Here is a 57069-nt window from a genome sequence, read left to right as displayed (position 1 = left end):
TGAGCTCGCGCGGGTTGGCGACGGCCTCGCGGATCGCTTCCTTGGTGATCTCGTGGAACACCATCCGCTTGACCGGGATCTTCGGCTTCAGCACTTCCTGCAGGTGCCACGCGATGGCCTCGCCCTCGCGGTCCTCATCGGTGGCGAGGAAGAGTTCGTCGGACTCCTTGAGCAGGTCCTTGAGCTTCTTGACCTGGGCACGCTTGTCCGCGTTGACCACATAGATCGGCTGGAAGTCGTGGTCGACGTCCACACCGAGGCGGCGGACCTCGCCGGTGTACTTCTCGGGCACTTCCGCGGCGCCGTTGGGAAGGTCGCGAATATGCCCGACGCTCGCCTCGACGATGTAGCCAGGGCCGAGATAGCCCTTGATCGTCTTCGCCTTGGCAGGCGACTCGACGATGACGAGTCGGCGGCCGCCGTTCGCGGTCTCGCTGGTCGGGGACAACTTCGCTCTTCTCTCCGGTCGACGCTGGGGCCTCCCCAGGAGATCGATCTCCCCGGGTCGGGTCATGGTGACGCTGCGGAGTGTGACGGTACATCCCGCCCTCGTGTCAAACGGGAAAAGCCCGCAACGGCCACTCGAACGGTAACCCGACTACCACCGTTCCTGCCGCCCGGAGTGTCCAGACTGCACCCGCCCTTATGCGGAGCGCGACCTACCGGTTACCGGGCGCGTCCACGGCCCCGAGCCCGTCACAGGCGGGTGAAGCACCATGCGCCCAGGGCCAGGGCGGTCACCGCGGCGAGTCCGGCGACGGTGACCGATGCGACGGGGCTCACATCCTGGGCGACCGGCCGGTGCTGCCGTGCGCGGGTCACCGTCCAGGCCAGCAACGCGGTCCCGAACAGGCAGAACACCATCCCCGCGAAGACCGCCGGTCCGCTCTCCATGATCGCCCGAGTCCCTCTTTCCGTCCGCTTGCCGACCGCCGGTACCGGCCCTGGCGTGACGCTGCCACGCCCGGACGGCGCACCGGCGAACCGGAGGTGAACGCGGGGGCTACGGGGTGCCGCGACTCGGCCGGAAGCGGCCGGGCCGCCCCGCTGAAGAAAATTCCGGATCGCTGTGACCGGATCGCTGTGAAAGGGATCGGCGGGCGACCGGTGCGGGAGTGACCGATGTGACCGGAGTGCACCGTGCCCCCTGGGACACCCGCGGCCCGCCGCGGGTGTCCCAGGGGGCACAGGCCGTCGCTCGCGCGTTCCGGCTCAGCCGGCCGGCTCCAGGAAACCCTGTTCCACCAGCAGCCGGATCTGGGCCGGCGTACGGTCGCGCAGCAGCACGGGGTCCTCGCCGAGGAGCTGGGCGATGGCGTCCAGAATCCGGCCCGCGCTCATGGTGCCGTCGCACACACCCGCGAAACCCGCGCCGATCGTGTCCACCCGGGTGGCCCGGCGCATCCCCCGGTTCTGCCGCAGGACGACATGCTCCGGGTCCTCCGCGCCGGGCAGCCCGACCTGCTCCTGCACGACCTCCGCGGCCAGCTCGAAGCGTGCCTCGAGCAGCGCCGCGTCGTCGTGCGCGCGCAGATAGTCGAGCCGGTCGAAGTGTGCCCGGATCGTCTCGCCGAGCGGCTGCTCGACCGGGTGCGGCCACTCCTCGGCGGTGACCGACCCGGCGGCGGCCCCCGACTTGCGCAGCGTGATCCAGCCGAAGCCGACCGCCTTCACCTTGCGGGCTTCGAACTCGTCCAGCCACGCGTCGTAGCGCGCCCGGTACTCGGCCGGGTCCCCGCGGTGGTCGCCCGCGTCCCGCAGCCACAGCTCGGCGTACTGGGTGATGTCCTGCACCTCGCGCTGCACGATCCAGGCGTCGCACCCGCGGGGCACCCATGACGTCAGCCGGTCCTGCCAGTCCTCCCCTTCGACGTGCTGCCAGTTGGCGAGGAACTGTGCGAACCCGCCCTCGCGCAGCCGTTCCCCCGCCTCCTGAACGATCGTGCGGCACAGATCGTCCCCGCCCATCCCGCCGTCGCGGTAGGTGAGCCGCGCCCCCGGCGAGATCACGAAGGGCGGGTTGGACACGATCAGGTCGTACCTCTCGTCGTCCCGGACCGGCGTGAACAGCGACCCCTCGCGCAGATCGGCGGCCGGGGCGCCCGACAGCGCCAGGGTGAGCGCGGTGATGTGCAGCGCGCGCGGGTTCACGTCGGTGGCGGTCACGCGGGTGGCGTGCCGGGCGGCGTGCAGCGCCTGGATGCCGGAGCCGGTGCCGAGATCGAGCGCGCAGGACACGGGCGTACGGACGGTGATGCCGGCCAGGGTCGTGGAGGCACCGCCGACGCCGAGCACCACGCCCTCGTCCCGGCTGCCGATGCCACCGGCGCCGCCGACCGCGCAGCCGAGGTCGGACACGATGAACCAGTCCTCGCCGTCCGGCCCGCCGTACGGCCGGACGTCCACCGTGGCGGTGACCTCGTCCGCGCCGGCACGCGTCAGCCACCCGGCCTCCACGCAGACGTCGACGGGCAGGACGTCCGCCACACGGGCGTGCGGCACGGGCTGCTGAAGCAGAAACAGCCGTACGAGCGTCTCCAGCGGGCTGTCCCCGCGGGTGGCCCGGAGGGCGGGCACGGTCTCGCTGCGGGCCAGCGCGGTGTAGGCGGGGGCGCCGAGCAGTTCGAGCAGTCCATCGGCGGTGAAGGCGGCTCCGAGCAGGGCGTCCCGCAACCGGGCGGCGGCTTCGGGACGGTCGGACGAGGGCAGGGGCGGCAGGCTGGCGTCACTCACGCCCCCATTGTGTCCGCCGTACCCGCCCCGCGCGCCCCGCGGGCCCTGCCGCGGGGCGCGAGACGGCCGCGCGCCGGCCTCGCGCCGGCCTCGCGGCCCTGTCGTGGCGTCAGCTCTTGGTGGCCCCCGCCGACGCGGTGGCCGTCTGGCAGCTGGCCTGCCGCGACATCGCCTCGCCGACATCGCCCTCCTCCAGGGCGCTGAGCGCGTTGTTGCCGCTCTTGCTCAGTTTCTCCAGCTCCGCGGCGATGTCCTTGAGACCGTCCGCGAACTCCGCCTGGTCGTCGGTGTCGAGGCCGTCGACCTGCTTCTTCAGTGAGGCGTAGGAGGCGGAGATGCCGTTGAGCTCCTTGACCGCGTCCGTCTGCTTCTTCTCGCCGTTCTCGACGTCCGGCGGACCGGCCTTGTTCACCGCGCCACCGATGGCCCTGTAGGCGTCGGACATGTCCTGGAAGGCCTTCGAGTCGGCCTTCTGGACCGCTTGTGGAGTGCTGTTGTCCGAGGTCTCCTTCTGGATCGCGGCGTTGGCCGACTTGATCTTCGCGGCCTGCGGCTTCACCGAGTCGCAGACCTCCTTCGCCCAGGCGTCGAGCTTCTCGTTGCCGTCGTCGCCGCCGCATCCCGTCAGCGCCAGTACCAGTACCGCACCGCCGGACAGTGCGACCGCGAGCTTCTTGTTCACCGGATTGGTCCCTTCCATGGCTCTCGGCCCCGGAACATACACGCCAGACGGACTACACCCACCCGCCGGGCGTCCGTGAAGACACTTTTGAAGCCATTTGCACCAAGCGAGAGAAGGCTCACGGAAGAGGCGCGGGAGCCGTGGTGAGGGCGGGCGGCGCGTCAATACGCGCCGCCCGCCCTCACCCTGACCCGGTGTTCGCTGTCCGCTGCTAGGAAACCACCGCCGGGTCGGGCGACTTGGGTTCCGGATCGGAATCGTCCTCGTCGCCCACGGCGATCCCGCGACGCTTGGACACGTACACCGCGCCGACGATCACGAGCAGTGAGAGGACCGCGATGAGCACCCTCATCCCGACGCTCTCGTCGGGACCGTAGGAGAACTTGATGACCGCGGGCGCGATGAGCAGCGCCACCAGGTTCATCACCTTGAGCAAGGGGTTGATCGCGGGTCCCGCGGTGTCCTTGAAGGGGTCGCCGACGGTGTCGCCGATGACGGTGGCCGCGTGGGCGTCACTGCCCTTGCCGCCGTGGTGGCCGTCCTCGACGAGTTTCTTGGCGTTGTCCCAGGCGCCACCGGAGTTGGCGAGAAACACCGCCATCAGTGTGCCCGCGCCGATCGCGCCCGCGAGGAAGGCGCCCAGCGGGCCGACGCCGAGGGTGAACCCGATGAAGACGGGCGCCATCACGGCGAGCAGTCCGGGCGTGGCGAGTTCGCGCAGGGCGTCCCTGGTGCAGATGTCGACGACCTTGCCGTACTCCGGTTTCTCGCTGTAGTCCATGATTCCGGGCTTCTCACGGAACTGCCGCCGCACCTCGTAGACCACCGAACCCGCCGACCGCGACACCGCGTTGATCGCCAGCCCCGAGAAGAGGAAGACGACCGCCGCACCCGCGATCAGACCGACGAGGTTGTTGGGCTGGGAGATGTCCATCATCAGGCTCAGGGGAGCGCCCTCGCCGCTGAGCCGCTCCCCCACGTCCCGCGCGCCGGTCGTGATGGCGTCCCGGTAGGAACCGAACAGCGCCGCCGCCGCCAGTACGGCCGTGGCGATGGCGATGCCCTTGGTGATGGCCTTGGTGGTGTTGCCGACCGCGTCCAGGTCGGTGAGCACCTGGGCGCCCGCGCCCTCGACGTCGCCGGACATCTCGGCGATGCCCTGCGCGTTGTCGGAGACCGGCCCGAAGGTGTCCATGGCGACGATCACACCGACCGTGGTGAGCAGTCCGGTGCCGGCCAGCGCCACCGCGAACAGCGCCAGCATGATCGACGTACCCCCGAGCAGGAACGCCCCGTACACACCGAGCCCGATCAACAGGGCGGTGTAGACGGCGGATTCCAGACCGAGGGAGACACCGGCGAGTACGACCGTGGCCGGTCCGGTGAGCGAGGTCTTGCCGATGTCCCGGACGGGACGCCGGGTGGTCTCGGTGAAGTAGCCGGTGAGCTGCTGGATCAGGGCGGCGAGCAGGATGCCGATGCCCACCGCGACGACCGCGAGGATCCGCGGATCGCCGCTCTTGGCCTGGATCGCCGCATCGGTGACACCGTCGAGATCGGCGTACGACGACGGCAGGTAGACGAACACGGCGAGCGCCACCAGGACGAGGGAGACCACCGCGGAGATGAAGAACCCCCGGTTGATCGCGCTCATACCGCTGCGGTCGGACCGCCTCGGCGCCACGGCGAAGATGCCGATCATGGCGGTGAGTACACCGATCGCGGGGACCAGGAGCGGGAACGCCAGTCCGGCGTCGCCGAACGCCGCCGAACCAAGGATCAGCGCGGCCACCAGCGTCACGGCGTACGACTCGAAGAGGTCGGCCGCCATGCCCGCGCAGTCGCCGACGTTGTCGCCCACGTTGTCGGCGATGGTCGCGGCATTGCGCGGATCGTCCTCCGGAATGCCCTGCTCGACCTTGCCGACCAGGTCGGCGCCGACGTCGGCGGCCTTGGTGAAGATGCCGCCGCCGACTCGCATGAACATCGCGATCAGCGCGGCACCGAGGCCGAACCCCTCGAGCACCTTCGGCGCGTCGGCCGCGTACACCAGCACCACGCAGGAGGCGCCCAGCAGGCCGAGGCCCACGGTGAACATGCCGACGACGCCGCCCGTACGAAAAGCGATCTTCATCGCTTTGTGCGAGACGGCGGTGAGATCCTTTTCCGGCTCGCCCTCCGCCGGGGTGGCTTCGCGCGCCGCTGCCGCGACCCGCACATTGGTGCGCACGGCGAGCCACATACCGATATAGCCGGTGGCCGCCGAGAACGCCGCTCCGATCAAGAAGAACACCGATCGTCCGGCACGCTGATTCCAGTCGTCCGCCGGCAGCAGCATGAGCAGGAAGAACACGGCCACGGCGAATACGCCGAGGGTGCGCAGCTGGCGTCCCAGATAGGCGTTGGCCCCTTCCTGGATCGCTGCGGCGATCTCCTTCATGCTGTCGGTGCCCTCGCCGGCCGCGAGTACCTGGCGCACCAGGGCTCCCGCGACCACGAGCGCCGCCAGCGCGACGACTCCGATGGCCACCACGAGCAGGCGGTTGCCGTCGGTGAGCACGGCGGCTGCGAGGGATGTGGTCTGGCCCGACTGATGTGGGATGAAAAGCCCCGCCATTCGTCCTCCTTGACGCTTGGGCTGAGCTCAAGATGTGGACGGGATTGTAGGTACCCGGAACCTGATCAAAACAGAGCGCGGGAAATGTAAATGTCCTGCATCCACTCTTCCCGATGATCGTCGGACGGCCGGCCCTCCGAAATCGGTAATGCCTTCGAGCCATTCACGTGATCGAATTTCCTGACCGCGGACCGATCGTGAACGAATTCACGCGATCTTGCGCACGGGACCACTGTAGGCGCGGGCACCGCGGCCCGCACATGACGAAGGGCCCCACGAGGGGGCCCTTCGTCAGAAAAGTCGCCGTCCGGGTGAATCCGGTCAGACGAGGAGAGTGGGCGGCGGCGCGGTGGGCCACCTCATGCGGATCGATCCGCCGCTCTTCCCCGCGCTGACCTCGACGTCGTCGACAAGGCCGCTGATGACCGCGAGACCCATCTCGTCCTCCTCGGTCTCCACGTCGGTGTCGGGTCCGTCACCGGACGTCCGGCCCGGGGTCGCATGGGGCGCCTCGTCGCCGACCTCGATGGAGAACTGCTTCTCCTCCTCGATCAGCAGCACCTTCACAGGCGCCGAGATGCCGCTGTGCTGATGCAGTCCCACGGCCCTGGTGCACGCCTCGCCGACGGCGAGCCGGACCTCGTCGAGGACGGCCTCGTCCACTCCGGCCCTGCGCGCCACCGCCGCTGCCACGAGACGGGCGGTCCTGACATGCTCGGGCAGCGCGCTGAAACGAAGTTCAACGGTGGCCATGCATCCCCCTCGCAACTACGGGCGTGCTGTGGAGAGGCCGGGCCGCCGAACGCCCGGCCCTCCTCATGCTTCTCTTGTGCCGCCCGGACCCAGGGCCCGGGAGCGGGGGCGGTCAGTCCGTGGCCGCCACCGCTTCCTCGACCGAGGTGTGAATCGGGAACACCTTGGTGAGGCCGGTGATTCGGAAAATCTTGAGAATGCGCTCCTGGTTGCAGACCAGGCGCAGCGAGCCCTCATGGGCACGCACCCGCTTCAGGCCGCCGACCAGCACGCCGAGTCCGGTGGAGTCGAGGAAGTCCACACCTTCCATGTCGACGACAAGGTGGAAACTGCCGTCATTCACCAGCTCGACCAGCTGCTCGCGCAGCTTTGGCGCGGTATATACGTCGATTTCGCCACCGACCCTGACGATCGTGCGATCGCCCATGGTCTCGGTCGACAGGGACAGGTCCACGGATCCTCCAGCACCTAGCTATCGAGCGGTCGCCCTTGGGGCATCTCGGCTCAGCCCCCTGGACGGTTCGCCAGCCGCGATGGCATTCAATCACTTACCGGCAGGCGTGCACGACGCCTTGGCCCCATTGTCCGTCACTCCGGTGACACACTCGGTGCCGATGGCCAAGAATCACCGATCCGATCGACCCCCGACGGACACCCCGTCCAGGACCCCGCCGGGCGTGGTCCTGGACCGGCTCGTGTCCGGACCGAGCCGGGCTTCGCGCGTTACTCATACCGAGCACTTGCCCCCGCGCACGGGTCGCCATGCCGTCTGGCCGGACCGGATCCGCGCGGAGGTCGTCGCCGCCGTGCAGGCCGCGGGCATCGGACACCCCTGGGCCCACCAGGCACGCGCCGCCGAGCACGCCCTGGACGGCGAGTCCGTGGTGGTCGCCACCGGGACGGCGTCCGGCAAGTCCCTGGCGTATCTGACGCCCGTCCTGTCCACGCTCCTGGACGGGGCCGAGGCCCCGAACGGCCGCGGGGCGACCGCCCTGTATCTCGCCCCCACGAAGGCCCTCGCCGCGGACCAGTGCCGATCCGTGAAGGAACTTTCACAACCACTGGGCCATTCGGTGCGCGCGGCGGTCTACGACGGTGACACTCCGTTCGAGGAACGTGAGTGGATCCGCCAGTACGCCAACTACGTCCTGACCAACCCGGACATGCTGCACCGGGGGATCCTGCCGTCCCATGCCCGCTGGTCCTCCTTCCTGAAAGCGCTGAAGTACGTCGTCATCGACGAGTGCCACACCTACCGGGGTGTGTTCGGCTCCCACGTCGCCCAGGTGCTGCGCCGGCTGCGGCGCCTGTGTGCCCGCTACGGCGCCTCCCCGGTGTTCCTGCTGGCCTCCGCGACCGCCGCCGAGCCCTCGGTCGCCGCCGGCCGCCTCACGGGCCTGCCGGTGGTGGAGGTGGCCGACGACGCCTCACCGCGCGGTGAACTGGTGTTCGCCCTCTGGGAGCCGCCGCTCACCGAGCTGCACGGCGAGAAGGGCGCCCCCGTCCGCCGTACGGCCACCGCGGAGGCCGCCGACCTGCTGACCGACCTGACCGTGCAGGGAATCCGGTCGGTCACCTTCGTCCGCTCCCGGCGTGGCGCCGAGCTCATCTCCGTGATCGCCCAGGAACGCCTCGCCGAGGTCGACCGCTCGCTGGCCCGGCGTGTCGCGGCCTACCGGGGCGGGTACCTCCCCGAGGAGCGCCGCGCCCTCGAGCGCGCCCTGCACTCCGGCGAGCTCCTCGGTCTCGCGGCGACGAACGCCCTCGAACTGGGCGTGGACATCTCCGGCCTGGACGCCGTGGTGATCGCCGGTTATCCCGGGACCCGGGCCTCCCTGTGGCAGCAGGCCGGCCGCGCGGGCCGTTCGGGTCAGGGCGCTCTCGCCGTCCTGGTCGCCCGGGACGACCCGCTGGACACCTTCCTCGTCCACCATCCCGAGGCCCTCTTCGACCGACCCGTGGAGTCCACCGTCCTCGATCCCGACAACCCCTACGTGCTCGCCCCGCACCTGTGCGCGGCGGCCGAGGAGCTGCCCCTGACGGAGGAGGACCTGGTCCTGTTCGGCCCCGCCACCGCGGATCTGCTCCCGCAACTGGAGGCCGCGAAACTGCTGCGCCGGCGGACGAGGGCCTGGCACTGGACCCGCCGCGAGCGGGCCGCCGACCTGACCGACATCCGCGGCGCGGGCGGCCGCCCCGTGCAGGTCGTCGAGACCGGGACGGGCAGACTGTTGGGCACGGTCGACGCGGGCGCCGCCCACACGAGTGTCCACGAGGGCGCCGTCCACCTGCATCAGGGCCTCACCTACCTCGTCCGCTCCCTCGACCTGGAGGACTCCGTCGCGCTGGTCGAGCGGGCGAGCCCGACCTACACGACCGTGGCCCGGGACACGACGTCGATCACCGTGCTGGAGACGGACACCACGATCCCCTGGGGCGAGGGCCGCCTCTGCTACGGCTCCGTCGAGGTCACCAACCAGGTGGTCTCCTTCCTGCGCCGCCGCCAGATCACCGGCGAGGTGCTGGGTGAGACGAAGCTCGACCTCCCTCCTCGTACGCTGCGCACCCGCGCGGTGTGGTGGACGGTCACCGAGGACCAGCTGGACCGGGCCCGGATCGATCCGGAGATCCTCGGCGGTGCCCTGCACGCCGCGGAGCACGCGTCGATCGGCATGCTGCCGCTCTTCGCGACCTGCGACCGCTGGGACATCGGCGGCGTATCGATCCCGCTCCACCCCGACACCCTGCTCCCGACGGTCTTCGTCTACGACGGCCACCCGGGCGGTGCGGGCTTCGCGGAACGCGCCTTCCACACCGCTCGCTCCTGGCTCACGGCCACCCGCCAGGCCATCGCCTCCTGCGAATGCGACGCCGGCTGCCCCTCGTGCATCCAGTCCCCCAAGTGCGGCAACGGCAACGACCCACTGCACAAACGGGGCGCGGTACGGCTGCTCACGGTGCTCCTAGACGGCGCACCGGCGGAGAAGCGGGAGGAGACGGAGCCCCGGGAGGACACGGATGACGGGGAGGGGACGGAGAACGGGGAGGGGACGGAGAGGGCCGGAACGGTGGGCGGGACCGCGCGGACGCGACCGGGGCGGACGCCCTCGCCCGGATCGGGCACCGGAACCGGGGACTGATCCGGGACTCCCGAACCCGGGACGACCGGCCCCGCCCCCGGAACACACCCCGCCGACCCGGCCGCACCCACGTCCTGGACCGGCACCGGCCCTGCGGCCACGTCCGGAGCCGCGCCGTCCGCCGGTGGCGCCACTCCCCCGGCAGGCCCTGCCCGCGCCCGCACCTCCACCGTGAAGGGATCCCGTCCCGACGCCACCGACACGTCCGCCACCTCCCCGGTGATCGCGCACCGTACGAGCCGCGAGTCCTGTGCCCGGGCCAGCCGGTCCGCCTGCTCGCAGGCAGCCGTACGTCCCTCCGTCCAGTGGTCCGCCGCCGCGAGCGCCGCCAGGTCCGCGCCGCCGGCCGCGCGGTGCCGGACCACGACTGCGTGTCCGAGGGCGAGGACGATGCCGAACACCACACACAGCACGGCGATCGCACCGACGCTCCAGACCGTGGCCGACCCCCGGTCGCGGCCCGGCGCACGCCACCGGTCACCGCGCTTCCCGCCGCCACGACGGGACACACCGCCGCACGCCCGGTGGACGGGGCCTGCGCGTCGCTGGACGGCCGGACCGCGGCCGACGCCGTGCGGGCCCCTTCGGGCGCCGTGCGGGCCCCTTCGGGCGCCGTGCGGAGCCTCTCGGCCGGCCATGGGCCACGGCTCGGGCGGCCGGGCGCTCACGCTCCCACCCCCACCGTCTCCTCCACCGCGGCGACGGCCTCCTCCCGCAGTTCGAACGGCAGTCCGTGCAGCACCGGAGGCCTCGCCACGACGACGACCCGGACCTGCTCCGCCTCCCGGCTCACCGTGATCCTCGCGCCGGGCGGCGCTGCCGCGCGGGTCACCTCGACCACCGCGTCGGGCGGATCCTGCCGGGCCGCCGCGCGGGCGCCCGTACGCGCCGCGTCCACGCACTGGATCTGCGCCGCCACCACCAGCAGACCCCAGACCAGCGCCGTCACGAACATCACCAGTACGGGCATCACCATGGCCGTCTCCACCGACACGAACCCCCGGTCCGCGCGCCGCTCACATCCGGCCATCAAGTGCCTGCTGCACGATGTTCCGCAGTGCCGTGCTGACCGGTCCGCTGTTGACCACCTTGTAGAGCACCACGGCGAACGCCACCGCCGCCACGATGCCCATGGCGTACTCCGAGGTCACCATTCCGGCGTCCCTCCGTGCCGTACGCGCCCCGCACACCAGGGCACGCAGTCGTGCCCGTACCACCTGATACATCTCAACCCCCGTGAGGAGAAGCCGAATCGAACTTGTCTTGTCGGTCACGCTCGTTCATGCGGTCCGCCGCTCGTCTGCCGTCACCCACCACCTCCCCGCAGGGCTCCGTCCGCGAGCCCGACCACCACGGGCACCACGCCGACCGCGATGAACGCGGGCAGGAAGCACAACCCCACCGGGGCGCTCACCAGGACGGCCGCCCTCCGGGCCCGTGCCGTCGCCGCGCGGGTCCACTCCGCGCGGACCCCGGCGGCCAGCCGGCCCACGGGGGCGGCCAGGGGAAGGCCCGAGACATCGGCCCGTTCCAGCAGCCGAGCCAGCGGCCCGCCGCCCTTCAGCGCCGCCAGCCGGCGCCAGGCCGCGCCCGGTTCACCACCGAGCCGCACCTCCGCCGCGCCCCGCGCGAGCGCGTCTCCGACCGGCCCGCCCAGGGCCTCCCCGACCGCTTGCGCCGCGGGCACCGGTCCGGCGCCCGCGGCGATGCAGGCGGACAGCAGATCGGCTGCCAGGGGAAGCCGCCGTGCCGCCTCGGCGCTCTCCGCCTCCCGGGTGCGCGCTCCCGCCGCCGGCTCTCTCAGCCGCCACCGCCACAGCCCCGCCGCGGCCGCCAGTCCCACCGCCGCTCCGGCGGGACCGTCCACCAGCCACCACCCGGCACCCACCACGCCCACCAGCGGCAGCCACCTCCGCGCGGCGGCCCACGGCAGCCCGGGGTGTGAGGCGGTCGCCGTCCGCTCCGGCGGCAGCACCTCGGCCAGTCGTCTCCGTACTCCGCGCTCGCACCGCCTGCGCCACCACCAGCCGACGGACCAGCCGAGCACCGACACGATCCCCACAGCCACCCCCAGCCTGTGGACAACTTCTCCGCTCATGCCGCCCTCTCCTCCGCGCTGCGCATGATCCGCAGCACCCACCACAGCCCCAGGCCCTCCAGCACCCCACCGGCCCCCAGGCAGGCCAGTCCCGCCGGCGTGTGCAGGAGGATGTACAGCGGGTCGGCCCCGAGAGCCGCACCGAGCGCCAGGCCCACGACCGGGAGCCCCGCGAGCATCACCGCCGTGGCACGGGCACCGGCCAACTGGGCGCGCAGATCGGCCCGCTGGTCCCGTTCGGCACGCAGCGCCGCTTCCAGCCGGTCGAGGCCGGCGGCGAGTCCGGCCCCCTGGTCCACCGCCACCCGCCAGCACGCGGCGAGCCCTCGCAGCCCTTCCGCGCCCGGCTGCCGTGACGCCGCCGTGAGCGCGTCCGGGACATCGCCGCCGAAGCGAGCCGCCGCCAGCACGGCCGCCTGCGTGTCACCGAACCCGCCGGAGTCCCGGGCGGCCGACAGCAGCGCCTCGCCCGGCTGCCGTCCGGCCCGCAACTCACCGGCGAGCGCCGCGCACAACGCGATCACCGCGTCCCCACGCCGTTCCCGGGCCCGGCGCTCCCCGGCGGTCCGCCGCACGCGCCGCAGCAGGGGCACTCCGGCCGCCCCGGCGAGGACCGGCAGGACGGAAGTGCCCAGCAACGCCAGTGCCGCCCCGGCGGCCAGCGACCACCATTCGTGGCGCAGCCGCCCCCGGACGCGGGCCCACTCGTGGATCACCCGGGGCCACCCCGGCGGTCCGTCTCCCACCGTGCCCCCGCCGGTCAGCAGCAGCCGTGTCCGCCTGGCCCCGGCATGCCCGCCGCCCAGCAGCCAGGCGGCGGCTCCCAGACAGGCCACGGCCGCGCCCGTCGACACCTCGGTCGTCCCGCTCATCACGCGGCCTCCTCCCCCGGCCCGTCACCCCGCGCGTTCCGCAGCAGCCGGCGCAGCCGCTCCCAGCCGCGCTCGGGGGTGAACGCCTCCGGGCCCCATCGCAGCGCCGGCACCGTCCGCACCAGCCCCGAGGGGTCCCGCTCCAGCACGTGCACCTCCGCGATGCGGCGCCGGCCGCTCCGGTCCCGTACGAGGTGGAGCACTACTGACAGGGCGGCGGCCAGCTGACTGTGCAGGGCGGCCCGGTCGAGGCCCGCGGCCGTGCCGAGCGCCTCCAGCCGGGCGGGCACATCCGCGGCGGCATTGGCGTGAACCGTGCATGAGCCTTCATGGCCCGTGTTGAGGGCGGCCAGCAGGTGGGTCACCTCGGGGCCGCGGACCTCGCCCACGACCAGCCGGTCGGGCCGCATCCGCAGTGCCTGGCGCACCAGGTCCTCGAGGGTGACGAGGCCCGCGCCCTCCTGATTGGCGGGCCTGGTCTCCAGACGCACGACGTGCGGATGATCCGGACGCAGTTCCGCCGAGTCCTCGGCCAGGACGATCCGTTCGTCCGGACCGACCAGTCCCAGCAGCGCGCTCAGCAAGGTCGTCTTGCCGGTTCCGGTCCCTCCGCTGATCAGGAAGGACAACCGCGCGTCCAGCAGCGCCCGCAGCATGCGGTCCCCGCCCGGCGGCACCGTCCCGGCCGCCACCAGTTCACCGAGTGTGAAGGCGCGCGGCCGTACGACCCGGAGCGACAGGCACGTGCAGCCGACCGCCACCGGGGGGAGTACCGCGTGCAGCCGCGTCCCGTCGGGCAGCCTGGCGTCGACCCACGGCCGGGCGTCGTCGAGCCGCCGGCCGGCCACGGCAGCGAGCCGCTGAGCCAGGCGCCGGACGGCCGTGGCGTCCGGGAAGGCGACCTCACTGAGCTCCAGCCCGCCGCCGCGGTCCACCCAGACCCGGTCGGGAGCCGACACCAGGACGTCGGTCACCGACGGATCGGCCAACAGCCGTTCGAGCGGGCCGCTGCCGACCAGCTCCGACCGCAGCTGTTCGGCGGCCCCCAGCACTTCGGCGTCCCCGAGCACCCGGCCCTGGTCCCGCAGCGCCTGTGCCACCCGCGCGGGTGTCGGCTCGGCCCCGCTCTCGGCCAGCCATCGGCGCACCCCGTCGAGCAGGCCGGGAGGCATTCCCGCGCCGCTCGTCACCGGCCCCCTCATGCCGCCCTCGCCTCGACCAGCGCGCGCTCCCAGAACTCCTTGCAGAAGCGGGCCAGCGGCCCCCTGCCGGATGTCCCGGGGGGTCGTCCGGTGCCGTGCGGACGTTGCAGGGCCGGGTCGACGGGCAGGTCTCCCGCGAGAGGCAGGCCCAGCAGCCGGGCCACCTCGCGGTCGTCCAGACCCGGCGCGTAGGGCCCGCGTGCCGCCACCCGGAGATCACGCAGGACCATGCCCACGGCGGAGGCGACACGGCCCGCCGCCGCGATGGCGCGCAGTTCCGCGGGGACCACGAGCAGTCCGAGGTCGAGCTGGGCGAGGACTTCGGCGACCCCGTCGTCGACGCGGCGCGGAAGATCGACCACCACGGTGCCGCCCCCGCGCCGGGCGGCGGCGAGCACCGCGCGTACGGCCCGGGGCGGTACGGCGAGGCAGTCGCCGCGGTCCCAGCTGAGCACCCGCAGCGAGTGCACCTGGGGCAGTGACTCCTCCAGGGCCCCGCCGCCGACCCGCCCGCGTGACGCGGCGAAGGCGGGCCAGCGCAGTCCTTTGGCCGCTTCCCCGCCGAGTGCCACGTCGAGTCCGCCGCCCAGAGGGTCCGCGTCCACGAGCAGGGTGCGCAGTCCCTCCCGCGCGGAGGTGACGGCGAGCGCACACGCGAGTGTGGACGCCCCGGCGCCGCCCCGGCCGCCGATGACTCCCACGGTCAGGGCGGGCCGGCCGACTCCTTCGGCCACATCGGCGATGCGGTCGACCAGCCACTGCTCGCCGTCGGGCAGCATCAGCACATGGTCGGCGCCGATCTCGACGGCCCGCCGCCAGACCCCGGAGTCGTCCTGGTCCCGTCCGACCAGCACCACTCCCGGCCGGCGGGCCGCCCCGCGCACCCGGCGTGCGGCATCGTCTCCGACCAGGACGAGCGGTGCCGTCTCCCAGCTGCCCCTCGCCTCCGGCGCCCCGTGATGCACCTCCGGTGTGGCTCCGGCCGCCGCGCACAGGCGCAACAGGTCGTCGAGGAGCCCTGCGTCCTCGGTGAGGATCAGCGGTGCTCCCTGGCGGCCTCCTCCGGTGGCGGGTGGCGGGTCGTGCGTGATGATTCCGTTCATGTTCGTCCCCCTTTGGCGTATCCCATCGCGTGACCTCCACGGCCCCGCGATTCCCATGCGGAGAGGAACCGGCGAGCGGTCCTCCTGTGAGCGGCCGGCAAAAACCGGCCGTACGCGGCCCGGCCAACGGCACCGGCCACGAACTCGCGGCGAGCGGGCCGCGCTGGAATCACGATGCGGTGAGCCGGAAAAAGATGTGGATCTTGGTGGATTTCTGTGGATGAGGCGACGGCTGTGAATATCGCGGTCACTCTTGACGGTGAGACGCGCGCACTTTCGGTACGAGCCCCGAAGAGCAGCCCGATGACTACCGAGTGTTACTAGTCATGCGCATGACAAATCGTCCCCTACGTACGACGCCACAGCGCTTCAGGCGCGGCCGATGGGGAGAAAAGGCATCCGGACATGCGACGACCCCCGCCGGGGGGGAGAGCGGGGGTCGTCCCCACGGCCGACTCGGGGGGGGAGGAGTCGGACCGGGTTAGACACGGTCGCGAACGATCCGTGACTTCCATGGTGTACCCGAGAGCCTTCTCAGGCAAACCCACGCGCCACACCTTACGCCGAATGGGCTGCGCCTATGCTCAGGGATGTGGAAAACCACTCCTTGCCCCGCACAGCCGCCTTCTTCGACCTGGACAAGACGGTCATTGCGAAGTCGAGCACGCTCACGTTCAGCAAGTCGTTCTACCAAGGCGGCCTGATCAACCGCAGGGCGGTCCTGCGTACCGCATATGCCCAGTTCGTGTTCCTCGCCGGCGGCGCGGATCACGACCAGATGGAGCGGATGCGCAAGTATCTGTCGGCCCTGTGCCGCGGCTGGAACGTCCAGCAGGTCAAGGAGATCGTCGCCGAGACGCTGCACGACCTGATCGACCCGATCATCTACGACGAGGCGGCCACCCTCATCGAGCAGCACCACACCGCGGGACGCGATGTGGTGATCGTGTCCACGTCGGGCGCCGAGGTGGTCGAGCCGATCGGCGAACTCCTGGGCGCCGACCGGGTCGTGGCCACCCGTATGGTCGTGGGGGACGACGGATGCTTCACCGGCGAGGTGGAGTACTACGCGTACGGGCCGACCAAGGCGGAGGCGATCCGCGAGCTGGCCGCCTCGGAGGGCTACGACCTGGCCCGTTGCTACGCCTACAGCGACTCGGTGACCGACGTGCCGATGCTGGAGTCCGTGGGCCACCCGCACGCCGTGAACCCCGACCGCGCGCTGCGCCGCGAGTCCCTCGCGCGGGAGTGGCCGATCCTCGACTTCCACCGGCCGGTACGCCTCAAGCAGCGCCTCCCCGCGCTCTCCGTACCGCCTCGCCCCGCCCTGGTCGCGGCGGCCGCGATAGGAGCCGCGGCGGCCACCGCCGGCCTTGTCTGGTACGCCAGCCGGCGCCGCGCGACAGCGGCCTGAGGGCAGGGCCGACCCGCCAGACGCACGGACGGGCGCCGGCCGCATTCCCGCCCCGACGTCCGTTTGGCGCGCCTTTGATCCCAAAAGTAAAGAAACAGAGCCGGGACTTCCCCTTACCGCACACCCGGAGTACAAAGGACTTGACGGCCCGCGAGACCGAGGACATCCGAGAGGATGACCTTCACCACGCATTTGGCCCCACGGACCGCGCATGAACACGGTGAACCCACGCGACGTCGACCCGTCGATTACGGGCCAGCCGCACCAGGTGACGGGCAGAGTTCCCGACCTGATGGGCATATTCCGAGGACGCTTGGTAACACGGTGAACATGCCAGCGGCGGTACGAGTATTCGTACCGCCGCATCTTCGTGGGGGTCCCGTTCGTTTTCCTTTCAGGCCGCCCCGCGCTGCAGCGCCTCGCACACGGCCGTCGACTCGCGTGCCCCGAGTTCGACCGCCCGCCCGCAGTGCGCGATCCAGGCGGCCACCCCCTCGGGAGTCCCGGAGGCATAGCCCTCCAGCGCCCGCAGATAGGCCTCCCGCCCCAGCTCGGCGTGACCTGCCTCGGCGGGGCAGACCGACTTGGGATCGAGTCCGCTGCCGACCAGGACGATGCGTTCGGCCGCACGGGCGACCAGACCGTTGTGGGACGTGAACGGGCGCAGCGTGAGGAGTTCGCCGTGCACGACCGCGGCCGTCACCAGGGCCGGCGCCGAACCGCCGGCGATGACGAGTCCGGACAGGCCCTCCAGCCGTCCGTGCGCCTCCGGCGCGCCCGGCAGGGGCAGGGTGACCAGCGGCTCGTCGACCGGCTCGCCCTGCTGCCGGGGCCGGCCGACCTGCTCGGCCTTGTCTGCCGCCGCCACCAGGTGCAGCCGGGCCAGCACCCTCAGCGGAGACTGCCGCCAGATGGACAGCAGCTGGCCCGCCTCGGCGGTCAGGCGCAGGGCCGCGCCCACCGCGCGCGCCTCGTCGTCACCACTGAAGTCGCTGCGCCGGCGCACCTCCTCCAGTGCCCAGTCCGCACCCGAGAGCGCGGCGGAGCCACGGGCGCCGCGCAGCGCCGCCTCGGAGGTGATCTCGTTGCTGCGCCGCCGCATGACCCGGTGTCCGTACACCCGGTCCACGGCCTTGCGCACGGACTCGACGGAGTCGGCCACACCGGGCAGGCCGCCCAGGGCCGCGAGCGGGTCGGCGGTCGCGCCTGTCGTACTCATGAGTACGACCCTACGCATCCTGCCCGCCCGCCCCACGATGGAGTGGTCTTCTTCACGCCCCCACCTCACACACCGCGACATATCCATTACGCTTGGTGAACATGAAAATTGCTTTCGTTGGGAAGGGCGGCAGCGGCAAGACGACCCTGTCCTCCCTGTTCGTCCGGCACCTCGCGGCCGCCGGGGCTCCGGTGATCGCGGTCGACGCCGACATCAACCAGCACCTCGGAGCGGCGCTGGGCCTGGAGGAGACGTACGCGGCCGCCCTGCCCGCGCTGGGTGAGCACCTGCCGCTGATCAAGGACTACCTGCGCGGCACCAATCCGCGCATCGCCTCGGCCGAGACGATGATCAAGACGACGCCGCCCGGGGAGGGCTCCCGGCTGCTGCGCGTGCGCGAGGACAACCCGGTCTACGACGCCTGCGCGCGTCCGGTGGAACTCGACGGCGGGACCGTCCGTCTGATGGTCACCGGCCCCTTCTCCGACGCCGACCTGGGGGTCGCCTGCTACCACTCCAAGACCGGAGCGGTGGAGCTGTGCCTGAACCACCTGGTGGACGGAGCCGACGAGTACGTCGTGGTCGACATGACCGCCGGCTCGGATTCCTTCGCCTCCGGCATGTTCACCCGCTTCGACATCACGTTTCTCGTCGCTGAGCCGACCCGGAAGGGAGTCTCCGTCTACCGCCAGTACAAGGAGTACGCCCGGGACTTCGGCGTCACCCTGAAGGTCGTCGGCAACAAGGTGCAGGGCCCGGACGACCTCGACTTCCTCCGCACGGAGGTCGGGGACGACCTGCTCGTGACGGTGGGGCAGTCGGACTGGGTCCGGGCGATGGAGAAGGGCCGGCCGTCCCGGTTCGAACTCCTGGAGGAGCCCAGCCGGCACGCCCTGCGTCTGCTGCGCTGCGCCGCCGACGCGACGTACGAGCTCCGTGACCGGGAGCGCTACACCCGCCAGATGGCGCACTTCCATCTGAAGAACGCCCGGTCGTGGGGGGACGAGCGCACCGGGACCGACCTGGCGGCCCAGATCGACCCCGGCTTCGTGCTCGGCGAGAACGTCACGGCGTCCGCCTGACGATCATTCCTTGGCCGCGGGTGACCCCGGTGCCCCCTTGGGGGCCGGGGCGGGCCCGCCGGACAGGAAGGACGTCCAGCCCTTCTTCGGGGCCTCGCCGACGCCCAGTGTGCGCAGTTTCGCCAGGGTCGCCGGGTCCTGGGCATCCAGCCAGTCGGCCAGCTGCCGGAAGGAGACACAGCGCACGTCGGACTTGTTGCACACCGTCTCGATCACCTCCTCGACGGCCCGCATGTAGGTGCCGCCGTTCCAGGACTCGAAGTGGTTACCGATGATCAGGGGTGCCCTGTTGCCCTGGTAGGCCCGCTCGAAGCCCTGGAGCAGACCGTCCCGCATCTGATCGCCCCACAGCTCGTGCTTGGCGGGGTCGCCCTGGGTGGTGGTACCGGACTGGTTGACCATGAAGTTGTAGTCCATGGTGAGCTGTTCGAAGGAATGCCCGGGGAAGGGCACGAGCTGCATCGACAGATCCCACAGCCCGTCCTTCTTCTTCGGCCACACCTGGTTGTTGACACCGCTGGTGTCATAGCGGAAACCCAGCTCGCGGGCGGCCTTCATGAAGTTCTCCTGCCCTTCCAGGCAGGGTGTGCGGGCGCCGATGAGCTCCTCGTCGTAGTCGAAGGGCAGCGGAGCCGAGTTCTTCATGCCGGCGTTGGTCTTCCAGGTCTTCACGAAATGCTTGGCCTGGGTGATCTCGTCCTTCCAGTCCGCCACCGACCAGTCACCGACGCCGCCGGCGCTGCCACAGAAGTGCCCGTTGAAGTGCGTACCGACCTCGTTGCCCTCGAGCCAGGCCAGCCGCAGTTGCTCCACGGTGTCGGCGATGCCCTCCTTGTCGTTGAAGCCGATGTCGGAGCGGCCCGGGGAGTGCTGGGGCGGCCTGTACAGGTCGCGCTTCTCCTCCGGCAGGAGGTACACGCCGCTCAGGAAGTACGTCATGGTCGCGTTGTTCTCCTTGGCGACCTTGCGGAAATGGGAGAAGAGCCGCTGACCGTCCTCCCCCGCGCCGTCCCAGGAGAAGACCACGAACTGCGGCGGCTTCTTCCCGGGCTCCAGCCGCTTCGGCCGGGGCAGATGAGGTTGCGCCCCGGTGTACGCGGTGGAGCCGTCGCCGATCAGCCGGACGACGTTCTTCGGCGCGGGCGCCGGCTCGGCCTTCTCCTTGTCCCGGGCCTGTTCGCCGGTGCTGTCCGCGCCGGTCCCGCAGGCGGCGAGCGAGGCGACGCAGACCGCGGCGATCACGGCGCCCGTGGCGATCTTGTGGGTGGCGGCCATCCGCCCACCTTCTTCCTTCTCTCGGGCCTGGCTCGATGAGGGCGTTGTCTGGTGCTCTGCCGGTCCACGCCGACAGCGCCGCCAACGTCGCACGGAACGAAGAAGGAATTAATACGACAAGCCGATGAAATGCTCACTTCACCCGCCAGGGTGAAGTGAGCGCCCATTTGCCCGGAAAGTTTACGCCAGTGCTTCACTCTGCATTACTGTTCGCTTACTGATTGCTGTCACTCCCTGCCGTTCTGGGGCCATGCCCCACGGCCGCGACCGCCTCACCTCCGCGTGGAGCTCACCAGTCGCGCGACCGCGCAGACCCAAAGGAGACGGGACACCATGTCAGCCTGCGTTCCCGCCCGCGCCGCCGATGCGGACCACACCGAGCGCGCGCACCCGCCCCACAGTCCGCCGCCCGGCCCCCGGCGTCTCCGTATCGCGAGCGCCGACATGTCGGCCGCCGTCGCGGTCTTCCTCATCGCCCTCCCGCTGTCCCTCGGCATCGCTCTCGCCACCGGCGCGCCACTCCAGGCAGGACTGGTCGCCGCGGCCGTCGGCGGTATCGTCGCCGGGCGGATCGGCGGCTCGCCCCTCCAGGTCAGCGGTCCGGCCGCCGGGCTGACCGTCGTCACCGCCGACCTCATCCAGCAGTACGGATGGCGGACGACCTGCGCCATCACCGTCCTCGCCGGCCTCGTCCAGATCGGGCTGGGCTGTCTGCGGGTGGCACGCGGCGCACTCGCCGTCAGCCCCGCCATCGTGCACGGCATGCTCGCCGGCATCGGCGTCACCATCGCCGTCGCCCAGTTGCACATCGTCCTCGGCGGCACTCCGCAGAGCTCCGTCCCCGACAACCTGCGCGCGCTGCCCGCCCAGTTGGCGGACCTCCATCCCGCGTCCCTCTCGGTGAGCCTGCTGACCCTGACCCTGCTGCTGCTCTGGCCGCGGCTCCCCGGCCGGCCCGGACGCCTGCTGCGGGTGATCCCGGCAGCGCTCGTCGCCGTCGCCGGAGCCACCGCGATCGCCGCCGCGGCCGGCCTCGTCCTGCCCAAGGTCGACCTGCCGTCCTGGCGCAACCACGCCCTGGCCGGGCTGCCCGAAGGGCCGGCTCTCGGCCTCGCCGCCGCCGTGCTCACCACGACGCTGGTGTGCAGCGTGCAGTCGCTGCTCGGCGCCGTCGCCGTGGACAAGCTGGTGTCCGCGCGCCCCGGTCCCGGGCACACCGGGCGGTCCGACCTGGACCGCGAACTGCTCGGTCAGGGAACGGCCAACATCGCGTCCGGTTCGCTCGGCGGACTGCCCGTGGCCGGAGTCGCGGTACGCAGCTCCGCGAACGTCCACGCGGGCGCGGTCAGCCGGAACTCCACGATGCTGCACGGCGTTCTCGTAGTAGCCGCCGCGCTTTTGATGGTCCCGCTCCTGGAGTGCATCCCGCTCGCCTCGCTCGCCGCCCTGGTGATGGCCGTCGGCGTCCAGATGGTGTCCCTGCACCACATCCGCACGGTGACCCGCCACCGGGAAGTGCTGGTCTACGTCGTGACCACCCTCTGCGTCGTGTCCCTCGGCGTCCTGGAAGGTGTGGCCCTCGGTATCGCCGTGGCCGTCGGCGTGGCCCTGCACCGCCTCACCCGCACCCGGATCACCCATCAGGAAGAGGAAGGAGTCCACCACGTACACGTCAGAGGGCAGTTGACGTTCCTCGCGGTGCCACGGCTCAGCCGGGCCCTGCATCTCGTACCCCGAAGTGCCCGTGCCGTCGTGGCCCTTGACGGCTCCTTCATGGACCACGCGGCGTTCGAGGCGCTCCAGGACTGGCAGAGCACCCACACCACCGGCGGCGGCACCGTCGAGATCACCGGCCGCCGGGCCGACCTCCGGATCGCCGAACCGGCCGCTCTCTCCTCCGCGCACCCCGCCGACGTTCCCGGGGCGACCGACCCGTCCGGCGCCGACTGCCGCTGCCGGCCCTGGACGGCCTGGCGCAACCACCAGTGCGAGCGCCCGCGACCGCTGCCGGACACCGGACACCGGTCGGCCCCGGCCGGCGGAACGGCCGGCACGGACCGAACAGCAGGCGGAGCGAACCGGCCGGACGGAGCGAACGGGCCGAACGGAGCGGACGGAACAGGCGGACCAGGCGGACCAGGCGGACCAGCAGACGGGGAGAGGAGAACGGACGAAGGGGCCGGCGCGCCCGGGTGGCTGGACAGCACCGGCGGCAGCCGGCTGGTACGCGGCATCAGCACGTTCCAGCGCAACACCGCCCCGCTGGTCCGCGGCGAGCTGGCCCGGCTGGCGCGCGAGGGACAGCGGCCCGCACAGCTCTTCCTGACCTGCGCCGACTCCCGCGTGGTCACCTCCATGATCACCTCAAGTGGGCCGGGAGACCTGTTCGTGGTGCGCAATGTCGGCAATCTCGTGCCGCCGCCCGGGGCGGAGAGCGGCGACGACTCGGTGGCGGCCGCCATCGAATACGCCGTGGACGTGCTCGCGGTGCGCTCGATCACGGTGTGCGGGCACTCGGGATGCGGCGCCATGCAGGCGCTGCTCGACGACACCGAGCCGGGCTGCGCCCTTACGCCGCTGAGACGCTGGCTGCGGCACGGGCAGCCGAGCCTGCAGCGCATGGCCGGGGTGGGCGGACCCCCGGCCCGGCTGACCGGCCGGGCACCCGCCGACGCGGCCGAGACGCTGAGCCTGGCGAACGTGGTGCAGCAGTTGGAGCACCTGCGCGCCCATGAGTCGGTGGCCCGGGCTCTGCAGGACGGGGCCCTGGAACTCCATGGGCTGTACTTCCACGTGGGGGAGGCCCAGGCGTATCTCCTCACGGAGCGGGACGAGGAGCGGGTGTTCGACCGGGTCCGGGCCGTGGACCTGGCACGGTGAGACGGACCCTTGGGTGTGAGAGGCGTTACACCCCTTGAACCGGCTCGCTCCGGGCCCCGTGGGAAGGGGTGACGCACGCCGCACCAACAGACTCCGACAGGTCTAAACCAATTTCCCGTCGGCCCTTGTCAGCGCACCCTCGGGTCTGATGAGCTGTGGCCTGGGACACAACGGACACCCTGGGAAAGGCAGATGCCGTGAGCAATGAAAGCCTGGCCAACCTTCTGAAGGAGGAGCGTCGCTTCTCGCCCCCCGCCGACCTGGCCGCGAACGCCAACGTCACGGCGGAGGCGTACGAACAGGCCAAGGCTGACAGGCTCGGCTTCTGGGCCGAGCAGGCCCGCCGGCTGACCTGGGCCACCGAGCCCACCGAGACCCTGGACTGGTCGAACCCGCCGTTCGCCAAGTGGTTCCAGGACGGCGAGCTCAACGTCGCCTACAACTGCGTGGACCGTCATGTGGAGGCCGGGCACGGCGACCGGGTGGCCATCCACTTCGAGGGCGAGCCGGGCGACAGCCGCGCCATCACCTACGCCCAGCTCAAGGACGAGGTCTCCAAGGCCGCCAACGCCCTGCTGGAGCTCGGGGTGCAGAAGGGCGACCGGGTCGCCGTCTACATGCCGATGATCCCCGAGACGGCCGTCGCGATGCTGGCCTGCGCCCGTATCGGCGCCGCGCACTCCGTGGTCTTCGGCGGCTTCTCGGCGGACGCGCTCGCCACCCGCATCCAGGACGCCGACGCGCGGGTCGTCATCACGGCCGACGGTGGCTACCGGCGTGGCAAGCCCTCCGCGCTCAAGCCCGCCGTCGACGAGGCCGTCGGACGCGTGGACAGCGTGGAGCACGTGCTCGTCGTCCGCCGCACCGGGCAGGACGTCGCCTGGACCGAGGGCCGCGACGTGTGGTGGCACGACCTGGTGGAGCGCCAGAGCGCCGAGCACACCCCGCAGGCGTTCGGGGCCGAGCACCCCCTGTTCATCCTCTACACCTCGGGGACGACGGGTAAGCCGAAGGGCATCCTGCACACCTCCGGCGGCTACCTGACCCAGACGGCGTACACCCACTGGTCCGTTTTCGACCTCAAGCCCGAGAGCGACGTGTACTGGTGCACGGCCGACGTCGGCTGGGTCACCGGGCACTCCTACATCGTCTACGGCCCGCTCGCCAACGGTGCCACCCAGGTGATGTACGAGGGCACCCCGGACACCCCTCACCAGGGCCGCTTCTGGGAGATCGTCCAGAAGTACGGCGTGACGATCCTCTACACGGCGCCCACCGCCATCCGGACGTTCATGAAGTGGGGCGACGACATCCCCGCGAAGTTCGACCTGTCCTCGCTGCGGGTGCTGGGCTCCGTCGGCGAGCCGATCAACCCCGAGGCGTGGATCTGGTACCGCAAGAACATCGGCGGGGACCGCACCCCGGTGGTGGACACCTGGTGGCAGACCGAGACCGGCGGCATCATGATCTCCCCGCTGCCGGGCGTCACCGACGCCAAGCCGGGCTCCGCCCAGACCCCGCTGCCCGGAATCGCCGCGACGGTCGTCGACGACGAGGCGAACGAGGTGCCCAGCGGCGGCGGCGGTTACCTGGTCCTCACCGAGCCGTGGCCGTCGATGCTGCGCACCATCTGGGGCGACGACCAGCGGTTCCTCGACACCTACTGGTCGCGTTTCGAGGGCAAGTACTTCGCGGGCGACGGCGCGAAGAGGGACGACGACGGCGACATCTGGCTGCTGGGCCGGGTCGACGACGTGATGCTGGTGTCCGGGCACAACATCTCCACCACCGAGGTCGAGTCCGCTCTGGTCAGCCATCCCTCGGTCGCCGAGGCGGCCGTGGTCGGCGCGACGGACGAGACGACCGGCCAGGCCATCGTGGCCTTCGTGATCCTGCGCGGTACGGCGGCGGAGACCGAGACCCTGGTCGGGGAGCTGCGGGGCCACGTGGGCACCACGCTCGGCCCGATCGCCAAGCCCCAGCGGATCCTGCCGGTGGCCGAGCTGCCCAAGACCCGCTCCGGCAAGATCATGCGCCGTCTGCTGCGGGACGTCGCGGAGAACCGCCAGCTCGGGGACGTCACGACCCTCACCGACTCCACGGTCATGGACCTCATCCAGGCCAAGCTGCCCCAGGCGGGCAGCGAGGACTGAGCGGGCGGCGACCGGTCCCGGTGCGGGGCGTCCGGCACATCCGTGCGCCGGACGCCCCTCGGCTGCCGGTGCCCCTGAGCTGCTCGTGCCCCTGGGCTGCTGGTGCAGCTCAGGGGCACGTTGGTTAAGGTGAACGCAAAGCTGTTGTCTCATGGGGCGCCGGGAAGTCTGGTCGGCACGCGATCCGTGCTACCCGCCAACCGGAGGAACATCCTGTGACCGACCCCCGCAACACCGGCTCCCGCAAGGCCTTCGGACGTCTCAGCCTGCCCGAGCGGACGTTCGTCACGGACGCGCTGCGCACCGAGACCGTCGGTGGCGTACTGCTTCTCCTGGCCGCCGTCACCGCACTGATCTGGGCGAACATACCCGCGCTGGGCGACAGCTACGAAAGCGTCAGCGACTTCCACTTCGGCCCCGGAGCCATCGGACTGGACCTGTCCGTGGCGCACTGGGCGGCCGACGGGCTGCTCGCGATCTTCTTCTTCGTCGCCGGGATAGAACTCAAGCGCGAACTCGTGGCCGGTGATCTGCGCGATCCCAAGGCCGCCGCGCTCCCCGTCGTCGCCGCCCTGTGCGGTATGGCCGTACCAGCGCTGGTCTACGTGTTGACCAGCGGCATCGGCGGCGGCTCGCTGGCCGGCTGGGCCGTGCCCACCGCCACCGACATCGCCTTCGCGCTCGCCGTGCTCGCCGTCATCGGCACCTCCCTGCCGAGCGCGCTGCGCGCCTTCCTGCTCACCCTCGCCGTCGTCGACGACCTGTTCGCGATCATGATCATCGCGGTCTTCTTCACCGCCGAGCTGAACTTCGCGGCGCTCGGCGGCGCGGTCGTCGGCCTGGCCCTCTTCTGGCTGCTGCTGCGCAAGGAGGTACGCGGCTGGTACGTGTACGTGCCGCTCGCGCTGGTCATCTGGGGGCTGATGTACAACAGCGGTATCCACGCCACCATCGCCGGCGTCGCCATGGGCCTGATGCTGCGCTGCCACCGGCGCGAAGGGGAGGAGCACTCCCCCGGCGAGCACATCGAGCACCTCGTCCGGCCGGTGTCGGCGGGTTTCGCGGTGCCGCTGTTCGCTCTGTTCAGCGCGGGCGTGGCCGTCTCCGGCGGTGCGCTCGCGGAGGTGTTCACCCAGCCCGAGACGCTCGGCGTGGTTCTCGGGCTCGTCGTCGGCAAGATGTTCGGCATCTTCGGCGGCACCTGGCTGACGGCACGTTTCACCAAGGCCTCGCTCAGTGACGAACTCGCCTGGGCGGACGTGCTCGCGGTGGCGACCCTCGCCGGGATCGGTTTCACCGTCTCGCTGCTCATCGGCGAACTCGCCTTCGAGGGCGACGCGACGATGTCGGACAGCGTCAAGGCCGCCGTCCTGACCGGATCACTGATCGCCACCGTCATCGCGGCCATCCTGCTGAAGATCCGGAACGCCAAGTACCGCAGGCTGATCGAGGAAGAGGAGCGCGACGAGGACCTCAGCGGCATACCGGACGTCTACGAACAGGACGACCCGGCGTACCACCTGCGCATGGCGGAGATCCTCGATCGGAAGGCCGCCGAGCACCGGCGACTCGCCCGGGAGAAGGCCGCCGAGCGGGACGCGCTTGCCGAAGTGGCGGACGGGGCAGGCGATGGGGACCACGGTCCGGCATGATCTGACGGGACGGTACAAAAGACTGGACCGTACGCGCAGCCATGAGGAACGTACGCAGGGCGTACGCAGGAGAGGGAGACCGCGATGAGCGCACCCGACGGCAGCCCGGTCGGCGCCGAACGCAGCATCGGCCAGTTGTTCGCCTCGGCGACGGCGGACATGTCGGCGCTGGTGCACGACGAGATCGCGCTGGCGAAGGCCCAGCTACGGCAGGACGTCAAGCGGGGCGCGACCAGTGGCGGCGCGTTCACGGCGGCGGGCGTGCTGCTGCTGTTCTCCCTGCCGATGCTGAACTTCGCCCTCGCCTACGGCATCCGCACCTGGAGCGGCTGGAACCTCGCGCTCTGCTTCCTGCTGTCCTTCGCGGCGAACGTGCTGATCGCCGTGGTCCTCGCGCTGATCGGCATCACCTTCGCCAAGAAGGCCAAGAAGGGCCGCGGTCCGCAGAAGGTCGCCGCCTCGGTGAAGGAGACGGCGGGCGTGCTGCAGAAGGCCAGGCCCCACCCGCGTCCCGCCCTGCCGCAGGACCGGGCCCCCCAGGCGATCGAGGCTGTGGCACGCTCGTCCTCATGACGGACCCCGCCACTCCTTCGGCGCACCCCCTATCTTCGGCCGTACGCCCCGACATCCCCGGGAGCCCCGGGCTCCTGCACCGGGATGTCGCGGCCAACGGCGCCCGCTTCCACATCGCGGAGCTGGGTGACGGCCCGCTGGTGCTGCTGCTGCACGGCTTCCCCCAGTTCTGGTGGACCTGGCGGCACCAGCTGACGTCGCTCGCCGACGCGGGGTTCCGGGCCGTCGCCATGGACCTGCGGGGAGTCGGCGGCAGCGACCGCACACCGCGCGGTTACGACCCGGCCAACCTCGCCCTGGACATCACCGGAGTGATCCGCTCCCTCGGCGAACCGGACGCCGCGCTGGTCGGACACGACCTGGGCGGCTACCTGGCCTGGACGGCCGCGGCGATGCGCCCCAAGCTCGTACGGCGGCTTGCGGTCTCCTCCATGCCGCATCCGCGGCGGTGGCGGTCGGCGATGCTCTCCGACGCCAGGCAGTCGGCCGCCATGTCCCACATCTGGGGTTTCCAGCGGCCCTGGATCCCGGAACGGCAGCTCACCGCGGACGACGGGGCACTGGTCGCCGCGCTCATCCAGGAGTGGTCCGGTCCACAGCCGCCCGACGAGAAGGCGCTGGAGATCTACCGGCGGGCCATGTGCGTACCGTCCACGGCCCACTGCTCGGTCGAGCCGTACCGCTGGATGGTGCGCTCCCTGGCGCGGCCGGACGGTATCCAGTTCAACCGCAGGATGAAGCGGCCGGTGCGGGTGCCGACACTGCACCTGCACGGCTCGCTGGACCCGGTCGTACGCACCCGCAGTGCCGCCGGGTCCGGGCAGTACGTCGAAGCGCCTTACCGCTGGCGACTGTTCGACGGGCTGGGACACTTCCCGCACGAAGAGGACCCGGTCACTTTCTCGACAGAACTGATCAATTGGCTGAAGGATCCCGAGCCGGACCGGTAACCGGTCGGACGCTTTCCGTACCCCTTCCGGCCCTTGTCTTCTGAACGTCTGCCCGACGAACGCCAATTGCCTGACGCATAGGCCAATTGAGGGTCCGTGAGGTGGTTACCGACCATGAGGCGGGGGCACACGTCGAGGTATGGGCTGGACGCACGACTACAGTGACGCAAGCCGCAATCGCCGCTCGGCGAGCGGTGTGGGTTCCCACCAGCGAGGCGGTGCACCACAGATGACGGCTACGGACCTCAGGGTGGGAATCCCGCGCATCCTCCGCCGCCGGGCGCGCTGGGTGTCCGTACGCCTTCGCCATCCCCGCGGCTGACGCCGGTTCAGCTCACAGCGCGCAGCTGTCACTGTCCACCTGCCGGTTCGCGGTGCGCCCCTTGGCGATGTCCTCCTGGATCTCGTCCACGGTGAGCGCGTAGCCCGTCTCGGCGTTGTCCCGGGACTTGGCGAAGACCACGCCGTAGACCGTGCCCTCGGTGCTCAGCAGCGGCCCGCCGGAGTTGCCCTGACGGACGTTCGCGAACAGGGAGTACACATCACGCCGGACCGTGCTCCGGTGGTAGATGTCCGCGCCGTTGGCCGTGATGCGGCCGCGCACCCGCGCGGCCCGCACGTCGTACGCCCCGTTCTCGGGGAAGCCGGCGACGATGGCGCCGTCGCCGCTGCTCGCGTCCTCGGTCGCGAACCGCAGCGCCGGTGCCGACATGTCGGGCACGTCGAGGACGGCGATGTCGCGCTCCCAGTCGTAGAGGACGACCCGCGCGTCGTACTTCCTGCCCTCGCCGCCTATCTGCACGGTCGGTTCGTCGACGCCGCCCACGACATGCGCGTTGGTCATCACGCGGCGGTCGGCGAAGACGAAGCCGGTGCCCTCCAGTACCTTGCCGCAACTCTCCGCGGTGCCCATGACCTTGACGATGGAGCGCTGCGCGCGGTCGGCCACGGGACTGCTCGCGAGAGCCGGGTCCGGCGGCCGTACGTCGTTGATCGGCTCGTCGGCGAACGGGCTGAAGACCTGCGGGAAACCGTTCTGCGCGAGGATGGAGGAGAAGTTCGTGAACCAGGTGTCGGCCCGGTCGGGCAGCACCCGGGAGACCCCGAGCAGCACCTTGGAGCCGCGGACCTCCCGGCCCAGGGTGGACAGTGTCGTACCGGCGAGGGCGGAGCCGACCAGCCAGGCGACCAGGAGCATCGCGACGACGTTGACCAGGGCCCCGCCGGTGGCGTCCAGCGCGCGGGCCGGGGACCAGGAGATGTAGCGGCGCAGTCTGTTGCCGAGATGAGTGGTCAGTGCCTGGCCGACGGAGGCGCAGACGATGACCACGACGACCGCGACGACGGCGGCGGTCGTGCCGACCTCGGCGTCGTCCGTCATGACGTCCCAGAGGACGGGCAGCAGATACACGGCGACGAGTCCGCCGCCCAGGAAACCGATCACCGACAGGATGCCGACGACGAAGCCCTGGCGGTAGCCGACGACCGCGAACCAGACGGCGGCGAGCAGCAACAGGATGTCCAGCACGTTCACCGCTTCAAGCCTCGCCTCGTCGTACCCAGCACGGCGACCACCCTGTCATGACCGCCAGTCCAGGGGGACCTGCTTGTCCCGATCCCAGGGGCGCTCCCACCCGGCGAAGTGCAGCAGCCGGTCGATGACCCCCGCGGTGAAACCCCACACAAGGGCCGATTCGACCAGGAATGCCGGTCCCTGGTAACCGCTGGGGTGGACCGTGGTCACCCGGTTGTCGGGGTGGGTGAGATCCGACACGGGCACGGTGAACACCCGCGCTGTCTCGTTCGGATCCACGGCGTCCACCGGACTGGGGGCGCGCCACCAGCCCAGCACGGGTGTGACCACGAAACTGCTGACCGGGATGTAGAGCTTCGGCAGGACGCCGAAGAGCTGAACACCGGACGGGTCGAGCCCGGTCTCCTCCTCGGCCTCGCGCAGCGCGGCCCTCAGCGGTCCGTCGCCCTGCGGATCGCCGTCCCCGGGGTCCAGGGCGCCGCCGGGGAAGGACGGCTGCCCGGCGTGCGCGCGCAGCGAGCTCGCCCGCTCCATCAGCAGCAGCTCAGGCCCGCGCGAACCGTCGCCGAAGAGGATGAGGACGGCGGACTGGCGCCCCGTGCCGTTCTCCGGAGGCAGGAAGCGGCTCAGCTGCCTCGGCGCGACCGTCTCTGCGGCGCGGGCCACCGGGCCCAGCCAGTGCGGCAGGCCCTCCTGGCTGAGCGTCACCCGGCCGCCCTGGGTACCGCTCGTACGCGTCATCGCCACCCCCCTCGCCCGGCCGCGTCCCACAGGTCCAACGCCCGGCGGCGCCGAGATCGTTCCGCCGGCCGCCGTCGGGTGCGCCGCTCCGTCATCCGGCCCCCAGCGGCGGGGCGGGCCTGCCGCCGGCGTCGAGGTAGGACTGCGGGGGGTTCAGACGCTGGCCCGGCAGACCGCCCTTCTCGTACTTCAGCAGCTTCCGCGCCTTCTCCGGATCCGTCTCGCCCTCCCCGTACGCCGGGCAGAGCGGCGCGATGGGACAGGCCCCGCAGGCGGGTTTGCGGGCGTGGCAGATGCGGCGGCCGTGCCAGATCACGTGGTGGGACAGGTCGGTCCAGTCCCTCTTGGGGAAGAGCGCGCCGACGGCCGCCTCGATCTTGTCGGGGTCTGTCTCCGCGGTCCACCGCCAGCGGCGCACGAGGCGCTGAAAGTGGGTGTCCACGGTGATACCGGGACGGCCGAAGGCGTTGCCGAGGACCACGAACGCGGTCTTGCGGCCCACACCGGGCAGCTTGACGAGATCCTCGAGCCGGCCGGGTACCTCACCCCCGAAGTCCTCCGTGAGCGCCTTCGAGAGCCCGATCACCGACTTGGTCTTGGCCCGGAAGAAACCGGTGGGGCGCAGGATCTCCTCCACCGCCTCGGGGTCGGCCGCGGCCAGGTCCTCGGGAGTGGGGTACTTCGCGAAGAGGGCGGGGGTCGTCTGGTTGACGCGCAGGTCGGTGGTCTGGGCCGACAGCACGGTCGCGACGACCAGTTGGAAGGGGTTCTCGAAGTCCAGCTCGGGATGGGCGTACGGGTACACCTCGGCGAGTTCACGGTTGATCCGGCGTGCCCGCCGGACCAGCGCGGTGCGCGACTCGCCCCCGGGCGGCTCGACCACGGTCTTCGCGGGGGCCGCGTGCACGGCCGCGGTCGCCTTGCTGGGGGCGACGACCTGCTTCTTGGGGGGCGGTGCCTTCTTGATGACAGTGGCCTTCTTGGAGGAGGGGGTGGTGGACTTGCCGCCGGTGGGGGCCTTTGGGGCGGGCGCCGCCTTACGCGATGCCCCGGCCTTGCGCGCGGGCGCCGCCTCCTCACGCGCGGTGGTGCTTCTCCGTGCGGTGCTGCTCTTCCGTGCCGTGCTGCTCTTCCGGGCGGTGCTGCTCTTCCCCGCGGTCGCCGCGTTGCGCGCAGGTGCGGCCTCGCGGGCAGGCGTCGCCTCGCCGTCCGCGGTCTCGCCGGTCACGGGCTTCTCTCCCGCGGCCTTCCCGGAGTCGGCCCCCCTCGATGGGGCAGCCTTCTTCCCCGGCGCGCCCCTCCCCGCCCTTCTGGTCTGCCCGGCCTCCCCGCTCGCACGGGCAGCCGCCGGGTCCGCCTCCGGCTTCGCCGAAGGCACCCTCTTTGCCGCTTTCGCCGTTTCCTTACCGCCATCGGAGCCCTGTTCGCCCACAGCGGAATCGCGACGTACCACCACTCGCGCAGCCCCCTCGGCCTGTGCTCTCACCGGCGATTTGGACACCCGGCCAGCCTACGACCCGGCGCCGACATCCGCCCCGGCCCCTGCAGTCCGGCGCCCAATTGGACCCCTGCCGCATACCCCGACCGGCCCGTACGGCATCCTTGTGACAGATCACACTGTTTGGACCGCCCGGCAAAATGGGCACCACGGTCCCCTGGTACGTGGGGAACAAGATCCCCTGAGCAGGTCGACAAGGGAGAGAACTCGTGGACGACGTTCTGCGGCGGAACCCGCTCTTCGCGGCGCTCGATGAGGAGCAGGCCGCGGAGCTTCGCGCCTCCATGAGCGAGGTGACTCTGGCACGGGGTGATTCCCTGTTCCACGAGGGCGACCCCGGAGACCGCCTGTACGTGGTCACCGAGGGCAAGGTCAAGCTGCACCGCACCTCCCCCGACGGCCGCGAGAACATGCTCGCCGTGGTCGGTCCCGGTGAGCTGATCGGTGAGCTGTCCCTGTTCGACCCGGGTCCCCGCACCGCGACGGCCACGGCGCTGACCGAGGTCAAGCTGCTCGCCCTCGGCCACGGCGACCTGACGCCCTGGCTGAGCACCCGTCCCGAGGTCGCCACCGCGCTGCTGCGGGCCGTCGCGCGCCGGCTGCGCAAGACCAACGACGCCATGTCGGACCTGGTCTTCTCCGATGTCCCCGGCCGTGTCGCCCGCGCGCTGCTGGACCTCTCCCGCCGCTTCGGCGTGCAGTCCGAGGAAGGCATCCACGTGGTGCACGACCTCACCCAGGAGGAGCTGGCCCAGTTGGTCGGCGCGTCCCGCGAGACGGTCAACAAGGCCCTGGCGGACTTCGCCCAGCGCGGGTGGCTCCGTCTGGAGGCCCGTGCGGTGATCCTCCTGGACGTCGAGCGCCTCGCGAAGCGCTCCCGCTGACACCCGGGCACGGCCCGTCCGCCGGAGCCCCGTTCCCCGTGGGGAGCGGGGCTCCGGCGTGTCCGTGTGCGCCCGCGTGATGCGGTGTGCCGGGCCCCGGAAAAGAACCTGCCCCGGACGGCTCCCGCGCGGCACAGTGGGCCGTATGGCCGAAACCGTGCACCGCCCCGGACTGGACGCGCAGGGGTACATCAGGCGTGAGGGCTCCCTCGCGCGGGTGCCGCCCGCGTTCCGGCCCGTCGTCCACGCCGCGCGGGAGCGGCTGACCGACGCTTTCGGGACACGGCTGAACGGCGCGTACCTCTACGGGTCCGTACCGCGCGGCACCGCGCACGCGGGCCGCAGCGACCTCGATCTGCTGGTCGCCCTGCACGGTGACCCGACCTCCCGCGACCGGGACGTCACGCGCGCGCTGGAGGAATGGCTGGACAGGGAGTTCCCCCAGATCGACGGCGTCGGCACCCTGCTCCACTCCCGGGAGCGGCTGCTGAGCGAACCGGAGAGGCACGACCTGGGGTGGTTCGTCTCCTGCCTGTGCACTCCGTTGTCCGGTGAGGACCTCGCCGGGCTGCTGCCGCGCTACCGGCCCGACGGGCTGCTGGCCCGCGAGACCAACGGCGATCTGGCGCTGCTGCTCCCCCGGGGGCGGGAGCGGATCACCGGGGCCGACGACACGGAGGAGGCACGGCGGCCTCTGGTGCGCTTCATGTCGCGTCACCTCGTACGCACCGGTTTCACCCTGGTGATGCCCCGCTGGAACGGCTGGACCAGTGACCTGACGGAGATGGCCGGGGCGTTCGGCATGTACTACCCGGAGCGGGCGGCCCCGATGCGGTCGGCCGCCGCCCTGGGACGCGAGCCGTCCGGCGACCCCGCGGTCCTCGCCTCGTACGTCGGCGAACTGGGCCCATGGCTGTCCGGGGAGTACACGCGGGTGCACGGCGTGAAGGCCCCCCGGGCGCAGTGACTCCGGCGGGACCCGGACCGGCCACGTCGCGCGGGCCGGCACCGCACGGGCCGGCACCGCACGGGCCGGAGCGACCCCGGACCCGACTCACCTCGGACCGGTTTCCGAACGGGCCGGATCCGAACCGATCCGATCCGATCCGAACCGAACCCGAACCCGAACCCGAGACCGGACCGCGGCCGCGGCGCGCGGCGCGCGGCGCGCGGCCCGGCATCGCACGCGCGCGCGCCTAGATGATGCCGTGCTCCCGCAGGTACTCGAGCTGAGCGCGTACCGACATCTCCGCGGCCGGCCAGAGCGAGCGGTCGACGTCGGCGTAGACGTGGGCGACGACCTCGGACGGGCTGCGGTGACCGTCCTCGACGGCCGTCTCGACCTGTGCGAGGCGGTGGGCTCGATGGGCCAGGTAGTACTCGACGGCGCCCTGGGCGTCCTCCAGAACGGGTCCGTGGCCGGGCAGGACGGTGTGGACGCCGTCGTCGACGGTGAGCGACCTGAGCCGGCGCAGTGTGTCCAGGTAGTCGCCGAGGCGGCCGTCGGGGTGGGCCACGACGGTCGTACCGCGGCCCAGGACGGTGTCGCCCGTGAGGACCGCCCGGTCCGCCGGGAGGTGGAAGCACAGCGAGTCGGCGGTGTGGCCGGGGGTCGGTACCACCCTCAGCTCCAGGCCGCCGACGGTGATGACGTCCCCGCCGGCCAGCCCTTCGTCGCCCAGCCGCAGCACCGGGTCCAGTGCCCGCACCTTCGTGCCGGTCAGCTCGGCGAAGCGGCCCGCGCCCTCGGCGTGGTCGGGATGACCGTGCGTCAGCAGGGTGAGGGCGACGCGCTTCCCGGCGCGCTCGGCCGTGCCGACGACGTGCCGCAGGTGTCCGTCGTCCAGCGGGCCGGGGTCGACCACGACCGCCAGGCCGGAGTCCGGCTCGGACAGGATCCACGTGTTGGTGCCGTCGAGGGTCATCGCCGACGGGTTGGGGGCGAGCACGTTGACGGCCCGCGCGGTGGCGGGCCCCGGGAGGACACCGCCCCTCGGCTGTCCGGGCAGGGCGCTTGCGTCCGTCATGCGGGGGCTCCCCCGGTCGGGATGTGCTTCGTGAACTCGTCGTGCCCCGGCCAGGAGAGCACGATCTCGCCGTCTTCCAGGCGCGCGGTGGCCAGTACCGGCGTGAGATCCCGCGCGGGAGCCGCCTCGAGCGCCTCCTCGGCCGTGGCGTAGGCGGTGAGCTGGCGCAGCGTGGCGATGGTCGGGGGCATCATCATCAACTCGCCCCGGTCGTAGCCGGCCGCCGCCTCGCGCGGGGCGGTCCACACCGTACGGTCGGCCTCCGTGGAGGCGTTGCGGGTGCGCTGGCCCTCGGGAAGCTTGGCGACGAAGAACCAAGTGTCGTAGCGGCGGGCCTCGAATTCTGGGGTGATCCAGCGGGTCCAGGCACCGAGCAGATCGGAGCGCAGCACCAGGCCGCGGCGGTCGAGGAAGTCCGCGAAGGACATCTCCCGCGCGACGAGGGCGGAACGGTCCGCCTCCCAGTCCTCGCCCGTCGTGTCACCGACCACGGAGTCGGCGGTGGGCCCGGCGAGCAGGACCCCGGCCTCCTCGTACGTCTCCCGTACGGCCGCGCAGACGATCGCCTGGGCCCCCGCCTCGTCCACGCCCAGCCGGTTCGCCCACCACGCGCGCGCGGGGCCTGCCCAGCGGACGTGCCGGTCGTCGTCCCGCGGGTCGACACCGCCGCCGGGGTAGGCGTAGGCACCGCCCGCGAACGCCATGGAGGTACGCCGGCGCAGCATGTGCACGGCGGGCCCCTCGCCGGTGTCCTTGAGCAGCATGACGGTGGCCGCCCGTTTCGGCGTGACCGGCGTGAGGCCGCCGCCGGCGAGCGCCCGGATGCGCTCCGGCCACTCCGGCGGGTACCACTGCCCGTCTGCCTGCGCTTTCGCCATGGCCGGAGGCTATCCCGTGACGCCCGGATGTTCGAGTGCTCAGGGGGCCGGCGGGGGCGGCCGGGGCTGCGGTACGGGCATCGGGAGCGCGGGCGGTCACAAGCGGCCCGGCCCGCCCAGCGGCGCGGGCGGGAGACTCCCGGCCACCGACGGGCCTCTCGGCCTCTCGCCCAGCGGCGCCCGCGTCCCGCGAGGCCACTGCCCGCGCGCGCCGGCGCCGCTGCCGATCGGCCTATGCCTGCGTGAGTTCCACCTGGATCTCGACCTCCACCGGCGCGTCCAGCGGCAGTACCGCGACGCCCACCGCGCTGCGGGCGTGGACGCCCTTGTCGCCGAGGACCTCGACCAGCAGTTCGCTCGCGCCGTTGAGGACGCCGGGCTGACCCGTGAAGTCCGTCGCGGAGGCCACGAAGCCCACGACCTTCACCACCCGGGCGACCCGGTCCAGATCCCCGGCGACGGACTTGACCGCGGCGAGGGCGTTCAGCGCGCACGTGCGTGCGAGCTCGTTCGCCTCCTCCGGGGTGACCTCCGCGCCGACCTTGCCGGTCAGCAGGAGTTTGCCGTCCACCATGGGCAGCTGGCCGGCGGTGAAGACGTACTGCCCCGACTGCACGGCGGGCTGGTAGGCGGCCAGCGGAGGCACGACCTCCGGCAGGCTCAGACCCAGCTCGGCCAGCTTCGCCTCGACGGCGCTCACGCCTGCTTCTCCCGCTTCAGGTAGGCCACCAGCTGCTCGGGGTTGTTCGGCCCGGGCACGACCTGGACGAGCTCCCAGCCGTCCTCGCCCCAGGTGTCCAGAATCTGCTTCGTCGCGTGGACAAGCAGTGGCACAGTCGCGTATTCCCACGAACGACGGTACGGTTCCGCCATGACAACTCCAAAGGTGGTAACGGGGATGAACCTTCACGTCGCAGGCTATACGCGGCAGTCATACGGGCGAGTCAACGGCAGTGAGACGTCACCAGCGAGCCAGCGCGCTGCCAACCACGCGCGGTTCGACCTGTTCGCCAAGGAGTCAGCGCACCAGGGGCGCGAGGCTGCGTGGTGTGGCCACTACGAAGACGTAGGCGTCAGTGCCTACAGCGGTACGGAGCGCCCAGACTTCGAACGCCTTTTGCGTGACTGCCGCATGGGGCGCGTGAACGTTATGATCGTTTACAACATCAGTCGCCTGTCTCGACTTGAACCGCGCGACGCTATCCCCATCGTGAACGAACTTCTGTCGCTGGGCGTCACCATCGTGTCCACCACTGAGGGCATGTTCCGTCCGGGCGACACGATGGATCTAATCCACCTAATCTTTCGACTGGACGCAGCGCACCAGGAGTCGAAGAACAAGAGCATTGCGGTACGCGACGCTGCGGCACTGGCGCGGTCACTGGGTGGTTATGTCGGTGGTAAGGCGCCTTACGGGCGACGCTTCCGGCAAGAAATCAGAACTACCGCCGAGGGTAAGCCTGTTGCAGTCCAGTTGCTCGATGTTGAGCCAGCGCAGGCAGACGTCATCCGACGAGTCTGGAAGATGATCCAAGAGGGTGCGGGCAGCGTAACCAGCGGCAAGGAGGTTCCCGGCTCAATCGGCGCCGTATGCCGGAGCCTGAATGCTGAGGCTGTGCCAACCCTGGGCGCCGCGCGTGGTAAGAAATCAGCGAACAGCGCATGGCATCCCAAGACACTGATCACCATACTGCGGCACCCGCATCTGGCTGGCTTCGACTCTGACACTGTCTATAACACCACGGGACGAGCCACTAGCCAGCGCATTCGGCGCGATCCTGATGGTCGTCCGCTGGAAACCTGGGAACCTATCTTGCCACCAGCCGAATGGTTCGCTCTGCAAGAGTGGTTGGACGCGCGCCCCGTACGTACCAACGCGCCCCGCAGCACGGCTCTCCTGTCCAGCCAGGGAATCATGTCATGTGCCTGCGGCTACACCATGAGCGTTAGCAACAGCGAGCGCCCCAGCTATTTTTGTAACCGCCCCCAGGGCAAGCCTCTGCGCGACATGCGCGGGGATCATCTGGGGCGTAGCTACATAAGCCGCAGCGCGCTGGACGACTACGTAGTGCGCAGCATCTTCGGAGTGATCGCAGCCGCTGAGTACGACGACGACAGTCGCGCGGTACTGACCCGTGTTGCGGCGCACTACGCAGAGATTCACGAAACGGCTGAGACAGCGCAGGAGCGGCGCGCAGTGATGCAGGAACGGGCCGACGCTACCCGTGCGCTGACACAGCTTTACGACGACGCAGATCTGTACCGGGGTGACGAAATTGGACGCCAGCGCTGGGCGAACGATGTGCGCACACAACAGGCGCGCGTAACTGCCGCTGACACCAGGCTTGAAACGCTAGGACGTGAAGGCACGCTGACGCTGCCGATCCATGAATGGTGCGCCAGTGACGGCCCTGAGTGGAACGGCGATCCGCTGGGACCCGGTACGTGGTGGGCAAGTGCCTCGCTGGAAGATCGCCGCAGCTTTGTTGCGCTGTTCGTCAAGCGGATCACTGTGCGGAAGGCACTGCCCAGCGAGAAGAGTCGAGGGAATAAGGCAGCGGCAGTCATTGAGCCGCGCGTGACTATCGATTGGGTCTGAACGACTAACGCAGGCAGTTGGCACCAGCACGGCCGGATCTTGGCGGATAGACCGTGCTGGTGTCCCTACAGAGGGAAGACAACATTATGCACGACGATCAGCATGCGCACTGGTTCGGGCGGCAGACAGAAGCGGCCATTGAGTGGCGCCACATAACCCGCCGGCTGGACACGCTGTATGCCGCGCAGTTCGCCGGAGACACCAGCGTTCTGACTGCCCAGCGGATACGGCAGTATGAAGCGCTTCAGATGGCCCTGTGCGGTAGCCCGGAGGCACTGGCGCAGGCTACGCCGTAGGCCCCCGCTACAGCCTCTGTGCGCCCCTCTGAGCGATTCTCCCAGGGATTGCCCGGCGGGGCGCTCTGCTGTCGTCAGAGAGGCATCTACGGCTCTGCCTACTGTGCGCGAGCGCTGGGCTACGCATTGTTATGGCGCATCGCGCCCAACTACACAGCGGAGAGGTCACTAAAAGACTCTGACCAGGGCTTTTATGTAGAAGTGTATTTCTGTACCTAATCCCAGTTTCCTCTAACGTGTATAGGGCTAAACCGGGAACGGGTGCACTACAGCACTACTACATCCCTGTACGCCGTACGCGCTCACCCCTGTGCGGTGACCTGCGGAAACGCCAAACAGGAGATCGGCCCGACAGGTACTAGATAGAGGGCAGCGTTACCGCGTCCTCTGGGTGTGGTGCGCCCTAGGTAACCCCCGTCTGGTCCTGGTGCCCGGCGGGGGTTTCCCTTGGCCTCTCGCCCGAACGACATACAGCTAGAAGGGACCCCTTATGGACGACGTCATGGCACGACTGCGCGAGATTGGCGCCCGACGTATCCGGCTGCGTGCCGAACTCCACACAGCAGAGCGCGAGCTGCGCGAACTTATGCCGGCCGCTCGCGCTGTTGCTTCACAGGAACAGATCCGTGCGCTTACTGGACTGGCTGTGCCAACGATCCGCACGTATACCGCTGGCTGATCGGAGAGGGCGCACCGAATGAACCTCGACACCTATCAGCCTCGCGTATCAGCGCAGTTGGTCACCGACTACTACCCGAACGGCAAGCGCGCTGGCGAGTCACGGACCATCACATGTCCTTACTGTAGGACCCAGCACAGTCACGGGGCCATGCTGGGGCACCGCTCAGCGCATTGCACTGACTATGTGGCTAAGCGGCATCAGGTGGTTGACCCGCGCGACACTCGCCACACTCCCGGCTACGTCCTGTGTGATCCGGCGGAACCGGTCAACTGGCAACTTGAATACGTCTACGGGCAGTTGTTCGTCCTGCGGAGCAAATACCGGCGCCTACGTGCGGAACATCAGCGCATGCAGCCGCTGGGCGCCCGGGAAAAGCGCGTGAAGGAAAACCTAGGAAACGAAATTGCTTGCATCGCTACGGTGCTGCGTAAGGCTGGGGTGGTGCTGTGATGGACCTGGGCAATATCGACGCGCAGTCGCTGCTAGAAGCCATTCAGCGACTACAGGGAGAGTCCAGCGCCGACGCTATCGGCAGCCAGTCTGATGACGACCTAGCCATTCACGCGCTGGAAAACAGGTTCAGCGGGAATCTCGCCTACAGCCGTTCACGTGGCTGGCATACCTTCCCCGCTGATGCCCACCACTGGCATGCAGACGCTGAGGGCGACGACGTCACAGCGACCGTACAGAGCATGCTCCGCGACCTACGGCGCAGCGAGCGGGACCAGCGCAAGGGGAAGTATCTGGGATCGCGCCAGCGGCGGGACAACGTCGTTGACATGCTTAAGGGTCTGCCCGAAGTGCGCTTCGCTGGCGAATGGGACAGCGAACCGTACTTGCTGGCAGCGCCAAACGGCGTAATCGACCTGCGCACGGGTGAGCTACGCGCCGGTGAGCCTGGCCAGCGAATCACGCGCGCTGTAACCGTCGCCTATGACCCTGAGGCAGAGGCTCCGCGATGGGAACGGTTCATCGCTGAAATCTTCGCTCATGACCCCGAACTGCCCGGCTACGTTCAGCGGCTATTGGGCTACGGTATTACGGGCAGCACCAGGGAACAGTGTTTCGCCGTTCTGTTCGGCGCCGGAGCCAATGGCAAATCGACACTGCTAACCACCCTGCGCGAGTTGCTGGGCGACCATGCTGTCACGGTTCCCTGTCACTCGCCTGGCCCTGTGCAAGCACTTCGCCCACCAGCGCGCTCAGGACTGCGCCAGTCTCAAGCGCTGTGCGGTCCGCCATGGCTTCGAGGCTGCCGCCCGGCTGTGCGCTGATGTAAATGCTGTGCCCGCTGTACTGGTCAGTCCCGACGAACCTGGGACGACTAGAGTCCTCCATAGCCGGTATCTCCTTACCGGTTAGGCCCGTTTCGCTGCTCTCTCACCAGTCAGCGGAGCGGGCCGATTTTGTGTGTGCCTACCCTGCCGAGACTACCTCGGTACCTGACTACGTCGATAGCGCGTCGGCTGAATTGCTCGCAGGCTGACTATGTGGAGATTGATCGTTCTCAGCCGCATTGGCCTCAGGTGGCTGCCGAGGTTCGCCGGCGCATAGCTGCTGGCACCTACCGACCTGGGGAGCGTCTGCCTGGCACGGTGACGCTGGCCGCTGAGTTCGACGTGTCGCAGTCGACTGCATCCCGTGCGCTGGCGAGCCTCCGCGCGGATGGTCTGGTCTACGTGGTCAGCGGTCGCGGGTACTTCGCTGCTGAGGCTCCGTCATCGAACGAAAGCACTGGTCAGAGTCACGACTAGCCGTGCCATCGTTCATGGCGTAAGGTTCGCATATTCCCACTTGGTCATGCGGCCGACTCTAGCCGTTGCCGCCTCCGGTTCCGCGCGGCCGGTTCCCCTGACCGCCCCGCACCGCTCACCCGCCCGGCGGCACCCGCGCGCCCGCGCGCCCGCGCGGCCACACGTGCCCACCGCCCCCGGCGACACCCGCGTACGCACCCGCCGGGGGCCGTCGGCGCCCCCACCGCGCGGGGCGCGACGTCCGGGATCCGGCACCCTCGGCCGCCGGGCCGCGCGGCGAGCATTTAGGCTCGAAGGCGTGAGCAGGCTCCAGGTCGTCAGTGGCAAGGGCGGTACCGGCAAGACCACGGTGGCCGCCGCCCTCGCGTTGGCCCTGGCCACGGAGGGGAAGCGGACGCTTCTCGTCGAGGTCGAGGGCCGACAGGGCATCGCACAGGTCTTCGAGACGGAGGCGTTGCCGTACGAGGAGCGGAAGATCGCCGTCGCTCCGGGTGGCGGGGAGGTGTACGCACTCGCCATCGACGCCGAACTGGCCCTTCTGGACTACCTCCAGATGTTCTACAAGCTGGGCAGCGCGGGCCGGGCCCTGAGGAAGCTCGGCGCGATCGACTTCGCGACCACCGTCGCCCCCGGCGTCCGGGACGTCCTGCTGACCGGCAAGGCGTGCGAGGCGGTCCGGCGCAAGGACAAGAGCGGCCGGTTCGTCTACGACTACGTCGTGATGGACGCGCCGCCGACCGGCCGCATCACCCGTTTCCTCAACGTCAACGACGAGGTCGCCGGGCTCGCCAAGATCGGCCCGATACACAATCAGGCGCAGGCGGTCATGCGGGTGCTGAAGTCGCCGGAGACGGCTGTGCACCTCGTGACGCTGCTGGAGGAGATGCCGGTCCAGGAGACCGCGGACGGCATCGCGGAACTGCGCGCGGCGCGGCTGCCGGTGGGCCGCGTCATCGTGAACATGGTGCGGCCGCAGGTACTGGACGCGGCGGCGCTGGAACTCGTGGCGGCGGTCCCTCGTTCCTCTGTGGCGCGGGCACTGTCCTCCGCCGGCCTTGGCGGCGCGCGGCGTGGCGGGCATGCCGAGCGGCTGGTGGATCCGCTGCTCGCGCAGGCGGAGGAGCACGCCGAGCGGTACGCGCTGGAGACGGAGCAGCGCGCCGTGCTGACGGACCTCGAGGTGCCGTTGCACGAGCTTCCGCTGCTCGCGGAGGGCATGGATCTGGCCGGCCTGTACGCGTTGGCGAGGAAGCTGCGCGGACAGGACGTCTCATGACCCGTCACGTCCGCGCGCCCCGGCCGCGCACCCGCTTCCGTCACCCCCGTACCGGCACCGGCACCGCTCCCGCCCGTACCAGCACCAGCACCAGTTTCAGGAGCGCTGGCTCCGTACATACCAGCACCACCCCCGCCCGTACCCGCACCACCCCCGTCACGAGTCGGAAGCACCGGAAGCAGGGGAAGTCATGAGCCGTCGCCCGGAACCGGCGCAGACCCACGACCCGGCCCGTCACCACATCTCCCCCACGCGCACGCTCGACATCGACCCGCTGCTCGAGGACCCGGACACCCGGATCGTGGTGTGCTGTGGCTCGGGCGGCGTCGGCAAGACGACCACCGCGGCCGCGCTGGGGCTGCGCGCGGCCGAGCGGGGACGCAAGGTGGTGGTCCTCACCATCGACCCGGCCCGCCGGCTCGCCCAGTCCATGGGGATCGACTCGCTGGACAACACCCCGCGCCGGGTGAAGGGCATCGACGACTCCGCGGGCGGCGAACTGCACGCGATGATGCTCGACATGAAGCGCACCTTCGACGAGATCGTCGAGGCGCACGCGGACCCCGACCGGGCCTCCGCGATCCTGGGCAACCCCTTCTACAAGTCGCTCTCGGCGGGCTTCGCGGGCACGCAGGAGTACATGGCGATGGAGAAGCTGGGCCAGCTGCGGTCCCGGGACGAGTGGGACCTCATCGTGGTCGACACCCCGCCCTCCCGGTCCGCGCTGGACTTCCTGGACGCGCCGAAGCGGCTCGGGTCCTTCCTCGACGGCAAGCTCATCCGCGTCCTGCTCGCCCCGGCGAAGGCCGGCGGCCGGGCGGGGATGAAGTTCCTGAACGTCGGGATGTCGATGATGACCGGCGCGCTGGGCAAGGTGCTCGGCGGTCAGCTGCTGAAGGACGTACAGACCTTCGTGGCCGCGATGGACTCGATGTTCGGCGGGTTCCGTACGCGCGCGGACGCCACGTACAAGCTGCTTCAGGCACCCGGGACGGCTTTCCTGGTGGTGGCGGCCCCGGAGCGGGACGCGTTGCGCGAGGCCGCGTACTTCGTGGAGCGGCTGGCCGCGGAGGACATGCCGCTCGCCGGTCTGGTGCTCAACCGGGTGCACGGCAGCGGCGCGGACCGGCTGTCGGCCGAGCGGGCGCTGTCGGCTGCGGAAAATCTTGAGGACTCCCGCATTGTGGATCAGGAGGGCGGGAAAGCTGGTCTTCGTAACTCTCCCGACACGTACGGCAGTTCAGAAGCTCCCGCTTCATCCGCGACGACCGGGGCTCCGGCTCAGGACCCCGGATCACCCGCTGAGGACGTCCCCGGGGAAGGCTCCCCCGCCGCCGTGGACGACACCGAGGCGGACGATACCGAGGCAGATGTGGCACCGGAGCGGACCGTCGAAAGGCTCACCGCGGGCCTGCTGAGGCTGCACGCCGAACGGATGCGGCTGCTCTCGCGCGAGCAGCGCACGCGCGACCGCTTCACCGCTCTCCACCCCGAGGTGGCGGTGACCGAGGTGGCCGCGCTGCCCGGCGATGTGCACGACCTCACAGGACTGCGGGACATCGGCGACCGGCTCGCGGCCGACCGGCCGGAGCTGCCCGAAACGCCCTGAAACGTCCGGGCGCACCTCTTACCGGACCCTCGCGCACCCACTGCCGGCGCATACGCGCATGTCGTCCGCCCCTCTCCGGGGTCTGCTCCGCGCGCCCCGCGCTGGAGAACCCGCGCGCCCTCGCTGGGACCTGCGCGCCCCTCGCGCGGGAACCCGGCGGACCAAGGACCCCTGGAGGGCCCTCAGCCGACCGCGGCGTAGCTCTCGTACACCTCGTCGTCGTCGAGGGACACGACACCCGTCCCCCGCTCGTACTCCGAGCGCGCTGTCTCCAGCAGCCTGCGCCAGGAGGTCACGGTCGGCCGCCGGCGCAGCAGCGCGCGGCGCTCACGTTCCGTCATTCCTCCCCATACGCCGAACTCGACGCGGTTGTCCAGCGCGTCCGCCAGGCACTCCGTACGCACCGGGCATCCGGTGCACACCGCCTTGGCCCTGTTCTGCGCTGCTCCTTGAACGAACAGTTCATCCGGATCGGTAGTGCGGCAGGCAGCCTGCGCACTCCAGTCGGTAACCCAGCCCATACCGGCGCCGTCCTCTCCCGAATCGAGGCTCCCCCACGGCGGCAGCGGCATATTCACCGCCGCCAGTTGAGGACGTTACGGAAGGCGGGCACAGCGCAACACCCCCAGCGGGCCCAATCTTGAATGGTCCGAACGGACTATGGGTAAGCGGCAGATCACCCGGGGGAGTGAGGGGGCGACATGCGCGACAAAGGGGGCGTCCAGGGTCAATTCAGTTGAGTCACAACGGGCACCACGTGACACACGAGGTGGATCCGGACACGAGCTCAACACCCTCCGACGGAACTCATATGAAGAAAGTCGAAGAGGTCCGGAACGATTCGGGGTCGCCGGACGTATTGATAGGTGGCCTCACTGCTGTGACAGTTGGGTGCAGCTTAGGCCAAGGCATTTACGCTTGTCCGGCGAATGAGAACGTAGGCTGCTCCCATGCCAAAGAAGCGCTCGGGCGGTGGTCTGTCTCCCACGCAGCAGGCCGCCAAGTTCCTCGGTGTCAGTGTCCTCGCAGGAGCCGTCATGGCCGGCATCGCGCTGCCCGCCGTGGGCGCGCTGGGCCTGGCGGCCAAGGGGTCGGTGGAAAGCTTCGACGAGCTCCCGGCCAATCTCAAGACGCCGCCGCTGAGCCAGCGCACCACCATCCTCGATGCCGACGGCGGCCAGATCGCCACCGTCTACTCGCGCGACCGCACGGTGGTGGAGCTCGAGGACATCTCGCCGTACCTGCAGAAGGCGATCGTCGCGATCGAGGACTCGCGGTTCTACCAGCACGGCGCGGTCGACCTGAAGGGCGTCCTGCGCGCCCTCAACAGCAACGCGCGCAGCGGAGAGGTCTCCGAGGGCGCGTCCACGCTCACCCAGCAGTACGTGAAGAACGTCTTCGTCGAGGAGGCGGGCGACGACCCGACCAAGGTCGCGCAGGCCACCCAGCAGACCATCGGCCGCAAGATCCGCGAACTGAAGTACGCGATCCAGGTCGAGGAGGAACTGGGCAAGAAGAAGATCCTCGAGAACTACCTGAACATCACCTTCTTCGGCCAGCAGGCCTACGGCGTCGAGGCCGCCGCCCGGCGCTACTTCTCCAAGCCCGCCAAGGATCTCAACCTCCAGGAGTCCGCCCTCCTCGCCGGGCTCGTCCAGTCACCGAGCCGCTACGACCCGGTCAACGACGAGACGGAGGCGAAGAAGCGGCGCAACATCGTCCTGCAGCGGATGGCCGAGGTCGGCGACGTCTCCCAGGAGCAGGCCGACAAGGCGGCACAGAGCCCGCTGGGCCTGGACATCAGCAAGCCGAAGAGCGGCTGCATCACGGCGTCCAAGGGCGCGGGCTTCTTCTGCAAGTACGTGATGGAGGTCTTCCTCGGCGACCCGGTCTTCGGCAAGACCCGGGAGGACCGGGCGAAGATCTGGAACCAGGGCGGCCTGACCATCCGTACGACGCTCGACCCGCAGGCGCAGAAGTCGGTGCAGAAGTCGCTCAAGGACCACGTCTACCAGTCCGACAAGGTCGCCGCCGCGAGCACGCTGGTCGAGCCCGGCACCGGCAAGGTCGTCGCGATGGGCCAGTCGAAGCCGTACGGCTACGGCAAGAACGAGACGGAGATCAACTTCTCGGTCGACAAGGCCTGGGGCGGCTCGAACTTCGGCTTCCCGACGGGTTCGACGTTCAAGCCGTTCGTGGCGGCCGCGGCCCTGGAAGAGGGCAAGCCCCCGACCCAGAGCTACTCCGCCCCGTACGAGATGCCGTACCCCGACACCGTGCGCGGCTGCGACAAGCCCTGGGTGAACGACGGCGGCTACAAGCTCGAGAACGAGAACGAGGCCGAAGTGGGCCCGTACCCGCTCAAGGAAGCGATGGCCCTGTCGGTCAACACCTACTTCGTGCAGATGATCGAGGACATCGGCATGTGCCCGGTGGTGACCCTCCTCGACAAGCTCGACGTGGTCCAGGGCAACGGGGACAAGGTCCCCGAGGTCCCCTCCTCCATGACCCTCGGTTCCACCGGTCTCTCCCCCCTGACGATGGCGAGCGCGTACGCCGCCTTCGCCTCCCGAGGCATGTACTGCACCCCGGTCGCCATCGAGTCGATCACCCAGAAGGTCGGTGACAAGCGGGAGTCGCTCGAGGTACCGAAGTCGACGTGCTCCCGCGCGATGAGCGAGAACACCGCGGACACGGTGAACACCCTGCTGCAGGGTGTGATCGACTCCGGTACCGGCCAGGCGGCCGGCCTCAGCGACCGCGCCAACGCGGGCAAGACGGGTACGACGGACGAGCGCAGGAACGCCTGGTTCGCCGGGTACACGCCGAACATGTCGGGCGCCGTCTGGGTGGGCAGCGCCTCGCAGGAGGTCGAGATGAGGGACATCACGATCGGCGGCCGGTACCACCCCCTGGTGTTCGGTGGCGCGGTTCCCGGTCCGATCTGGAAGGACGCCATGACCGGCGCCCTGTCGGGCAAGGAGTCCCCGTCCTTCAACCTCGTGGACATCCCGGAGCCCGAGGACCCCGACGACAAGGACCGCGACCGTGGCCGCGGCGACGGTGACCGCGACGACGACGGCAACAACGGCGACGGCGGTCTCATCGGCGGCCTGCTCGGCGGAGGCGAGAACGGCGGGGGCGGCCCGGGTGGAGCCGAGCCGGACCCGACCTTCTCCATCCCGGAGGGATTCATCCGGGGCCCGGGGAACGGGCCCGGAGGACGCGACTGACCGGTCCGGCCCAGCAGCACGCCCCACTACGCCGAACGGCTCCTCCCCCGCATATGCGGGGGAGGAGCCGTTCGTTCACCGCGGTGACGGGAGGTCTGACCTCAGGGCATACCTCAGGCCCGACCGCGGACGAGACCTTCGAGATCCCGGGGTATCGGGGTGTCGGGGTGTCGGGGTGTCGGGGTGTCGGGCGAGGCAACCGGGTTCAGCCGGCCAGCAGCTTCTTCACCGCGGCCGCCACCCGGCCGCCCTCCGCCTGCCCGGCCACCTTCGGGTTCACGATCTTCATCACGGCGCCCATGGCCCGCGGACCTTCCGCGCCCGCCGCCCTGGCCTCCGCCACCGCCTGGGCGACGATCGAGTTCAGCTCCTCGTCGGACAGCTGCTGCGGCAGGTACGCGGCCAGCACCTCGCCCTCCGCCTCCTCCCGCTCCGCCTGCTCGGGGCGCCCACCCTGCGCGAAGGCCTCCGCCGCCTCACGGCGCTTCTTCGCCTCCCGGGTGATCACCTTCTGCACCTCGTCGTCGGAGAGCTCGCGCTTCTCCTTGCCCGCGACCTCCTCCTTGGTGATCGCGGCGAGCGTCAGACGGAGCGTGGAGGAACGGAGCTCGTCGCGCTCCTTGATCGCGGCGTTGAGGTCGCCGTGCAGCTTGGACTTGAGCGTGGTCATGACGTGATTGTCGCAGGTGCGGGACGGGTGACGCCTGCTCATTTAAGGTCCCCCGACACCAGGGGTGTTCGCGGGGACGATCCGCGGTCTGACACGATGGAACCATGCGCGCGCGATACGGAATCCCCCTCGGAATCACGGCGGCCGGCGCCGCCGGACTGCTGTACGCGGCGGGCTTCGAGGCCCGCTCCTTCCGCCTCCGGCGGGTGACCGTCCCCGTCCTGCCCTCCGGGATGCGCCCGCTGCGCGTACTCCAGGTCTCCGACATCCACATGGTCGGCGGGCAGCGCAAGAAGCAGCGCTGGCTGCGCTCCCTCGCGGGTCTGCGCCCCGACTTCGTGATCAACACGGGCGACAACCTGTCCGACCCCGAAGCCGTCCCCGAGGTCCTCGACGCGCTGGGCCCCCTGATGGAGTTCCCGGGCGCGTACGTCTTCGGCTCCAACGACTACTACGGCCCCACACCGCGCAACCCCGGCCGCTACCTGGTCGAGAAGCTCCACGGCCGCCACGGCCTGAACGGGAACCCGCCGGTGGTCGGCGCGGTCCACAACCCGTGGGAGGACCTGCGGGACGGATTCGACTCCGCGGGCTGGCTGAACCTGACGAACACCAGGGGCACCCTGAAGACCGAGGGCGCCTCGATCGAGCTGACCGGCCTGGACGACCCGCACATCAAGCGCGACCGCTACCCGGAGGTGGCGGGCGGCCCTTCGTCCGCCGCGGACTTCTCCATGGGCGTCGTGCACGCCCCCTACCTGCGCGCCCTGGACTCCTTCAGCGCCGACGGCTACCCCCTGATCCTGGCCGGCCACACCCACGGCGGCCAGCTCTGCATCCCCTTCTACGGCGCCCTGGTCACCAACTGCGACCTGGACACGGACCGCGTGAAGGGCCTCTCCACCCACACGGCGGAGGGCCGCACCTCCTACCTGCACGTCTCGGCGGGCTGCGGCACCAGCCGCTACACCCCGGTCCGCTTCGCCTGCCCCCCGGAGGCGACACTGCTCACCCTCGTCGACCGCGACCAGGGCGGCGCCGCCCGCTGACCCGTCCGGCCCACCCACATCGCCGCACGCCAGCCCTCGCCGCACGCTGGGGTGCATGACCGCCCCGATACCCAGGGACATCCCGGACCTCCCCGCCCTCCCGCGTACGAGTACCCGGCTGCTGCCCTCCGCCGTCCCCGCCCGAGCCGTCGTACCGCTGGTACGGCGTCCGGTGGCGGCGGCGTACCGCCTGATACTGGCGCTGACGGCCACAGGCGCGGTGCTGGTCGAGATCCTCCTCGGCAGCCCGGCCCTGGTCCTCAGCTACTTCGCGATCCAGAGCGCGGCCGTGCTGGCCGTGGTCATGCTCGCCTCGGCCCGCCGCGCGTGGTGCGCCCGCCACCCCCTGCCGGGCGCCGTCACCGGAGCCGCCCTTCTCTACATCGTCATGGCGGCCCTCGTCCACCACCTGCTCCTCGCGGACGCCACCCCCCGCTTCTCGATGACGACCACGCCCGCAGGGCCCTCCTGGCCGGCCCTCCTCGCCGCCCACACCCTGCACACGGTGCTTCCCATCGCCGCACTGCTGGACTGGCTGCTCCTCTCCCCGCCGGCCCGCATGCACCTGCGCCGGGCCCCGACCTGGCTCCTCTACCCCCTGGCCTACCTGGCCTTCACCCTCGCCCGCGGCGAACTCCTCCCCGGCTCACCGTCCCGCTACCTCTATCCCTTCCTCGACGTCGCCCGCCACGGCTACCGCAGCGTCCTTGCGAACGCCCTCCTCGTCGGCCTCTCCTTCTACGCCCTGGCCGTCCTCCTGGTGGCCCTGGACCACGCCCGCCCGAACCCGGTCCGCCGCCCCTCAAAAACCGGATTTCGTCTCTAGCCACCCGTGGGCTAAAGTGAACGTCGTCGCCGCGACAGCAGCGACAATCGGGGTGTAGCGCAGCTTGGCAGCGCGCTTCGTTCGGGACGAAGAGGTCGTGGGTTCAAATCCCGCCACCCCGACAGTGAAGTACCAGGTCAGGGGCCTGATCCGCAGAGCGGGTCGGGCCCCTGAGTGGTTCCTGGAGATCGCTTGGGAGAAATCTGGGGGAAGATCTTGGTCGGCTTCTCCCAGGAGCAGTCTCCAGTGCCGCAGGAACAGCGGCGCCCGCGCGCCCCATGACCTGCGCATTCGCGAATCCCGGGCTCGTAGCTGACCAGTAATACCGTGCGGGCCGCCCCAACGGTCGTGAGGAACACCGCATATGGCAGGTCATCGCTCAGCCCCTTCTCACGACCGGGCCCGTGCGCTCGCCCAGCGGGTACGTGCGTTAAGGGAAGACCGTGGGTGGACGCGGGAACGGCTGGCGAAGGAGGCAGGCATCGCCGTCGGGACGCTGGGCCGCCTGGAGAGCGAGGGACATGCGTAGATCGCTGATCAACGAGGCGCGACTACGATCGCCGGTCATGGACTGGCTGGAGCGCACCGCGAAACTGAGGCAGTGGACCAGAAGCGGAACCCGCGCTCCGCACAAGCCGTTGCTGTTGCTGTACGCCCTCGGTCGGTTCCAGCAGGATGCCGCTGGCGAACTGCGGTACAGCGCGGTGGAGGAGGATCTGCAGCGGCTGCTGACCGAGTACGGTCCGCCGAACAGGACGACTCCGGCCTACCCGTTCCACCACCTGGTGAGCGACGGCGTGTGGGAGGTGCGCACCGATCGCGGACCGGGCAGCCCCGGCAGCGGGGTGCGGGAGTTGCGGGCCGCGGAGGCCGCTGGGCGGCTGGCGCCGGAGCTGCGGGCGGCGCTGCGGCGTGAGCCGGAGCTACTCGGCCGGATGGCACGAGTCCTGCTCGACCTGCACTTCCCGCCTTCGCTCCACGCCGACCTGTGCGAATCTGTCGGCCTGGAGCTGGAGCCGGCGGAGACCGGACAGCTCTCGGCCGCCGTGCGGAGGCGGCGGGATCCCCGGATGCGGGAGCGGGTCCTGACGGCCTACGAGTACCGGTGCGCCTTCTGCGGCTACGACGGCAGGATCGGCGCGGTGCCGGTCGGGCTGGAGGCCGCACACGTGCGCTGGTGGGCGTTCGACGGCCCCGACGACGTCGACAACGGACTGTGCCTGTGCTCCCTTCACCACAAGCTCTTCGACAAGGGCGTCCTCGGTGTCGGCGAGAGCCACCGCATCCTGGTCTCCCAGCGCTTCGTCGGCCACAGCCCCGCCGCCCGCGAACACGTCATCGCGCTCGCCGACCGACCACTCGTCGGACCTCAGCCCGGCGCCCACCCCGTCGCCGCGATCCACCGTTCCTGGCACACCAGCCAGGTCTTCCACGGCAGCCCGCGTCCCGCCACGGCCACCTGACCGTCGAATCGTCGACCGCGCCCCAATGGTAAGGAGTGCGATACCAAGAGTATGGTCTCTTATATGGCGACGAAGAAGGTAACCGTGACGATCCCCGAGGATCTCCTGGACGAGATCCGCGCGGACGCGGCCGAGCGGGGCCTGTCGGCGTACGTCGCCGAGGCGCTGCGCTTCAAGCGCGACCGGGACCGGCTCCTGGAACTGGTCGACTGGCTGCAGGAAGAACACGGCCCCGTGACTGAGGACGAGCGTGTGGCAGCCCTCGACGAGCTGGAGGATCTCGACGCCGAACACGAGCGGCGCCGCGCCTCCGGACAACACAACGCCGGAGAGGCTGCGTGAAGAAGCGAGTTGGTGAGCACGGGCAGAGGCCGCTCCGTGTCTTCGTCCTGGACTGTGAAGCCCTCTCCCTGGCCGTGCGCGGTGATCGGACGATGATCGCCTGGCTCGACCTCGCGGCGCGAGGGGAGGCCGAAGTGGTGACGTCGCCAATGACCCTGGTCGAGGCGTACGACGGCAGAACGACCGAACAGCGCTGGGACTGGGTACTGTCCCGGCTCCAGGTCGCCGACATCGGGAAGGACGAGGCCCGCCAGGCCCGCCGTCTCCTGGCCGACGCCAAGTTGCACGGCCACAAGTACGCGATCGACGCCGTGCTCGCCGTGATCGCGCGACAGCAGAAGGGACAAGTCACCATCTTCACCTCGGACGTCGACGACCTGGAGAAGCTGGTCCCGGACACCATCGTCGTCAAGAAGGTGTGACCCTACCCGCGCCCCTCAAGGGCCCGCAGCTGGGATGGCACCAGCCCGGGAGTGGGACATCCCGCACGGCTTCAAGCCCCGGATCCTGGCCAGGACAGACGCGTCAATCGCCCTACCTGACCGGGCTCTCAAAGGCCGTTGTCTTTCCGAGCATGATGACTGCGTTTTTGCTGGTCAGGCATATCCGGTTCTCGTGCGGCAGTGAGGGCATGTCTTGTTGTCTCCTCGGGAGGTGCCGGGTGCCGTCGGTGATGGGGTTGCTGGAGGAGCGGGAGCGTGCGGCCCGACAGCGGGTGGAGGTTCCGCAGGCTGCAGGTCCCGGGCCGCGTCCCGGTCGGTCACCGACGCGGCCGTGACCGTCACGGCCAACAGCAGTCCGAGCGTGTCCACCACGATGTCCGGTCCACTTCGGCCGATGACGAACTCGATCCGGCACAGCGGGTGTTGTCCCGCCTCAGCCTGCGCTCCAGCGAGATGACTGCTCGCGTCGCCGCGCTCGTACGCGACGCCGGGTTCGCCCGCCGACCTGCCCGGCCGGGCGGCCGTCCGGCTCGCAGAAATCGGTGTCTCCTGCATTGCCTACGCCGTGGAAAAACTGCAGCCGGCCCTGTGCTTCGGCGGGGCGTTCCGGCGGAGGAGAGGTGTTCAGGCAGGTATCCTTCTGCGTTCTCCTCGCCGTATCACCAGTTCACCTGTCGCACGATGTATTCGACGATGGGCACGAACGTACCGAGGATGCAGGAGGCTCTGATGCCGGAGCAGGACTATCCGTTCGGTCGGCCGGTACCGCCGAAGAAGACCGATTCCAGGCCGCAGGAGACGGACGACAACGGAAAGGTCCGCCTCAATCCGCTGTGGACGCCACTCGAGGATATCCCGAGTGCTTTCATCACGGAGGGACGGGAAGGGGCCGTCTGGCATTACTCGGTTGTTGAGGCCGAACGTGAGGTGGCCGGCGAGAAGAGGAAAGAGCCTGTCGTCATGCTGGGCAGTGAGGAAATCCTCACTGTTCTTCCTGAGGCACAGCGGGACAGGCTGCTGACTGGCATGCAGGAAGCGGCACGGCGAAGGGCGAAGGAAAATCCCGAGGAGCGTATGACGGAGCCTACGGAAGCGGATCTCCATCAGGCGATCAATAAGCTGGGGCACCCAACGATCGCGGCGGGATTCACCGAGGGCGGTGAAACCCGGCTGCGGGACGCCATGATGAGTGGTGAGTTGCACGCTTTTCCGTCGAAAAATCTGGTCGTCCTGAATGACAAGTCGGGCCGCTATATGAGCGTGAAGGCCCGGGGAGAGGTGGCTCCCCAGGATGTCGCGACTTGGGGGGAGAACGTGCGCAAACTGTTCAGCAGCCACCTACTGGGAGTCACGGTGCAGTTCCAGCAGATAAAGACGTTGCGCCCGCCCGAGAACCGTGCCCTCGCGCAGAGCGCCAACGCCCTTCTGCCGCCTTCCGGCCCGCGTGCGGCAACCGAAGCCCCCCGGGCCGACATGAACCCTTCCGCCCATCCCGGCCGGTCGAAAGCGCCCGCACCGGGCAAGCAGGCCCGGCGCGGGCGCTGAATCGCTCCGGTTACGCGACTCAGGATCGCGTCGGACGTGCTATCAAAATGCGGCCTCATCACCATCCCCGATTCTGCGGATTTCCTCAGCTTCGTCCAAGTCAACCCCCTGGTCCCGGGATCGATGAAATGCCGACGGTTTCGGGCCCGATTCAGACGTGCTCGACAGCGCTGGCCACGGCGGTGCGGGCCCTCGGTGGAGCAGAGCCGGCGCGGCTATTACGACTCAGCTCCTCATCGTGCCGGTCCCCTTCTTCGTCGCGTTTCCCCGGCATTTGTCCGGCATTTGTCCGGTTACTGCGGTCGGCCCGGGGGTCGGATCCCCCTGACCTCCGCCCTTGGCTGGTACTGGCGGGCCGGTTTTCGTTGGCGCGTCCACCGATTGGGTTGTCGACGGGACTCATCTGCTGGGGGGATTCAGAGAATCCCTGCCCAAGGACACCGTGCGTGGTCGCGAGGCTCAGCCGATCGCGTAGTGAGGGGTCGTTGTCGCTGCCTCTGCGACGAAGGTCCGAAAGCGCCGGAGGTTGTTGGCCGCCGTGCTCGGAATGGGATCGGGTGTTAACGGCCTGCTCGTTCTCCTGCGAAGCAGCAGGGTATGGGTCGGCCGTATGATAGGAGGGCGGACGGTTGTCATCGCCATCTTGCTGGTAGGCCGGCAGGGTATCTGTGGAGTTGCGCTCCTCCGCAGGGACCTGGACGTAGGCGCGGTAATCGTGGTTCGGTGGTGCAAAAGTGTTTCCGGCGCTCTGCGCCTGGGATGTGCCGTCCGGCATGTGGCGCCCTTCCCGTAAGTACTCTGAGGCACTGGTGCTCCCTACCCAACGCGTGATCACGGTGTTGTGGTTCAAGAAGGGTTCTCCTGTTCCGGCGGGTAGGGAGATCGAGCGGGTTCCCCGCAGGCGACCCAGTCGTCTGCGTCCGGTGATGCACATCCCGGCAGGGGCTTGCGGCTCAAGCGGGTTGAGGTAGGACCGTGGTGGCATGAACGATGATGAGCTGTACCCCATCGGGGACGCCGCGCGCCGTAGTGGGCTGAGTGTGAGTGCTGTCCGGTTCTATGGCGACAGTGGGCTTGTCGAGCCCACGGGGCTGAACGGGGCGGGGCACCGGATGTACGCCATCGATGCCATCGCCCGGCTGGAACTCGTGTGCACGCTGCGCGAGTTGGGCGCCGATCTGGAGGAGATCCGTCGCTTCCTCGACGGGGGTACGACCCTGCACGAGCTGCTTGCCACGCACCTGGGGATCGTCGAGCGTCAGGAGCGCACCCTGCGGGGGCGGCGGGCGGTTCTCAGGACCCTGATCAAGCAGGGGGACGCGACCGCACGGGCCGGCCTGATGCACAAGCTCGTCTCGATGACCGACGAGGAGCGTGAAGAGGTCATCGACGCGTTCTGGAACGACGTCGGGGAGGGTCTGGACGTGCCTGAGGGGCTGGTCCGACGGTTGTCGGCGATGCGTCCGGTGCTCCCCGCCGACCCTTCGGCCGCGCAGCTCGAGGCATGGATCGAGCTGGCCGACCTGGTGCGGGACCCGGTGTTCCGTGACGCGGTACGCACCTGGCTCACGGAGACGTACTCCGCGCCGGAGGCCCGGGCGGTGGCGAGCGATCCCTTCCAGGAGTTCATCCACGCGAGCGGGGCACCGCTCATGGAGGAGCTACTTGCAGCGCACCGTGCCGGGGAGTCCCCGCGGTCGCCGTGGGCGCAGCGGGCCGTCACCCGTTTCATGGAAGCGGCCGCCGCGTTGTCCGGCGCCTCCCTCACCCCGGAACTCCGGAACCGGATGGCCGACGGGTACCGGCAGGTGCCCGACATCCTTCAGCAGCTCGCCGAGGAGGACGGAGCTGCGGAGAGCCCCGTCTACGACGACACCCACGGCCGGTATCTGTCCCTGGTGGCGCTGATCAACGGAACCACGGCCGACGAGGACGTCCGCTCCGTCCCTTACGCCTGGATCGCCGACGCCATGCGGGCGCCGGCGTCCCGCTGACGCGTCCGTACGCGGCGCGAGACGGGCCGGCGTGGGAGGGGTGGGAAGCGAGCGTGGGGGCCGGGCTGGTCCTCGTCAGTTCATGCCCCGCTCCTCCAGGGCTGTTCTGAGGCCGCGCAGGGCGTAGTAGACGCGGGACTTCACCGTGCCCTGGGGGACGCCCAGGACCGCGGCCGCCTGCTGAGTGGTGCGGTCGGCCATGTAGGTGGCCTGGAGCGCCTCACGGTGTGCGGGGGTCAGGGTCCCGAGGGCGTCCCGGAGCACGATGGACGACAGCATGCGCTCGATGTCGTCGACCTCGGTCCCCAGTTCGGCGAGCCACGAGGCGCCGCCCACCTCCGCCGGCCGGGCCGCGCGGGAACGATGCCCGTCGATGACCAGGTTGCGGGCGACACGGAACATCCAGGGACGTACGGCCATGCCCTCGTCGTCGACCAGGTTCTGCTTGGCCCAGCAGCGCAGCAGGGTCTCCTGGATGATGTCCTCGGTGCGGTGGGTGTCCCCGCCCAGCATGCGCAGTATGTAGGCGTACAGCGCAGGGCCGTGTTCCAGATAGAGGTCGCGCAGCGCCCGTTCCTCGGGGGAGGCCGCGCTCGCCGATCCGATGACCGTGACGTTCATGGTGTGCTCCAGCTCCTTGGGGGGTGACCGGATCCCGTCCTGTCGGACGGAGGCCGGGGCCTCCGGGGTCTGGAGTGTTACTGGGCACGTTCCACATTCGTTTGACGGTCGTTGTACGCCGCGTGGATCGCGGGGGCGGGGAGGGGGTTCGGTGGTGCGTCCGGTCAGGCGTAGGCCGTCAGTTCCTCCAGTTGTTCGCGGACCCGGGCGGCCAGTTCCGCGTGCTCCGCAGACAGCCGGTCCTGGGTGTCCAGGCCGTCCCACAGGCGCGAGAGCTCGCCTCCGTGGACGACCGCGGCCCGTTCGTCGTCCAGCCGTTGCCATGCGGCCGTCGCCCGCGCCAGCGCCGCGGGCGCCTGGGCGTCCTCGGCCCGGCACATGATCCTGGCGACCGAAAGGGCCAGCACCGTGGCCTCACGGTGGTCACCCCGCAGGTGCGCCACGTACGCCTCCATCGCCCGCGCCTCCAGGGCGTCCGGGTGTTCGGCGCCCAGGGCACCCGTCAGGCTCTCGCGGAGCGCGGTCGCGTGGGCGGACGCCTCGTCGAGCCGTCCGGCGGACACCAACGCGTTGATGCCGGTGATGTGTCCGGCCAGACCGGCCGGACCACTGGGGCGGGGAGCGGGGGGCGGGGTTCCGGCGGTGCGTCGGTCGTCGGCGGAGGCGCCTGTGGTTCCTGCTTGAGGTTGGGGCTGGGGCTGGGGCTG

At 70.2% G+C, this 57069-nt stretch carries 51 protein-coding genes, 1 tRNA gene and 3 pseudogenes (1 of these 55 only partly in view); 28 read left to right on the top strand and 27 right to left on the bottom strand.

Translation table 11 applies throughout. The annotated features are described in order from the left end of the window. From topA to bldG, 7 genes are all read right to left on the bottom strand, one after another. Window positions 1-448: the 5' end (the start) of a type I DNA topoisomerase gene (gene topA / locus HTV45_RS19855; protein ID WP_215207158.1), read on the bottom strand. 2381 nt of this gene lie to the left of the window's left edge; only the first 448 of its 2829 coding nucleotides appear in the window; its start codon is at window positions 446-448; its stop codon lies off the left edge, out of view. 248 nt (window positions 449-696) lie between these two features. Continuing rightward, window positions 697-894 carry a hypothetical protein gene (locus HTV45_RS19850; RefSeq protein WP_215207157.1) on the bottom strand — a complete coding sequence of 66 codons (198 nt, stop codon included), beginning with the start codon at window positions 892-894 and terminating at the stop codon, window positions 697-699. A 318-nt stretch (window positions 895-1212) separates the two neighbouring features. Continuing rightward, the gene (locus tag HTV45_RS19845; RefSeq protein ID WP_215207156.1) at window positions 1213-2733 is read right to left on the bottom strand and encodes a class I SAM-dependent methyltransferase; all 1521 of its coding nucleotides are present in this window, start codon (window positions 2731-2733) and stop codon (window positions 1213-1215) included. A 109-nt stretch (window positions 2734-2842) separates the two neighbouring features. Next, window positions 2843-3433 carry a small secreted protein gene (locus tag HTV45_RS19840; protein WP_215207155.1) on the bottom strand — a complete coding sequence of 197 codons (591 nt, stop codon included), beginning with the start codon at window positions 3431-3433 and terminating at the stop codon, window positions 2843-2845. Between the two features lie 193 nt (window positions 3434-3626). After that, on the bottom strand, window positions 3627-6032 hold the full coding sequence (locus HTV45_RS19835; RefSeq protein ID WP_215207154.1) for a sodium-translocating pyrophosphatase: 2406 nt from the start codon (window positions 6030-6032) through the stop codon (window positions 3627-3629). 321 nt (window positions 6033-6353) lie between these two features. Then, window positions 6354-6785: an ATP-binding protein gene (locus tag HTV45_RS19830; protein WP_215207153.1), complete on the bottom strand. Its 432-nt coding sequence runs from the start codon at window positions 6783-6785 to the stop codon at window positions 6354-6356. Window positions 6786-6897: 112 nt separating this feature from the next. Then, window positions 6898-7239 (bottom strand): anti-sigma factor antagonist BldG, encoded by a 342-nt coding sequence (gene bldG / locus HTV45_RS19825; protein WP_003991900.1) that lies wholly within the window; start codon window positions 7237-7239, stop codon window positions 6898-6900. A 79-nt stretch (window positions 7240-7318) separates the two neighbouring features. Here bldG and HTV45_RS19820 point away from each other — a divergent pair, with 79 nt between their 5' ends. Beyond that, on the top strand, window positions 7319-9925 hold the full coding sequence (locus HTV45_RS19820) for a DEAD/DEAH box helicase (protein WP_251692428.1): 2607 nt from the start codon (window positions 7319-7321) through the stop codon (window positions 9923-9925). Window positions 9926-10065: 140 nt separating this feature from the next. Here HTV45_RS19820 and HTV45_RS19815 read toward each other — a convergent pair. The 7 genes and pseudogenes from HTV45_RS19815 to ssd all read right to left on the bottom strand — a co-directional run. Next, window positions 10066-10434 (bottom strand): annotated as a pseudogene (locus tag HTV45_RS19815) (Rv3654c family TadE-like protein); the annotation flags it as partial. A 155-nt stretch (window positions 10435-10589) separates the two neighbouring features. Further along, window positions 10590-10955 (bottom strand): TadE family type IV pilus minor pilin, encoded by a 366-nt coding sequence (locus tag HTV45_RS19810; RefSeq protein WP_215207152.1) that lies wholly within the window; start codon window positions 10953-10955, stop codon window positions 10590-10592. Beyond that, window positions 10942-11151 carry a DUF4244 domain-containing protein gene (locus HTV45_RS19805; protein ID WP_215207151.1) on the bottom strand — a complete coding sequence of 70 codons (210 nt, stop codon included), beginning with the start codon at window positions 11149-11151 and terminating at the stop codon, window positions 10942-10944. Before HTV45_RS19805 ends, HTV45_RS19810 begins: the two co-directional genes overlap by 14 nt. Before the next feature lie 80 nt (window positions 11152-11231). After that, window positions 11232-12023: a type II secretion system F family protein gene (locus tag HTV45_RS19800; RefSeq protein ID WP_215207150.1), complete on the bottom strand. Its 792-nt coding sequence runs from the start codon at window positions 12021-12023 to the stop codon at window positions 11232-11234. Further along, window positions 12020-12895 carry a type II secretion system F family protein gene (locus HTV45_RS19795; RefSeq protein WP_215207149.1) on the bottom strand — a complete coding sequence of 292 codons (876 nt, stop codon included), beginning with the start codon at window positions 12893-12895 and terminating at the stop codon, window positions 12020-12022. Before HTV45_RS19795 ends, HTV45_RS19800 begins: the two co-directional genes overlap by 4 nt. Continuing rightward, the gene (locus HTV45_RS19790; RefSeq protein ID WP_215207148.1) at window positions 12895-14097 is read right to left on the bottom strand and encodes a TadA family conjugal transfer-associated ATPase; all 1203 of its coding nucleotides are present in this window, start codon (window positions 14095-14097) and stop codon (window positions 12895-12897) included. The genes HTV45_RS19795 and HTV45_RS19790 overlap by 1 nt, the downstream gene beginning before the upstream one ends. Beyond that, entirely contained in the window at window positions 14094-15200 is a 1107-nt protein-coding gene (gene ssd, locus HTV45_RS19785) for a septum site-determining protein Ssd (protein ID WP_215207147.1), read from the bottom strand. The genes HTV45_RS19790 and ssd overlap by 4 nt, the downstream gene beginning before the upstream one ends. Window positions 15201-15780: 580 nt before the next feature. Here ssd and HTV45_RS19780 point away from each other — a divergent pair. Then, entirely contained in the window at window positions 15781-16614 is an 834-nt protein-coding gene (locus HTV45_RS19780) for an HAD family phosphatase (RefSeq protein ID WP_215207146.1), read from the top strand. Window positions 16615-17008: 394 nt separating this feature from the next. On the opposite strand, the gene HTV45_RS19775 is transcribed toward HTV45_RS19780, so the two are convergent. After that, window positions 17009-17833: an oxidoreductase gene (locus tag HTV45_RS19775; RefSeq protein ID WP_215207145.1), complete on the bottom strand. Its 825-nt coding sequence runs from the start codon at window positions 17831-17833 to the stop codon at window positions 17009-17011. A 101-nt stretch (window positions 17834-17934) separates the two neighbouring features. Between HTV45_RS19775 and HTV45_RS19770 the strand changes: the two genes are divergently transcribed. Next, a complete protein-coding gene (locus HTV45_RS19770) occupies window positions 17935-18915 on the top strand; it encodes an ATP-binding protein (protein ID WP_215207144.1) in 981 nt (326 codons plus the stop codon). Window positions 18916-18918: 3 nt separating this feature from the next. Here HTV45_RS19770 and HTV45_RS19765 read toward each other — a convergent pair whose 3' ends face one another. Further along, window positions 18919-20190, bottom strand: coding sequence for a hypothetical protein (locus tag HTV45_RS19765; RefSeq protein WP_215207143.1), 1272 nt, complete (start codon window positions 20188-20190; stop codon window positions 18919-18921). Window positions 20191-20523: 333 nt separating this feature from the next. On the opposite strand from HTV45_RS19765, the gene HTV45_RS19760 reads away from it, so the two are divergent. The 6 genes from HTV45_RS19760 (at window position 20524) to HTV45_RS34380 (ending at window position 28720) form a co-directional block, all read left to right on the top strand. After that, window positions 20524-23070, top strand: coding sequence for a bifunctional SulP family inorganic anion transporter/carbonic anhydrase (locus HTV45_RS19760; protein ID WP_215207142.1), 2547 nt, complete (start codon window positions 20524-20526; stop codon window positions 23068-23070). A 197-nt stretch (window positions 23071-23267) separates the two neighbouring features. Further along, window positions 23268-25223, top strand: a complete 1956-nt coding sequence (gene acs / locus HTV45_RS19755) for an acetate--CoA ligase (RefSeq protein WP_215207141.1) — start codon at window positions 23268-23270, stop codon at window positions 25221-25223. A 215-nt stretch (window positions 25224-25438) separates the two neighbouring features. Further along, window positions 25439-26875 (top strand): Na+/H+ antiporter NhaA, encoded by a 1437-nt coding sequence (gene nhaA, locus HTV45_RS19750; protein WP_215207140.1) that lies wholly within the window; start codon window positions 25439-25441, stop codon window positions 26873-26875. Between the two features lie 84 nt (window positions 26876-26959). Beyond that, a complete protein-coding gene (locus tag HTV45_RS19745) occupies window positions 26960-27448 on the top strand; it encodes a phage holin family protein (protein WP_215207139.1) in 489 nt (162 codons plus the stop codon). Then, window positions 27445-28398 (top strand): alpha/beta fold hydrolase, encoded by a 954-nt coding sequence (locus HTV45_RS19740; protein ID WP_215207138.1) that lies wholly within the window; start codon window positions 27445-27447, stop codon window positions 28396-28398. Before HTV45_RS19745 ends, HTV45_RS19740 begins: the two co-directional genes overlap by 4 nt. A gap of 139 nt (window positions 28399-28537) precedes the next feature. Continuing rightward, window positions 28538-28720, top strand: coding sequence for a hypothetical protein (locus HTV45_RS34380; protein ID WP_251692427.1), 183 nt, complete (start codon window positions 28538-28540; stop codon window positions 28718-28720). A 12-nt stretch (window positions 28721-28732) separates the two neighbouring features. Here the strand turns inward: HTV45_RS34380 and HTV45_RS19735 are convergent, their stop codons facing one another. The 3 genes from HTV45_RS19735 to nth all read right to left on the bottom strand — a co-directional run bounded on the left by HTV45_RS19735 (window position 28733) and on the right by nth (window position 31901). Continuing rightward, window positions 28733-29932, bottom strand: coding sequence for a MarP family serine protease (locus HTV45_RS19735; protein ID WP_215207137.1), 1200 nt, complete (start codon window positions 29930-29932; stop codon window positions 28733-28735). 45 nt (window positions 29933-29977) lie between these two features. Then, window positions 29978-30673 (bottom strand): CoA pyrophosphatase, encoded by a 696-nt coding sequence (locus tag HTV45_RS19730; protein ID WP_215207136.1) that lies wholly within the window; start codon window positions 30671-30673, stop codon window positions 29978-29980. Between the two features lie 91 nt (window positions 30674-30764). Then, complete coding sequence (gene nth, locus HTV45_RS19725) at window positions 30765-31901, bottom strand: endonuclease III (protein ID WP_308309713.1); 1137 nt, start codon at window positions 31899-31901, stop codon at window positions 30765-30767. A 479-nt stretch (window positions 31902-32380) separates the two neighbouring features. Between nth and HTV45_RS19720 the strand changes: the two genes are divergently transcribed. Both HTV45_RS19720 and HTV45_RS19715 read left to right on the top strand, forming a co-directional pair. Further along, window positions 32381-33055: a Crp/Fnr family transcriptional regulator gene (locus HTV45_RS19720; protein ID WP_215207135.1), complete on the top strand. Its 675-nt coding sequence runs from the start codon at window positions 32381-32383 to the stop codon at window positions 33053-33055. Between the two features lie 145 nt (window positions 33056-33200). Beyond that, the gene (locus HTV45_RS19715) at window positions 33201-34022 is read left to right on the top strand and encodes a nucleotidyltransferase domain-containing protein (protein ID WP_215207134.1); all 822 of its coding nucleotides are present in this window, start codon (window positions 33201-33203) and stop codon (window positions 34020-34022) included. Between the two features lie 229 nt (window positions 34023-34251). Here the strand turns inward: HTV45_RS19715 and HTV45_RS19710 are convergent, their stop codons facing one another. From HTV45_RS19710 to HTV45_RS19695, 4 genes are all read right to left on the bottom strand, one after another. Then, window positions 34252-35082: an MBL fold metallo-hydrolase gene (locus HTV45_RS19710; RefSeq protein ID WP_215207133.1), complete on the bottom strand. Its 831-nt coding sequence runs from the start codon at window positions 35080-35082 to the stop codon at window positions 34252-34254. Beyond that, a complete protein-coding gene (locus HTV45_RS19705; RefSeq protein ID WP_215207132.1) occupies window positions 35079-35960 on the bottom strand; it encodes an NUDIX hydrolase in 882 nt (293 codons plus the stop codon). Before HTV45_RS19705 ends, HTV45_RS19710 begins: the two co-directional genes overlap by 4 nt. Before the next feature lie 232 nt (window positions 35961-36192). Next, on the bottom strand, window positions 36193-36660 hold the full coding sequence (locus tag HTV45_RS19700) for a RidA family protein (protein ID WP_215207131.1): 468 nt from the start codon (window positions 36658-36660) through the stop codon (window positions 36193-36195). Beyond that, window positions 36657-36833 carry a DUF4177 domain-containing protein gene (locus tag HTV45_RS19695; RefSeq protein WP_103543799.1) on the bottom strand — a complete coding sequence of 59 codons (177 nt, stop codon included), beginning with the start codon at window positions 36831-36833 and terminating at the stop codon, window positions 36657-36659. The genes HTV45_RS19700 and HTV45_RS19695 overlap by 4 nt, the downstream gene beginning before the upstream one ends. On the opposite strand from HTV45_RS19695, the gene HTV45_RS19690 reads away from it, so the two are divergent. From HTV45_RS19690 to HTV45_RS19660, 7 genes are all read left to right on the top strand, one after another. Next, window positions 36832-38559 carry a recombinase family protein gene (locus tag HTV45_RS19690; RefSeq protein WP_215207130.1) on the top strand — a complete coding sequence of 576 codons (1728 nt, stop codon included), beginning with the start codon at window positions 36832-36834 and terminating at the stop codon, window positions 38557-38559. The genes HTV45_RS19695 and HTV45_RS19690 overlap by 2 nt on opposite strands. 86 nt (window positions 38560-38645) lie before the next feature. Then, a complete protein-coding gene (locus HTV45_RS19685; protein ID WP_215207129.1) occupies window positions 38646-38855 on the top strand; it encodes a hypothetical protein in 210 nt (69 codons plus the stop codon). 697 nt (window positions 38856-39552) lie between these two features. Continuing rightward, window positions 39553-39987, top strand: a complete 435-nt coding sequence (locus HTV45_RS19680) for a hypothetical protein (RefSeq protein ID WP_215207128.1) — start codon at window positions 39553-39555, stop codon at window positions 39985-39987. After that, window positions 39987-40811, top strand: a complete 825-nt coding sequence (locus HTV45_RS19675) for a phage/plasmid primase, P4 family (RefSeq protein WP_215207127.1) — start codon at window positions 39987-39989, stop codon at window positions 40809-40811. Before HTV45_RS19680 ends, HTV45_RS19675 begins: the two co-directional genes overlap by 1 nt. A 138-nt stretch (window positions 40812-40949) precedes the next feature. Next, window positions 40950-41291, top strand: a complete 342-nt coding sequence (locus tag HTV45_RS19670) for a winged helix-turn-helix domain-containing protein (RefSeq protein ID WP_308309712.1) — start codon at window positions 40950-40952, stop codon at window positions 41289-41291. Between the two features lie 298 nt (window positions 41292-41589). After that, complete coding sequence (locus HTV45_RS19665) at window positions 41590-42567, top strand: ArsA-related P-loop ATPase (RefSeq protein WP_215207125.1); 978 nt, start codon at window positions 41590-41592, stop codon at window positions 42565-42567. 190 nt (window positions 42568-42757) lie between these two features. Then, entirely contained in the window at window positions 42758-44176 is a 1419-nt protein-coding gene (locus tag HTV45_RS19660) for an ArsA family ATPase (protein ID WP_215207124.1), read from the top strand. A 182-nt stretch (window positions 44177-44358) separates the two neighbouring features. Here HTV45_RS19660 and wblA read toward each other — a convergent pair whose 3' ends face one another. Further along, entirely contained in the window at window positions 44359-44697 is a 339-nt protein-coding gene (wblA, locus tag HTV45_RS19655; RefSeq protein WP_215207123.1) for a transcriptional regulator WblA, read from the bottom strand. Between the two features lie 429 nt (window positions 44698-45126). Here wblA and HTV45_RS19650 point away from each other — a divergent pair, with 429 nt between their 5' ends. Next, window positions 45127-47409, top strand: a complete 2283-nt coding sequence (locus tag HTV45_RS19650) for a transglycosylase domain-containing protein (RefSeq protein ID WP_215207122.1) — start codon at window positions 45127-45129, stop codon at window positions 47407-47409. A 205-nt stretch (window positions 47410-47614) separates the two neighbouring features. On the opposite strand, the gene HTV45_RS19645 is transcribed toward HTV45_RS19650, so the two are convergent. Then, entirely contained in the window at window positions 47615-48079 is a 465-nt protein-coding gene (locus tag HTV45_RS19645) for a GatB/YqeY domain-containing protein (RefSeq protein ID WP_215207121.1), read from the bottom strand. Between the two features lie 104 nt (window positions 48080-48183). On the opposite strand from HTV45_RS19645, the gene HTV45_RS19640 reads away from it, so the two are divergent. The 9 genes and pseudogenes from HTV45_RS19640 (at window position 48184) to HTV45_RS19600 (ending at window position 55741) form a co-directional block, all read left to right on the top strand. Next, window positions 48184-49128 carry a metallophosphoesterase gene (locus HTV45_RS19640; protein ID WP_215207120.1) on the top strand — a complete coding sequence of 315 codons (945 nt, stop codon included), beginning with the start codon at window positions 48184-48186 and terminating at the stop codon, window positions 49126-49128. Window positions 49129-49183: 55 nt separating this feature from the next. Then, complete coding sequence (locus tag HTV45_RS19635; protein WP_215207119.1) at window positions 49184-49954, top strand: Pr6Pr family membrane protein; 771 nt, start codon at window positions 49184-49186, stop codon at window positions 49952-49954. A gap of 48 nt (window positions 49955-50002) precedes the next feature. Next, window positions 50003-50076, top strand: a tRNA-Pro gene (locus HTV45_RS19630). Between the two features lie 242 nt (window positions 50077-50318). Continuing rightward, window positions 50319-50474 (top strand): annotated as a pseudogene (locus HTV45_RS19625) (helix-turn-helix transcriptional regulator); the annotation flags it as partial. A 46-nt stretch (window positions 50475-50520) separates the two neighbouring features. Further along, a complete protein-coding gene (locus HTV45_RS19620) occupies window positions 50521-51417 on the top strand; it encodes a phosphorothioated DNA-binding restriction endonuclease (protein ID WP_215207193.1) in 897 nt (298 codons plus the stop codon). 63 nt (window positions 51418-51480) lie between these two features. Beyond that, window positions 51481-51759, top strand: coding sequence for a CopG family transcriptional regulator (locus tag HTV45_RS19615; RefSeq protein ID WP_037676913.1), 279 nt, complete (start codon window positions 51481-51483; stop codon window positions 51757-51759). Continuing rightward, window positions 51756-52181: a PIN domain-containing protein gene (locus tag HTV45_RS19610; protein ID WP_215207118.1), complete on the top strand. Its 426-nt coding sequence runs from the start codon at window positions 51756-51758 to the stop codon at window positions 52179-52181. Before HTV45_RS19615 ends, HTV45_RS19610 begins: the two co-directional genes overlap by 4 nt. Window positions 52182-52931: 750 nt before the next feature. Next, the gene (locus tag HTV45_RS19605) at window positions 52932-53747 is read left to right on the top strand and encodes a hypothetical protein (protein ID WP_215207117.1); all 816 of its coding nucleotides are present in this window, start codon (window positions 52932-52934) and stop codon (window positions 53745-53747) included. Between the two features lie 983 nt (window positions 53748-54730). Beyond that, window positions 54731-55741 carry a MerR family transcriptional regulator gene (locus HTV45_RS19600; protein WP_215207116.1) on the top strand — a complete coding sequence of 337 codons (1011 nt, stop codon included), beginning with the start codon at window positions 54731-54733 and terminating at the stop codon, window positions 55739-55741. 75 nt (window positions 55742-55816) lie between these two features. Here the strand turns inward: HTV45_RS19600 and HTV45_RS19595 are convergent, their stop codons facing one another. Next, window positions 55817-56362, bottom strand: a complete 546-nt coding sequence (locus HTV45_RS19595) for a sigma-70 family RNA polymerase sigma factor (protein ID WP_215207115.1) — start codon at window positions 56360-56362, stop codon at window positions 55817-55819. 164 nt (window positions 56363-56526) lie between these two features. Then, window positions 56527-57069, bottom strand: a pseudogene (locus tag HTV45_RS19590) (hypothetical protein); the annotation flags it as partial.

This window comes from Streptomyces sp. CHD11 (genome assembly GCF_018638295.1).
Classification (GTDB): domain Bacteria; phylum Actinomycetota; class Actinomycetes; order Streptomycetales; family Streptomycetaceae; genus Streptomyces.
Note: the sequence above shows the minus strand (reverse complement) of the source record. Positions and strands in the feature narration are given on the sequence as shown.

Bases quoted from the DNA above. Each gene is read 5' to 3' on its own strand.
- HTV45_RS19770 (WP_215207144.1), top strand. From the start codon at position 17,935: ATGAAAATTGCTTTCGTTGGGAAGGGCGGCAGCGGCAAGACGACCCTG.
- HTV45_RS19830 (WP_215207153.1), bottom strand. From the start codon at position 6,785: ATGGCCACCGTTGAACTTCGTTTCAGCGCGCTGCCCGAGCATGTCAGG.
- HTV45_RS19595 (WP_215207115.1), bottom strand. From the start codon at position 56,362: ATGAACGTCACGGTCATCGGATCGGCGAGCGCGGCCTCCCCCGAGGAA.
- HTV45_RS19850 (WP_215207157.1), bottom strand. From the start codon at position 894: ATGGAGAGCGGACCGGCGGTCTTCGCGGGGATGGTGTTCTGCCTGTTC.
- HTV45_RS19790 (WP_215207148.1), bottom strand. From the start codon at position 14,097: ATGAGGGGGCCGGTGACGAGCGGCGCGGGAATGCCTCCCGGCCTGCTC.
- HTV45_RS19675 (WP_215207127.1), top strand. From the start codon at position 39,987: ATGGACCTGGGCAATATCGACGCGCAGTCGCTGCTAGAAGCCATTCAG.
- HTV45_RS19650 (WP_215207122.1), top strand. From the start codon at position 45,127: ATGCCAAAGAAGCGCTCGGGCGGTGGTCTGTCTCCCACGCAGCAGGCC.
- HTV45_RS19710 (WP_215207133.1), bottom strand. From the start codon at position 35,082: ATGACGGACGCAAGCGCCCTGCCCGGACAGCCGAGGGGCGGTGTCCTC.
- HTV45_RS19800 (WP_215207150.1), bottom strand. From the start codon at position 12,023: ATGAGCGGAGAAGTTGTCCACAGGCTGGGGGTGGCTGTGGGGATCGTG.
- HTV45_RS19840 (WP_215207155.1), bottom strand. From the start codon at position 3,433: ATGGAAGGGACCAATCCGGTGAACAAGAAGCTCGCGGTCGCACTGTCC.
- HTV45_RS19635 (WP_215207119.1), top strand. From the start codon at position 49,184: ATGACCGCCCCGATACCCAGGGACATCCCGGACCTCCCCGCCCTCCCG.
- HTV45_RS19685 (WP_215207129.1), top strand. From the start codon at position 38,646: ATGCACGACGATCAGCATGCGCACTGGTTCGGGCGGCAGACAGAAGCG.
- HTV45_RS19810 (WP_215207152.1), bottom strand. From the start codon at position 10,955: ATGGCCGGATGTGAGCGGCGCGCGGACCGGGGGTTCGTGTCGGTGGAG.
- ssd (WP_215207147.1), bottom strand. From the start codon at position 15,200: ATGAACGGAATCATCACGCACGACCCGCCACCCGCCACCGGAGGAGGC.
- HTV45_RS19745 (WP_215207139.1), top strand. From the start codon at position 26,960: ATGAGCGCACCCGACGGCAGCCCGGTCGGCGCCGAACGCAGCATCGGC.
- HTV45_RS19780 (WP_215207146.1), top strand. From the start codon at position 15,781: ATGCTCAGGGATGTGGAAAACCACTCCTTGCCCCGCACAGCCGCCTTC.
- HTV45_RS19765 (WP_215207143.1), bottom strand. From the start codon at position 20,190: ATGGCCGCCACCCACAAGATCGCCACGGGCGCCGTGATCGCCGCGGTC.
- HTV45_RS19615 (WP_037676913.1), top strand. From the start codon at position 51,481: ATGGCGACGAAGAAGGTAACCGTGACGATCCCCGAGGATCTCCTGGAC.
- HTV45_RS19620 (WP_215207193.1), top strand. From the start codon at position 50,521: ATGGACTGGCTGGAGCGCACCGCGAAACTGAGGCAGTGGACCAGAAGC.
- HTV45_RS19690 (WP_215207130.1), top strand. From the start codon at position 36,832: ATGACAACTCCAAAGGTGGTAACGGGGATGAACCTTCACGTCGCAGGC.
- HTV45_RS19705 (WP_215207132.1), bottom strand. From the start codon at position 35,960: ATGGCGAAAGCGCAGGCAGACGGGCAGTGGTACCCGCCGGAGTGGCCG.
- HTV45_RS19795 (WP_215207149.1), bottom strand. From the start codon at position 12,895: ATGAGCGGGACGACCGAGGTGTCGACGGGCGCGGCCGTGGCCTGTCTG.
- HTV45_RS19775 (WP_215207145.1), bottom strand. From the start codon at position 17,833: ATGAGTACGACAGGCGCGACCGCCGACCCGCTCGCGGCCCTGGGCGGC.
- HTV45_RS19645 (WP_215207121.1), bottom strand. From the start codon at position 48,079: ATGACCACGCTCAAGTCCAAGCTGCACGGCGACCTCAACGCCGCGATC.
- HTV45_RS19835 (WP_215207154.1), bottom strand. From the start codon at position 6,032: ATGGCGGGGCTTTTCATCCCACATCAGTCGGGCCAGACCACATCCCTC.
- HTV45_RS19640 (WP_215207120.1), top strand. From the start codon at position 48,184: ATGCGCGCGCGATACGGAATCCCCCTCGGAATCACGGCGGCCGGCGCC.
- HTV45_RS34380 (WP_251692427.1), top strand. From the start codon at position 28,538: ATGGGCTGGACGCACGACTACAGTGACGCAAGCCGCAATCGCCGCTCG.
- HTV45_RS19695 (WP_103543799.1), bottom strand. From the start codon at position 36,833: ATGGCGGAACCGTACCGTCGTTCGTGGGAATACGCGACTGTGCCACTG.
- HTV45_RS19600 (WP_215207116.1), top strand. From the start codon at position 54,731: ATGAACGATGATGAGCTGTACCCCATCGGGGACGCCGCGCGCCGTAGT.
- HTV45_RS19820 (WP_251692428.1), top strand. From the start codon at position 7,319: ATGGCATTCAATCACTTACCGGCAGGCGTGCACGACGCCTTGGCCCCA.
- wblA (WP_215207123.1), bottom strand. From the start codon at position 44,697: ATGGGCTGGGTTACCGACTGGAGTGCGCAGGCTGCCTGCCGCACTACC.
- HTV45_RS19715 (WP_215207134.1), top strand. From the start codon at position 33,201: ATGGCCGAAACCGTGCACCGCCCCGGACTGGACGCGCAGGGGTACATC.
- HTV45_RS19605 (WP_215207117.1), top strand. From the start codon at position 52,932: ATGCCGGAGCAGGACTATCCGTTCGGTCGGCCGGTACCGCCGAAGAAG.
- HTV45_RS19680 (WP_215207128.1), top strand. From the start codon at position 39,553: ATGAACCTCGACACCTATCAGCCTCGCGTATCAGCGCAGTTGGTCACC.
- HTV45_RS19730 (WP_215207136.1), bottom strand. From the start codon at position 30,673: ATGACGCGTACGAGCGGTACCCAGGGCGGCCGGGTGACGCTCAGCCAG.
- HTV45_RS19740 (WP_215207138.1), top strand. From the start codon at position 27,445: ATGACGGACCCCGCCACTCCTTCGGCGCACCCCCTATCTTCGGCCGTA.
- HTV45_RS19660 (WP_215207124.1), top strand. From the start codon at position 42,758: ATGAGCCGTCGCCCGGAACCGGCGCAGACCCACGACCCGGCCCGTCAC.
- HTV45_RS19805 (WP_215207151.1), bottom strand. From the start codon at position 11,151: ATGTATCAGGTGGTACGGGCACGACTGCGTGCCCTGGTGTGCGGGGCG.
- HTV45_RS19760 (WP_215207142.1), top strand. From the start codon at position 20,524: ATGTCAGCCTGCGTTCCCGCCCGCGCCGCCGATGCGGACCACACCGAG.